The sequence below is a fragment of the Burkholderia sp. Bp8992 genome, from assembly GCF_003853705.1.
Taxonomy (GTDB): domain Bacteria; phylum Pseudomonadota; class Gammaproteobacteria; order Burkholderiales; family Burkholderiaceae; genus Burkholderia.
Map to the genome: position 1 here is coordinate 113632 of NZ_QTQI01000016.1, position 57671 is coordinate 171302.

The following is a 57671-nucleotide window of genomic DNA, read 5'->3' on the forward strand; positions in this document are numbered from 1 at the left end:
AATCGTATCCGACTGGACGGGCATCCCAGCAGGTCGCATGGTCACGGACGAAGTCGAGGCGGTGCGTCGATTGTCTGAAACGCTGGAGGCACGCGTGGTCGGCCAGACGGACGCGCTGCGCCTGATCGGCGAACGCGTGCAGACCGCACGGGCCGGCCTGGCCGATCCGAAAAAGCCGCTCGGCGTGTTCCTGCTCGCCGGCCCGTCGGGCGTCGGCAAGACCGAAACCGCGCTGGCGCTGGCCGAGGCGCTGTACGGTGGGGAACAAAACCTGATCACGATCAACATGAGCGAATATCAGGAAGCGCACACCGTTTCGGGGCTGAAAGGGGCGCCGCCCGGCTACGTCGGATACGGCGAGGGCGGTGTGCTGACCGAAGCGGTGCGTCGTCGCCCGTATTCGGTTGTCCTGCTCGACGAAGTCGAAAAGGCCCACGGCGACGTACACGAAATGTTCTTCCAGGTATTCGACAAGGGCTACATGGAAGACGGCGATGGCCGCCATATCGATTTCCGCAATACGACGATCCTGCTGACGAGCAATGTCGGCGCCGATCTGAGCGCGAGCCTGTGTGCCGATCCTGCGCTCGCACCGGACCTCGACGGCTTGCGGCAGGCGCTCGTTCCGGAGCTGCTGAAAACTTTCCCGGCGGCCTTCGTCGGTCGCGTGACGGTGGTGCCTTACCGGCCGCTGGCGGATGACGCGCTTGCGCGCATCGTTCGCTTACACCTCGGTCGAGTTGTGAAACGCATGGCCGATACGCACGATATCGCACTCACGTTCGACGATGCGGTGGTCGGCTACATCGTCGGTCGCTGTCTCGTTCAGGAAACCGGTGCGCGCGTCCTGATCAGTTTCATCGAACAACACATCCTGCCGCGCCTGTCGGCGCTCTGGCTCGATACCTTCGCGTCGAAAGGTGCTCTCGCTCGCATCGCTATCGGTATTGCCGAATCGGCCGCCGACCCCGCGCGGGCACTGACCTTCGATGCGACGCCATCTCGCCTGGACGAATCGCTTGGCTAAGCACCGTCCACTTCCCACTGTTCAGGAGAACCTGTCCATGTCCGCTTCCAGCAGTTCGCAGAAATTCATTGCGCGCAATCGTGCGCCGCGCGTGCAGATCGAGTACGACGTCGAGGTTTACGGCTCGGAGAAGAAAGTCGAGCTGCCTTTCGTCATGGGCGTGCTGGCCGACTTGTCGGGCAAACATCCGGTCGAGCCGCTTCCGGCAGTGTCCGATCGGCGCTTCCTCGAAATCGATATAGACAATTTCGACGAGCGGATGAAGGCCATCCGACCGCGCGTCGCGTTTGCCGTGCCGAATACGCTGACGGGTGACGGCCAGATGATGGTCGACATGACTTTCGAGAGCATGGAGGACTTTTCCCCGGCTGCCATCGCGCGCAAGGTCGACCCGCTCCGCCAGTTGCTGGAGGCTCGCACACAGCTGGCGAACCTGCAGACCTACATGGACGGCAAGTCGGGCGCCGAAGCGCTCGTTACGCAGCTGCTGCAGGACCCGGCGCTCCTGAATTCGCTGGCCGCTGCGCCGAAGCCCGTGCATCACGAATCGGGCGACCTCGACCAGAACGAAGCCAACTGACCGACGAACCGATCGAGGATGACCACCATGGCGAAGCAACACGCACAGGCCGCGCAAGCACAGACGGCCACTCAATCCGACTTCACGCAACTGCTGGAAAAGGAGTTTCGTCCGAAGACCGACCAAGCGCGCGAAGCGGTCGAATCCGCGGTCCAGACGCTCGCCGAGCAGGCGCTTGCGCAAACTGCGACCATCAGCGACGACGCGTACAAGAGCATCGCGGCGATCATTGCGCAGATCGACCACAAGTTGTCCGAGCAGATCAACCTGATCCTGCACCACGACGACTACCAGGCACTGGAATCGGCATGGCGCGGCTTGAATCATCTCGTTTCGAATACGGAAACCGATGAACATCTCAAGATCCGTGTCCTGGACGTGTCGAAGATCGAGCTGCACCGCACGATGCGCCGCTACAAGGGGCTGGCATGGGATCAAAGTCCGCTCTTCAAGCAGATCTATGAGCAGGAGTACGGCCAGCTCGGCGGCGAGCCGTACGGCTGCATGGTGGCCGACTACTATTTCGACCATACGCCGCCTGACGTCGATCTGCTGGGTTCGATTGCAAAGGTCGCCGCGGCATCTCACACGCCGTTCATCACGGGGGCTGGTCCGTCGGTGCTTCAGATGGAGTCGTGGCAAGAGCTTGCGAACCCGCGCGATCTGACGAAGATCTTCACGCAGAACCTCGAATATGCGGCGTGGAATTCGCTGCGCAATACCGAAGATGCCCGTTATGTCGGGCTGACGATGCCGCGCTTCCTCGCACGGCTGCCGTATGGCGCGAAGACCAATCCGGTCGATGAATTCGATTTCGAAGAGGACACCAACGGCTCGGATCACAGCCGCTACGGCTGGGCGAACGCGGCATATGCGATGGGCGTCAACATCAACCGCTCGTTCAAGCAGTATGGCTGGTGCTCGCTGATCCGCGGCGTCGAGTCGGGCGGCACGGTCGAGAGCCTGCCCTGCCATACGTTCCCGACCGACGACGGCGGCGTCGACATGAAATGCCCGACCGAGATCGCGATCTCGGATCGCCGCGAGGCCGAATTGTCGAAGAACGGCTTCATTCCGCTCGTGCATCGCAAGAACACCGATCACGCGACTTTCATCGGCGCGCAATCGTTGCAGAAGCCGGCCGAGTACCACGACCCGGACGCGACCGCCAACGCGAACCTGTCGGCTCGCCTGCCGTACCTGTTTGCCTGCTCGCGTTTCGCGCATTACCTGAAGTGCATCGTGCGCGACAAGATCGGCGCGTTCAAGGAGCGCGAGGACATGCAGCGCTGGCTGAACGAGTGGGTCATGCACTACGTCGATGCAGATCCTGCCAACTCGTCGCAGGACACCAAGGCGCGTCGGCCGCTCGCTGCGGCTGAAGTGCTCGTCGAAGACGTCGAGGGCAACCCTGGCTATTACCAGGCGAAGTTCTTCCTGCGGCCGCATTTCCAGCTCGAAGGGCTGACAGTCTCGCTGCGGCTCGTGACGAAGCTTCCGTCGATCAAGGAAGCGGCGTAACCGGAAAGGTAATCGACCCCATCGGGCCGGACATTCAAGCGCTTCATATTGTGGTGAACGGCCTGTTTCTACTCATGTACGTCAAGGAGTACTACGCATGGCACAGGACATTTTTCTGAAGATCGACGGTATCAACGGCGAATCGCTCGATGACAAGCACAAGGACGAGATCGAAGTGTTGAGCTGGGACTGGGAAATCACCCAGGAATCGTCGATGCATGCCGGCAGCGGTGGCGGCGCGGGCAAGGCGACGGTCAAGGACCTGACGTTCGAACACAACATCGATCGCGCGAGCCCCAACCTGATGAAGTACGCGCTGACCGGCAAGCATATCGACCAGGCGACGCTCGTGATGCGCAAGGCCGGCGGCAACCCGCTCGAGTACCTGAAGGTCACGATGAGCGACGTGATCGTCACGCGCGTGAAGCCGTCCGGCAGCAAGAGCGACGCCGAGAAAAGCCGCGAGACGGTGGCGTTGTCGTTCGCGAAGGTGAAGCAGGAGTACGTCGTACAGAACGCGCAAGGCGGTAGCGGTGGTGCGGTGACGGCCGGCTTCGACATCAAGGGCAACAAGGAAGCGTAAGCCGGTTGGGCGTTGCGCGTGCGCACGGGTGTCTCGGTGCACGCGCAACGTCCTTCTGTTGCATTCCAAGGCGAGATTTGCATGCGTTCGATTCTGATTGCCACCACGCTTGCGAGCGTCGCGATGCTTGCGGCTTGTGCGAGCGGCGAACCGAAGCCCAAGGAGCCGATTCGGCTTGACCTGACGGTCACCGCGCGACCGGACGTCAATCCGGACGACCGCGGCCGGGCCGCACCGATCGTCGTTCGCATCTATGAGTTGAAGAATGACAACGCCTTCAACGCGGCCGACTTTTTCACGCTGCAGACCCGGGAAAAGACGCTATTGGGCGATGACGTCGTGAAGCGTGACGAACTGCAGCTGCGTCCCGGCGATCGCAAGACCCTCGTTCGGCGACCAGACCCTGCGACGGTCGCCATCGGCGTGATTGCGGCCTATCGCGATTTGCCGAATGCGGTGTGGCGCACGGCTTACACGATGCCGACCGCACCCGACAAGGCGTGGTACCGCTTGTTCACGCCGAAGCTGAAATTGACTGTCGATCTTGAGGCGAAGGCCGTCAAGGTCGAGGAAGCGAAGAAATGAAACACGTCGCGCAACAAACCGGACGGTATGTATGAGTTGGTATGCAAAGGTCGCCTGGCAGGAAGGGTTGTTTTTCCGTCCGCAACTGTTCCAGCAGCAGGATCGCTACTTCGAGAAGTACGCGCATATGCGTGCGGCCCCGCTGTCGCCGTTCTTTTTCGGCTTCGCGAGCTATGCGCTCGACCGGGAGTCGCTGGCGCTCGGGAAGGTGATCGTCAAATCGGCCGCCGGCGTGTTCGCCGACGGCACGCCGTTCGATGCGCCGGGCAATACACCTCTGCCGCCACCGCTGACGATCCGGCCCGAGCACCTCGATCAGGTGATCTATCTCGCGGTGCCGGTCCGGTTACCGAACTGCGAAGAAACGACGTTCCAGAACAGCACGGATTCGCTGGCGCGCTATTTGGTGTTCGATACGGAGCTACGCGATACGAATTCGATCGGCCTTGCCCCGGAGTCCGTGCAACTGTCGAATCTGCGCTTGCGCCTGATGCCGGAAAAGGAGTTGGGCGATGCGTGGATCGGTCTCGCACTCACGCGTGTCAAGACGATCCGTGCGGACGGCAGCATCGAGCTCGACGATACGCTGGTGCCACCTGTATCGGGTTACGGTGCGAGCGACCTGCTCGCAAGCTGGGTGACGAAGATCCACGATCTCGCGCACCTGCGTGCGAATGCGCTCGCAGCACGGCTCGCCGGCACCGACGAGACGACGGCGAGTGCGGCGACGGTTACGGACTATCTGCTGTTGCAGATTTTGAATCGCTATGAACCGTTGCTGCAGCACATGTTGCGGGTGCCGGCTGTGTCGCCGGCCGACGTGTATGCATTGCTGATCAGCATGGCGGGCGAACTGTCGACGCATCTGCGCACGGATACCCGTCGGCCGCTCGACACGCATCCGCCGTATCAGCACACGACGCCGCATCTGTGTCTGAAGCCGGTTGTCGACGATACGCATCGGTTGCTGAATGCCGTGCTGGTGCGTAGCGCGCAGAGTATCGCATTCGAAGACCGTGGGCACGGGATGCGCAACGCGGTGGTCGATCCGGTCGATATGCAGGGCTTTACCGCGCTGGTGCTGGCCGTTCATGCGGCGATGCCGCCTGATCTGCTGAAGCAGCAGTTTCTGGCGCAAGCGAAGGTGGGGCCGTCGGACAAGCTGCCGAGCCTTGTGCGCAGTCACTTGCCGGGCATCGGTTTGGAGGCGCTGCCGGTGCCGCCGCGGCAGATTCCATTCAATGCGGGCTACATCTATTACGAGCTGACGCAAGGCGGGCCGCTTTGGGAGGAAGTCGTGCGGCATGGGGGCATCGCGCTGCATGTGGCGGGTGAGTTCCCGTCGTTGAGGTTGGAGCTGTGGGGCGTGCGCGCGTAAGCGCGACTGAGTTAAGCGAGGATATATGTTCAAGAAGGCTGTGGTGGCGATCACGCATCTAATTTTTCTGATGATGTTGTCGGGTTGTTTTCACGTTAATGGTTGGAAATAAGGAATGCTATCCGTCATACGTCGAATAAATAACGGACGGATCAATGATCCGAGCGATTTAACGGAGATGTCGGAATGGCTTTGTTTGACGCATCACGGACACTGACGATTTCCGGCGCGGCCCTGCCGATGTACGGTGATCGTCCGATCCTCACGCCGGTGAAGCTTACGGGCGGCGAAACACTCGGCGAGTTGTTCGAGTACACGGTCGAGCTGAAAACGCCGGACGAACTCGGGTTCTCGCAGAGCATTGCCGCGAATATCGATCTCGACAAGCTGATCGGCACCGAGCTGACCGTCTCGATTCAGCTCGAAGGCGTGGGGCATTTCATTCGTGGCCTCGCCGGCAAGGCCGGAATGGCGAACATCGGCGCAGGCACGCGCGAGATCACCGGCATCGTCACCAACGCATCCATCCTGCGAGAAGATGGTCGATCGATCGTATACGCGGTCACGCTTCGACCGTGGTTCTGGCTGGCGACGAAGAACTGCGATTGCCGCATCTTCCAGGACATGTCGGTGATCGAGATCACGGATGCAGTGCTCGCGGCCTATCTGTTCCCTGTCGATAAGCGACTGACGCCGCCGCGTCCGAACAAGACCTGGCCCAAGCGGGACATCCAGCGCCAGCACTACGAAAGCGACTGGACGTTCCTGCAGCGGTTGTGGGAGGAGTGGGGCATCTTCTATTTCTTCGAGCATGACGAGGGGAAGCACCGTCTCGTGCTGTGCGATTCGATCGCTGCGCTCAAGCCGCATGGCAATGCCTATTCGACGATTCGCTACCAGGCTCCCAATAGCCGGCGTATTGACGAGGAGCATATTCACGCGCTGTCGGTCTCGAATGCGTTGACGGCCGGCGCGGTGACCAGTGTCGATTATGACTACAACCGGCCGCGCGCTGACCTGACGGTTGGACGAGAAGACCCGCGCAATACGGGGCTCGCCAATCAGGAACATTACGTGTGGGGCGATTATGCGCAGCCGCAGGCCGGCACGGGTGGTTTGTCAGGTGCACCGAGCGAACCGCGGACCGAGGCCGAATACCTGACACTCGTCCAGATGCAGGCGTATCGCTGTCAGGGGCTCAAGGCTTCCGGGCAGGGCAACCTGCGCGGGCTTGTTACTGGCCAGACCTTTGTGCTTTCGCACTATCCGCAGAGCGCTGCCAACTGCGAATACGCGGTTATCACCGCGAGGCTCACGATCGAGGAGGTCGGCGAGGCGTCGGGTTCCGGCCAGCGATACCACTGCGAAGCAGACTTTGTGTTGCAGCCGACCCATGAGCCGTTCCGGCTGCCGCGCTCGATCGCGAAGCCACGTATTACCGGAGTTGAATACGCGATTGTGACGTGTCCGGAGAGTCAGGAAATCTGGACTGACGCGTACGGTCGGGTGAAGGTGCAGTTTCTGTGGGATCGGCTCGGCGACAACGATGAACGTTCGAGTTGCTGGGTACGCGTCGCCGGGGCGTGGCGTGGCGATCAGTTCGGCGCAATCTTCCTGCCGCGCCGGGGCCATGAGGTCGAGGTTGCATTCGCGAATGGCGATCCGGATTTGCCGATCATCGTCGGCAGCGCGGTGAATGCGTTCAATATGCCGCCATTCGGCTTACCGGAGAACCAGGCGCTCGCCGGTTTTCGCAGCAAGGAGATCGGCGCTCGGCGGGCGAATACGCTGGCGTTCGATGATACGCACGGGAAGATTCAGGCACATCTCTCAAGCGATGAAGGCAGTTCTCAACTGAATCTGGGTTACATCACGCGTATCGCTGGAAATGCGGGGCGGCAAGAGGAACGCGGTCGTGGCTTCGAACTCGCGACCGGTTTGTGGGGGGTGGTCCGTTCGGCATTGGGAATGTTGGTTACCACCGAGGCACGGCCGGATGCGGAAGGGCACGTCAAAGGGATGGGTGAAACAGTTCGACGGCTGATGGAAGCACGTGACACGCACGAACGACTGGCCCAACTGGCTCAGCAGAACCATGTGCAGGAGGTAAATAGTGATCAGAGTGAGGTCACAACCGCGTTGAATGCACAGAATGATGCACTCCGGGGCGGAGCCGAATCTGGCGGTGACCCGTTTCCAGAGTTTGCCGAGCCGCATCTGACGCTTGCTAGTCCAGCTGGCATTCAAACCACAACACCGGGTAGCACGCATGTCGCGAGCGGCGAGCATCTTGCGCTGACGACGGGTGAGCATCTTGGCATTGCCACCGGACGCTCGCTGTTTGCAACCATCAAAGAAAAATTGCGGATTTTCGTCTACGACGCCGGAATCAAGCTGATTGCGGGGGCAGGTTCAATTGACATCGAATCGCTCAAGGACACCATCAACTTGATGGCAAAAATCCGGATCAGGCAGACCGCGACGAAGATCGAAATCTGGGCCGAAGAGGAATTATCGCTGCGTGGCGGGAAGAGTTTCATCACGCTCAATAACTCGGGCATTACCAACGGCACGCCCGGGCAGTGGCAATCCTACGCCGCAATTCACGAAATGCCCGGGCCTCGAAGTGCATCTGAGGCTGTACCGGCCGCCGAACTCAAGGTTTGCGAAATGAGCATGGTCAAGGCAGCAGTCCAGCATGCGGCGATTGTGCCGCTCTCCTGAGGGACACATGCAAAGTCGCACACTTGCCGATGCAATGTCCGCCAGTACACATCTGCTGGCCGATCGCCTCCTCATCCGGGACTGGAGGGATGATTTGCCTTGGCACGACATCGTGCCCGACTGGCTTGCAAATGAACGTCATTTGCTCCCGGTAGTACTTCACCTCGATCACCTTGACGATATCCAGCGTGAAGAGATTACGCAGTCTCTGGAGGTTGACTCCTCCGGAATTGCATCAGCGATGTTGATTTGCAGCGACTTGAGCGTCGAGGCGCAAGCTCGTCGGTTGGCGGCGCGGGTCGCCATCACGCTGGAGGATGATTCGCGCGTTCTGCTGCGCTTTGCAGACGCCGCCGTATTCATTCATCTGCTGTGGGTATTGCCGCTTCCGCACCTCGCTGCGCTCTGTGACGGTATAAGCCGCTGGTGGGTGTCTTTCCACGGCTTATGGCATGAACTCGAGTTCACTAGCCGGCCAGAGGTCGCATGGAGCAAGCTCGACGAGGCTCGGTCGATTGCTTTGACTAACGTCGGACTCGTCAACGGCACACTCGCGACCATGCCCGAGGCCACTGAGATGAAGCAAATGTGGCGCTTTAGTCAGGAGGTCAATCAATGGTTGTGTACCGCGCAGAGTGAGTTTGGCCTTACGGACGCGTCTGATTGCATGGCCTTTGCGCGACACGGCTGCCTCCTTGGTCGGAGTTTCACCAACCATCCGAAGTTGGTACCTCACCTTCGAGTTGCTGCCGCGACACCGGGGGCCTATGCCCAGGCGACTGAGTCGTTTCCTGAAAATGAGTGGAGCAACGTAATCGCGGACATTGAACGGATTGATCGAGAACGGGAGGTATCGTGACCAACGCAAACTCTTCTTTAACTGCACTGGCCAAGGCGAAGGCGACTGCGCTCGGCGATTGCGAGTTTTGTGAGAAAAAGGGGTTAGCGATCCTCCCGGTTCGGGCAGCAATCATGCACCCGGATTCAGGTGGGCCGACGCTGCCGGCCGACCTTCAGCCTGCTGACGGCGATGGGGGTAAGAAGATTCCCTTGAGAGGGGCCGCCGCCTATACAGGTCGGACATTGCGCAATGGCTTTCTGTACGTGTACGACGAACGAGGGATGTGGGAGAAGTACTGGATCACCCCACTCGGATATCTGATGAAGGTACCGGTTGGTGTGCCATTGAACGGTGCTTACGTGGAGGGCAGGGAGCCATGCAACAAAACGGGGCACCGGGAAATTGCGGCTTGCATTACCGTAAAAAAACCAAAGAGCGCAGGAAGGATATGGGTCGGCTATTCCGTCGCCGAATGGACGCCACGAGTGCTTCAACTCAATCAGGACGAGGCGTATCGAAGCCGCCATATGCGCGTATTCGATGTGAAGAAGTGGATGGAAAGTCGCAAGGCGCCTCACGCACGAGCGTTGGACAACGTAGCGTCGATCGTGGCGGAGTATTCGCCGAAGGTGAAGGTTGAAACGTTCGCATTCTCGCCCTATGGGTTCAATTCCTGGGCGTCGACTACCGACGGATTGTTACACGCCGCCGCGTCATTGGGACCGCAACCCGGGGCCATGCTGATTATTGACGACCCGGCTGGGATCGCCGCGGAAATCGGCGCCAGAACCGTCGAGCTTCACGAAGGATTCATGGCCGTTGCCGACCGCTCCCGAAAACTAAGCGTCTCTACCGCGATTCTGAGCCTGCAGGCTGCGGTCGCTGATCGTGCGGAGATGAATGAGATCGTCGCAGGCGACGAGCTGGAGCAAGACGGACATTACGTTCCCGATGGGCTCGGGCGGATGACCTACGTAGCTAATCCTCCGAAGCTTCCTGCGACCACCGCCGCGGACTTGGGTAATGCCTCGTCGAAATCCTGGACGAAATATGCACGGGACTACGACGAACCTGCGCGGGCGCAATGGCAAAACGAGTTCAATCAGGAATATGGTCGGTTCAGCGACCAGACATTGCATCCGTTGGCGGTGTCTCATGTCCAGTGGATGGCAAGCAACCAGATGCGGAACCATCTGGACTGCACGCACGATAGCGCCTCCGCGGAAGTCGGGCTTGTCTATGCTCGTGTTCTCACCGCATGTATCCAAGGCACGGAACAATTCAAGCCTTGCGCACGGTTATACGAACGCTGGTTGAGCGGCGTGATCTCCGATGACAAGAATCTTGTGCTTCGCGGCGTTGTCCTGAATCTCGAGAGCAACAAGAAGATATTTTCGGAAAGCCTCAAGCCGGATGTCACGTGGAAGACGGTCGGCTGGGACAGCCTGATGCTGGCGTTCAACAACTCCATTGACGGCGTGGCCAAGCAGGCTCCCGAAGTGATCGGGAAGTTACTGGCTTCGCTCGGCGGATCGATCACCCAAGCATTGCAAAGCTCAGTAGACGGGCCGGTCCGACATGCCCTCGTTGCGTGCGGCGTTGTCAGCGGCCGGCCGGTCGTGCGGGTCGAGTTGACCGGCCCGTATAAAGCATACCGGGCGTCGCTCATTCGCCAACTCCTGAAATCCTCCGGCATCAAGAAAGCGAGTGAAAACGCGATCCAGCGAGAGGTGTCGCTCGCGTTGCGCCGCCTTCAGATTCGAGGAGAGCCGATGAGCACGGTTGTCCAGTCGAAATTTCTTGTGATGATCGACGAAGAGACGATCAAAGGCATGCCGAAAGGGTTGAGCAAGAGTGAACAGGCCAAATGGCTTGCGAACTCGCTTCGTTCCGCAGAGGAGATCGAGCGGTTGAATCTATCGGCATGGCGGGAGCGGATCAATGTGTCGCAAAGGGTTGCAACGGCAGGCAAGGCAATACCGTTTCTCGGCAACGTGCTGGCGGGGCTGTTTCAGTGGGCTGCCTATCAAAAGGTATCGATGGATCTGGTGAACTCGATGAAGGGCGACAGGCTGGAGAGTCAGTTCAGGTTGGGAAGTGCAGTGATTGCGTTGGGTTCCACGGCGGCAGACACCATAGCCAGAGCTGCTGGCAATTTGGCCGAGACGACTTTGTTGAAGGGGCGGGCGGCGGCGTTGGGGGTGGTTGGGAAGATATTTGGATACTTATCAAAGTCACTTGGAATTTTTGCCGCTGGAATTAACGCATTTTGGGACGGGAAAAATGCCGTTGAGGCCATTCAACAAAGAAATTATCCGTTGGGTTTGGCGTTGAGCGTGTCCGCAGTCTCTGGTCTTATTGTGGCATTCATGTTAGCCGCTGAATCTGTAATTGGAGTGATTGTCGCAACTTTGTTTTTCATTGGTGCCGGCGTGAGCACTACATTTCTGCAGGATGACAAGATGGAAAAGTGGTTGAAGCGTTGCTACTGGGGCACACTGGATGCGAAGGATCGCTATAAGAATTCTGAAGAGGAATTGGGCGAACTAACGACGGTAGCCGGGGCTTGATATGGACTACACAGGACTCTATGCAAAAAAATACCGCACAAGTCGAAAGTTGACCGGTGAGGAGATATCGAATCAATTTCATCAGAAGGTGCGGCTCGATATTTCACCGTTTTATAACATATCAGTTGTCGAAATGAACTCGACGTATCTGGAGTGCGTTGATCGCTGGTTTATATATCGAGGAACGATGGCGGCGTTTTGCTTGATTGGCGTGGCAATCCCGGTTTTTGCTTTTTTTGTTCCGCTTTTCGCTGCAATTGGCCTGGAATTTATTTCTCTTTCTATCTTTCTTGCGGTGTGGATTCCGTACTGGATGTTTATGGCGTGGATGTTGTCAAAGGAGATGTTCTCTTGGACGTATTTTCCGATTAGGTTTAACTATAAAAATAAACTGATTTATGTATTTCGGAGAAATGGGACGGTTTTGATTACCAAATGGGACGATATATTCTTCACCCTCGGGCGTTGCGGGCATATGGTGGGTCGGCAAAACTGGGATATCCGTGGTCATGTGCTCGATAAGGACGGAGAAACTGTCTTGGAGACATTTGCTTTACCTGGCGACACGGCGCTCGTGGAGCAGTTGGAGCATTGTTGGGAGTTCATTCGACGATATATGGAAGAGGGGCCAGCGTCCGTCTACCGCGACGTCTACTGGTGCCACGATATCGCCGAACGGCGCGAGAAATACACGGTTGGCCTCAGATACATGTTCTTTGCGCTGAATGGTCAACCTATCGGGCAAATATTGCTTTCCCCTGTCTTCTTCCTGGCATCGCTTGGCCGATGGTTTGCCATGCACACGAGCAAGATCCCAGTGTGGCCGGCGGAAATCGAGGCTGCATGCGCCGTAGATGAATTCGATCCGTACCTGCGCGATGCATCGCGTAACCCCGAGAAAATTCCGATGGAGCCGATGTGACAGTTCAAGTTGTCCTCGAAACCCAACTTTGCGCTTCGATATACGGTTCCTTAAGGATCATTTAATGTCTCTTCCAATCGCAGTACTAGGCGACCGCACCGACCACGGCGGCCGGATCATTACCGGCTCCGCGACTCACAGTATCGGCGGCAAGCCGGTCGCACGGCTTCACGATCTGGTTGATTGCCCTCAACGCTATCCGGATGGTCGTCAACATGGCGTGAACCGAATTACTCAAGCCCATCCGACACTGACGATCGGCGGAAGGCGTGTGGCCTTGCACGGACACCGCACGGAGTGCGGGTGCGCTCTCGTCAGCAGTGCGGTTGCGAGGGTTGGATGATGGATCGTGCGAAATACCTGAGTGGCCAAAGGCTTGATGCACAGGCCGCCGTCGATACGCCGACGTTCGCGGATACCGTCGATCCAGATCGGAACCGGAAGACCTATGTCATTCCGCCGGGCGAAGCGGAGATGCAGCGGCTGAATGCAGTCAAAGGTGCGAAAAATCCGCTGCTTGAAGCAGCGCGTCCGTTGTTGAGGGCGCAAGCAGATATGCCGGACGCACTGGAAGACTCTGCGGGTGAATTGTTGCGACAGATGCTCGAGCAGGAGATGCGCACCTTTCAAAAACTGTGTGAGCAGGCCAATATTCGCCGCGACCATATGATCGGCGCGCGATACTGTCTGTGCACGGCGCTAGACGAAGCGGCGATGCGAACTGAATGGGGCCGTGACGGCGCGTCGGGAAGTGAGTGGAAGAGCCACAGTCTTGCGACCACTTTCCACGAAGACCGAGACGGCGGCGACAAGGTATATCTCCTGATCGCCCGTCTGCTCGAGGATCCTCATGAGCACCGAGATCTGCTCCAGGTAATCTACCGCATCCTCAGTCTCGGCTTCGAGGGCCGTTATCGGGACGGCGCTGATAGCAAGCGCAAGCACGACGCGATCCGCCAGCGAATCTATAACGTCATCACCTCGCAACGCGAACCCGTTCCGATGGCCTTGTCGCCCAACTGGCAATCGACAGCGAAAGGCAAGCGGCTGTCGCTCTACGATTTCCCGGTGTGGATCACCGTTGTCGTTCTGTCGGTAGTCCTTCTCGGCCTGTTCGGCTGGTTCAAATATGAACTGATGACCCGTGCTGCCGAAGTTCAGAAGCAGATTGCCGCGATCGGCGCGATGACACCACCCCCAGCGCCTCCCCAATTGCACCTCAAACAGTTGCTCAAGGACGAAATCGCCGCCGGCACCGTCAGCGTCGACGAAGATGCCCGCCGCAGCGCTGTGACGTTCCGCGGCGATGCGATGTTCAAGCCCGGCGGGGCGTCGGTCCAACCGTCGATGAACCCGCTGATTTCAAAAATCGCCGCCGAAATTTCCAAGGTTCCCGGCAAGGTAGCCGTTCTTGGGTACACGGACAGCGTGCCGATTCGCAGCCGTCATTTCGCGTCGAATCAGATGCTGTCGGAAGAGCGGGCCATTCAGGTCATGCAGATGCTGCAAGCCGCGGGCGTGCCGGCCAATCGTCTTGAGGCCGCCGGCAATGGCGAGGCCGATCCCGTCGGCGACAACCGCACCGTGCAGGGGCGCGCGCAGAACCGGCGTGTCGAGATCGTCGTCGCGCGATAAGCCAGATCCGTTTCCGGAATTACACATGAAGAAGTTCCAGTTCCTGTCGTTTCTGGCCTCGCGCCAGTTCCTCACGTTCCTCGCACTGATTGTCGTCGCATTGGTGATCTGGTTCGTCGGGCCGTTTTTCGCGTTCGGCGGACTGAAGCCGCTCGCCGGGGCCGGCATGCGCGTGTTGTTGATCGCATTGCTGCTCGCAGGGGTACTGCTCTGGCTCATGGGCCAGCCGACGATCATCGTATTCGTCGCCCTGCTTTGCTTGTTGATCTGGTACGCGGGCCCGCTGCTTTCGTTTGGTCATATGGCTCTGTTCGAGCCAGCGTCGACCCGACTCACGGCAATCGCGGTGATTGTGGCCGTGCTCGTCATCTTCGGGATGTACCGCGTCTGGCAGAAGATGCGCGCAGACGATGCGTTCCTGAAGAAAATGCTGCGCGTCGGCGACAAGAAGGACGAGTCACCTGCCGCTGAACGTCTGCGAAAAATCGAACCAATCGTGACCAGCGCACTCGCGCGCTTGAAATCGATGCGGACAGGCGCGCGCGGATTGAGTCGGCTGTTCCAGGGCAAGCGCTATTTGTACGAGTTGCCCTGGTACATCACGCTCGGCTCGCGAGGGTCAGGCAAGACCAGCGTGCTGTTGAACGGCGGACTGGCATTTCCCGTCGCCGAGCAGATGCAGCGTGCTGCGGGGACGCCTGTCGCCGACTCCGCCTCGGTGGATTGGTGGTTGACCAATGATGCGGTGCTCATTGACACGACGGGCTACTACACGCGTCATGGCACCTCGCCAACCGCGGACGTCGATGAACCGAAACCGGCAGTCGACACCGTCAGCGCGGATGCGAGCGACTCGGAGCCGGACGAGAAAAGTGCCGAACGCGAGGCAAAACAGGATACTTCGACGCAATCGAAGGCGGCCACGGCATCGAAATCGAGTGCCGATTCCGCTCCGAGTCGTTCGGCCCAGCGCAATAGTCGTCAGGATATCGACCGCGCGGAATGGCTCGGATTTCTCGGCATGCTGCGCCGGAACCGGCCGCGCGCGCCGATCAACGGCGCGTTGCTGACGATCGATCTTGCGACGCTGGCCGGCGCCGATGAGCAAGCGCGTCTCACGGAGGCTGCTGCATTGCGTGCGCGCCTGGCCGAACTGAGGCAGGAACTGGGCATTCGCTTCCCCGCTTACGTGATGGTGACGAAGATGGACGGCCTGACGGGCTTCTCGGAGTATTTCGGCACGCTCACGTCGGAGAGGCGGGCACAGGCATGGGGCTTCACGCTTCCGTATGGCAAGGAAGTGGTTGCGAAGGAGGGTATGCGCGCGCGTTGCCAGGACGAGCTCACGCAACTCTCCGAACGTTTGAGCAATTCGATCGATACACATCTGCAGGATGAGTACGATTTGCCGAAGCGGCGAAAGCTTGCCGCGCTCCCGGAGGAGTTTTCTGCACTGCTCGGCCCGCTGACGGACTTGATCGACCGGGTCTTTCTCGATTCGCGCTACGACGATACTCAACTCCATGCGACGTTGCGTGGTGTGTATTTCACAAGCGCGCGGCAACGGGGCGGCGACGTCGTTGCAGAGCACCATACGCTCGTTCAACGCCTGCTGTCGGTTCAAGACCACGCCGTCGTTTCACCGCAACATGCCGAAGGCAACCAGAGCTTTTTTCTGCACGATCTCCTGACGCGTATCGTGTTCTCGGAAGCGCATCTCGTCAGCCCCAACCTGCGCTGGGAATTCCGCTACCGGCTGTTGCGTCTGATCGGCCACACCTTGACCCTGCTGTTGTTCGTATGGCTGGCGATCGGCTTGCGCGTGAGCTTCGGCCACAACAGCGACTACCTCGACGCGATGGGACGCAAGGTGCAGGCGTTGACCGCTCGCGTGACGCAACTGTACAAGACGCCGAAACCGGAAGCCGTGCCCGACACGCTGACCGAAGCGCGTTATCTGCCGACTTTTCCGAATCTGGACCTGTCGAATCCCGGCAGCGCGTGGCGCTATGGGTTGTACGTGCCGTCGAGCATCGCGACGGAGAGCGGTCGCACATACGATGCGCTCGAGGACAATCTGTTGTTGCCGCAAATCGTGCGCCGGATGGAGGATGTGATGTCCGGCGCGATTACCGGTAGCGATTCGAAGGCCGCCTACGATGCGCTGCGCGTCTATCTGATGCTCTACGACGCCGCCAAGTTCAATGCCGGCGACGTCAAGACGTGGGTGCTCGACGACTGGGCGAAAAACGACAGTGCGGCGATCTTCGGTGGCCGCGCATCGATGGTCGACCATGTCCAGCAGCTCTTGTCCGGCGATCGCGTGGTGAAGTCTCCGCTCATTCGCAATGACGCGTTGATCCAGCGAGCCCGGGCGTTTCTCGATGGCAGCAATGCGACGGGGCGCTTGTACGAGCGTGCAAAGGCAGCGATGCAGAAGGAGGCGCCGGACGAGTTCACGCTGTTGCGCGCGGTGGGCCCGCAGGCCGGCACGGTGTTCACGCGGGCAAGCGACGCGCCGTTGTCGCGCGGCGTATCGGGACTCTTCACGTTCGACGGTTACCGCAATCTGTTCGACAAGCGGCTGCCTGAATTCGTACAGATTGCTCGCGATGACGATGCATGGGTGATGGGGCGCTCATATCTGGTTAGGGCGTCGGACTCGGCTCAAAAAAAAACGGCTGAAATCGTGAGCAATGCGACGGGGATGGACGATGCACTGACGGATGCGGTCCGTCGCGAATATCTGACGGAGTACGCGCAGCAATGGGATGCATTTCTCAACGACATCCGGACGGTGAGCGGCACGAGTCTCGCGTTCAATCTTCAGGTGCTCCGCCGCTTCGCCGCGCCCGACTCGCCGCTCGTGCGGCTGGCTCGTGCGGCGGTGCATGAAACGACGCTGACGGCGCCAGTGAGCGGGTCGGGCGGCACGTTTCTCCAGAAGGCAGCCGACCAGATCAACCAGAAAGCCGACAAGGCGCTTGGCATTCGCGCGTCGGAGCGCGTCGAACGCGACCTCGTCGACGCCCATTTCGCCGCGCTGCGCGAAGTCGTGACCGGCAACACCGATTCGGAGGGCGCTTCCCAGGCGGTAGCCCAGGCCGGTGCGACGGGTCTCGACGGTGTGACCAACCTGTTGAACGACTACTACACGGCGCTCACGGTCTCCGATAACGCGTTGTCGAACAACAGCATGCCGCCGGCCAGCGACGCGGCGGCGAAACTGAAGATGGCGGCCAACACGATGCCCGCGCCTTTCCGTGCCGTGCTGCTGCAGCTTGCCGCGGACGGCTCGCGCGAAGTCAACCAGGGGATCGGGCAATTGTTGTCCCGCCAGATGCAGGCGACCGTCGGTGACACGTGCCGGCTGACCATCGAGGGCAACTATCCGTTTTCGCCCGACAGCAGGCGCGATGTCGGCATCGACGATTTCACCCGTGTGTTCGCGCAAGGCGGCGTGATCGACGATTTCTTCACGAAGACGCTGGCGCCTTTCGTCGACACGTCCGCGAAGCCGTGGCGGTACCGCACGCTGCCCGGCGCGACGGAGCCCGTGCATGGGCCGGATCTCGAACCGTTCGAGCATGCGAAGGCGATTCGCGAAGTCTTCTTCAACGATCCCGGTCACAAGCAGCTCACATGGAAGGCCGATATCCGCATTCCCGAACTGGATCCCTCGATCATGGGCCTTGCGCTTGACGTCGACGGCCAGACTTCGCTCTATCAGCACGGACCCGTGGCGCCGTTCACGGTGTCGTGGCCGGGGCCGCGCGGCGGCGTCCATGCAGAGATCACCGCCAATCCGCGCATTCGTCCCGAGACGTCGACGATTGCTGCAGACGGGCCCTGGGCGCTGATGCGGCTGCTTCAGCGGGGACGGGTCGTCGAAACAGCAATGCCCGGCCGCACCCGTGTCGCGTTCGATTTCGACGGTCGCAAGGCGGCGCTCGACATCGCGAGCACCGGGAGTGTTCCGAATCCGCTGACGAGCGATGTGCTGAGGACATTCCGCTGTCCGAGCTCGATGCCGCTGTTCAATCTGTCGGACAGCGGCCCGCCGCCAGGATTGCCGCGCGGCATGGTGCCCGCAGGTCCGATCAATACCGCCCAATGAACTGCGAGGAACGCGCACGGTGACAAGTTCGACTATGGCCGATCCGAGCAGTCCTGCACGGGTGCCGGCATCTCCGCCGCTCGCTGTGCGTCTCAGGGGCGCGGAGCAAGCGGTCAACCCGTTGCTCGAATCGGCGCGCATCTTGTTGCTTGCGCTGGCGGATACGCCCGCCGGGCTGGAACCTGACGCCGTCGCGCAGCGACGCTGGTGGCTGGAACAGGAGCTCAGGATGTTCGCGCGTGTCTGCAACGAGCTGAAGTTGCACTCCGACCACGTGGTTCGCGCGAGCTATTGCCTGTGCGCCGCGCTCGACGAAGCGGCGATGCAGATGCAGTGGGGCAAGGGCGGTGCGACGGGGATCGACTGGCAGTCAAACAGCCTGGCAGTGGCGCTGGGTCACGACCGGCAGGGAAGTGATCGCGTGTTTCAGCTGATCGACGAAGCGCTGGGCCGTCCTCGAGAGCATCTCGATCTGATCGAGTTGTACCAGAACGTCCTCGATCTGGGATTCAAGGGGCGATATCGATTTGCAAACGATGGGTCGGTCCGTCTTCAGACTGTTCGCGAAGCCGTGCACCAGGTTGTCATGACCGGTGGATTCGGAAGCGTGCGCGACGGCGCGCCGATCCGGCTGCCACGGCAATCGATTGTCGACCCGTGGGTGCGTCCTGCACCGGTGCGTCGAACCCGTTGGTGGATCGGCGCGAGTCTCGCCGTTGCGTTGCTGTTCGGGGCAGGGGGTTATGCAGCAGTGGGACATTGGATGCATGGCAAGCCGGCTACGATGACGTCCTCGCTTGAGGCCTTGTCGGAACAGCTCGGCTTGAGCCTGCGTGACGAGATGGCGGCAGGCAATATCGAGTTGCGCAGGGATACGGCGACGAACGCATTGATCCTCCGGTTCAACGGCATGTATGCGTCGGGTGACGCGACGGTCGCGCCGTGGTGGGCCTCCATGATGGCTACGGTTGGTCGGACCATTGCTGCATCGGTACCCGCTGCGCACGTGCAGGTCGTTGGTTACACCGACAACGTACCGGCTGGAGCGACATCGCGGGACAACAATCAGGCGCTTTCCGAAGCCCGCGCCCGACAAGTCGCGCGGATTCTCGCAGCGGCGGGGGTGCCGATGCACAACATCTCCGCAACCGGACAAAGCGATGCCTATCCGCTCGCCGACAACGGCACGGCACCGGGCAGGTCAAGGAATCGCCGCGTCGAAGTGACCGTATCGAACTGAACGGGGGGCCCAGACGCCTTGCGATTTGCCGATACAACGGACGTGCATTTTGCGGGAGGTATTGTGAGTCGGCTCAAACGCCCTGGTGACGTCGCACCCTGTTCAACACCCCATACGCCACCGACCCGATCACGATCCCCCAGAACGCCGACCCGAGCCCGAGCCACGTCATTCCCGACGCGGTCGCAAGAAACGTGATCACCGACGCTTCGCGGTGGTTCTCGTCCTCGAAGATCCCGTGCACGTTCGCGCTGATCGCACCGATCAGCGCGAGCCCTGCGAGGATCGCGACGAATGCCTTCGGCAGCGCGAAGAACACCGTGACGATCGTGCCCGCGAACAGCCCGCCGATCAGGTAGAACGTGCCGTTCGCAAGCCCGGCGATGTAGCGCCGGTCCGGATCCTCGTGCGCGTCCTTGCCGGTGCACAGCGCCGCGGTGATCGCGGCAACGACGATCGTGATTCCGCCGAAGCACGCGACGACGAGCGACATCACGCTGGTCGCGGTGATGATCGGCCGCGCCGGGGTGTGATAGCCGGACACGCGCAGGATCGTCATCCCTGGCAGGAACTGGCCGGTGAGGCTGACGACGACGAGCGGCAGCGCGAGGCTGAGCGTCGTGCCGAGCGTCCATTCGGGCGCGATGAAGATCGGCCGCGCGATGCTCGGCGACACGTTGCCGAGATGCGTCATCCCGAGCAGCGTCGCGAGCGCGGCGCCCGTCAGCAGCACGAGCACGATGCTGTAGCGTGGCAGCAGGCGCCTGAAGATCACGTAGGCTGCGATCATCCCGAACGCGAGCACGGGCTGATCCGACGCGGCGGAGAACGCGTGCATGCCGAACGGCAGCAGGATGCCGGCCATCATCCCGCACGCGATGCCGCGCGGAATGTGGCGCACGAGCCGGTCGAAATAGCCGGTCACGCCGATCAGCAGGATGATGAGCGCAGCCGTGATGTACGCGCCGACGGCCTGGTTGAGCGTCAGTTGCGGAAACAGGCCGACGAGCAGCGCGGTGCCGGGCGCCGACCACGCGGTGATGACCGGCACCTTCATCTTCCAGCTCGCGAACAGGCCCGAGACGCCCGCGCCGATCGAGATCGCCCACACCCACGACGACACCATTTCGTTGGACGCATGCGCGGCCTGCGACGCCTGGAAGAAGATCGCGAGCGGGCCCGCGTAGGAAATCAGGACCGCGAGGAAGCCCGCGGTGATCGCGGAAACGGACCAGTCGTTGCCGATCGTGCGGATCGCGCCGGGCGGGGAGTTCGGTTGCATCGTCGTCGGGGCGTGCGGCGCGCGGCCGCGAGGCAGAGCCGGGGCGGATGATTGTTGGAAGCCCCGGATGAGCCGTCATTCTGCGCATGGCCGGCGCAATTGGCAATTCGCGGGCGTTGTCGGCTTTTCGTAAGAATTGGTGCGGAAGCGGTCGAATCGGTGGCCTTGCCGCCGGTCAGGTACTGATCTGCAGCACCTTGTCGACCACGGCCACCTTCACGCCGCTTCCGGTCGACAGCGATGCCGTGCCTTCGTCGAACGGGTGCACGGGCGTATCGGTCGGCGTCCACGCATGGCGCGCGAGCAGCTCGCGATACCCGCCGCGAATCACGAAGCCGCCGCATTTGCGCGCATACGCGTCGCGTCGCATCCGGTACGCGCGCGGCAGGTCGTACCACGGCAGCTTCGGCAGGTCGTGATGGACGAGGTGGTAGTTGTTGTTCAGGTACAGCAACCGCATCGCGAAGCCGGCTTCGTTGATCGTGATGCGCGCCTTCGGATGCGGCGCGGCGCGGTGCTCGTATAGCGAGCGGATCATTGCGAGCGACAGCGCGGGCCACGTGACGGCCAGCAGGTAATACCACCACGGCACGCCAATCGCCCATTGCAGCCACGCGAGCAGCGCAACCACGCAGGCAACGTGCATCGCCCACATCGGCAGATAGCGGAAGTCGCCGCGCCGAAACGCGCCGAACGCGTCGGCGACCGTCGAAGCGACGGAGAGCGGCGGCCCGACGACGATTCGTCCGACGAAAGTCTTGCGCGCGACCGTCAGCGCCCGGCGCCAGCGCGGCAGCCGCGCCCAGCGTTCGCGCGTCACGTAGTTCGTTTCCGGATCGACGCCCGGCACGGTCAGGTCCTCGTCGCGATGATGGTCGAGGTGCGTATCGCGATACAGCGTGTACGGATACCAGACCGTCAGCGGCGGATAGCCGAGCAGCTTGTTCACGAACGCGGAACGCGTCGGATGGCCGTGCAGCAATTCGTGCTGCAGCGACAGATGCCATGCGCCGAGCAGGATCAGCGGCGGCGTCGCGGCCGCGAGCGACAGGTGCCCGTCGCGCACGAGCAGCAGCACGGCGAGCCAGCCGCCGTAGATGACGGCGACCAGCAGCCAGGTCGGCCACTCGGTGCGGGCAGTGAAGCGGGCGTCGAGCGCGGCAATCGCGCGCGCATGATCGACGTCGAAGTATTCGGCCATGGCGTTGAGGCGGATGGATCGGGCAATGCGGGGAACGAGCGATGGAACCGGTGCGCTCGGCCCGGGTGCGCAGGTGTCTCGCGGATCACGGTCGGCCTGCCCGGCATCGCGCACGTGGCGGTGCCGGCAGGCCTTCGAACGGTACCGGGACGGGGCGGCGACGCCAACCAATCGATTCGCATTTGCTTATCGCGACGAAGCCGATATGCATCGGGGGCCGGCGCAGATGCGTAGAATGCCCGCATGAACCCATGGATCGCAGTACTGCCGATGTACAACGTGACGCCGCGCCACGCCGCACTGTGGCGCGCGCTGCTGCGCGACGCGCTCGATGCGTTCGCGAACGCGGGCGGCCCTGTCGACGTCGCACGGCCCGACGCGCCGTTCGACGACCTGCACGCGCTGTGGCGGCGCGACGATCTGCTGCTGTCGCAGACCTGCGGCTACCCGTACCGGATGCTCGGCTTGCGCGACGTCGTGCGTTTGATCGCGACCCCGGTTTTCGACGCGGACGGCTGCAACGGGGCGCACTACAGCAGCGTGCTGGTCGTGTCGGCACGTGTGCATGCGGGCGGCGCGACGACGCTCGCCGCATGTCGCGGGCTGCGCGCCGCATACAACGGCGCGGATTCACACAGCGGGATGAATGCGTTCCGGCATGCGGTCGCGCCGCATGCGCATGACGGACGGTTTTTCGGATCGGTCACGCCGTTCGGCTCGCACCTGAACGTGCTGCGTGCGCTGGCGTCGGGCCAAGCCGATTGCGCGGCGATCGACTGCGTGACGTTTGCCTATGTGCGCGACGCGTTGCCCGAGCTGCTGAAGGACATCCGGACCATCGGCACGACGGCTTCCGCGCCGGGATTGCCGTTCATCGCATCGCGCGCGCTGCCGGAAACACAGGTCGGCGCGTTGCAGGACGCGCTCGATCGCGCGGTCGCCGCCGATCCGGAACGCGCGCGCGTGCTGAGGCTGAAGGGGTTCGAACGGCTGTCGCCGGCCGACTACGACGCGATTGCGCGGTTCGAGCGGGGAGCCGTCTCGCACGGCTATCCCGAACTCGGGTGACACACGGGGCGGCGCGCGGCGGTGCTGCGACCGCCCGCGCCGCGACCCGCTTACTCCTCGTCCATCAATCGGACCTTGACGCGCTTGCCCTTGATCTTCCCGGCGTTGAGCTTGCGCAGCGCGTCGTGGGCGACGCCGCGCTCGATCGCGACATAGGTCGAGAACTCGGTCACGTTGATCTTGCCGATCTGCTTGCCGTCGAACCCGGCGTCGCCGGTCAGCGCGCCGAGCACGTCGCCCGGGCGGATCTTGTCCTTGCGCCCGCCGAGGATCTGCAGCGTTTCCATCGGCGGCAGCAGCACGCTGTCGTCCGCCGGCTTCAGTTCAGCGAGCGGATGCCATTCGACTTCGCGCTTCTGCGCCTGTTCGATGGCGCCTACGCGGCCCATCTCGTCCATGCTCGCGAGGCTCAGCGCCCAGCCGTCCTGGTCCGCGCGGCCCGTACGGCCGATGCGGTGCACGTGCACTTCGGGGTCGGGCGTCACGTCGACGTTGATCACCGCTTCGAGCTGCGCGATGTCGAGCCCGCGCGCGGCGACGTCGGTCGCCACCAGCACCGAGCAGCTGCGGTTCGCAAACTGGATCAGCACCTGGTCGCGCTCGCGCTGGTCGAGCTCGCCGTGGAGCGCGAGCGCGTGGAAGCCCTGCGCATGCAGCACGTCGAGCAGGTCGCGGCACTGCTGCTTCGTGTTGCAGAACGCAATCGTGCTCACCGGCCGGTAGTGGTTCAGCAACTGGCCGACTGCGTGCAGCCGCTCGTTCTCGGTCACTTCATAGAAGCGCTGGCGGATCTTGCTGTCGTCGTGGCGCTCCACGAGCTTGATTTCCTTCGGATTGCGCAGGAACTGCTGGCTCAGCTTCGCGATGCCGTCCGGATAGGTCGCGGAGAACAGCAGCGTCTGGCGCGTCGTCGGGCACATCCGCGCGACCTTTGCGATGTCGTCGAAGAAGCCCATGTCGAGCATCCGGTCGGCTTCGTCGAGCACCAGCGTGCTCAGCGCATCGAGCTTCAGGTTGCCGCGGTCAAGGTGATCCATGATGCGGCCCGGCGTGCCGACGACGATGTGCGCGCCGTGCTCGAGGCTCTGCGCCTGCGGGCGCATCGGCGTGCCGCCGCACAGCGTCAGCACCTTCACGTTCTCTTCGGCGCGCGCGAGGCGGCGCACTTCCTGCGCGACCTGGTCGGCGAGCTCGCGCGTCGGGCACAGGATCATCGCCTGCACGTCGAAGCGGCGCGTGTCGAGGCGCGAGAGCAGCGCGAGCGAGAACGCGGCGGTCTTGCCGCTGCCCGTCTTCGCCTGCGCGATCAGGTCCTGGCCGGCCAGCGCGACCGGCAGGCTCGCGGCCTGGATCGGCGTCATGTCGACATAGCCGAGCTGCGCGAGGTTCGCGAGCGTGGCGGGCGTCAGCGGCAGCGCGCTGAACGGCGTGGCGGTCGGTTGCGTCAAGACAGGTCTCCGAGGTAGGGGCGGCCTTCCATCTGCTCGTAGACGACCGTGCCTTCGTCGTCTTCGAAGCGTTCGAGGTAGTTGCGCGCGCCGCACAGCGGGCAGCGGAACAGCAGCCCCTGGCCTTCGTCCTTGATGACGACGTCGGACTGCTCCCACTGCGTGCCGCAGCTCTGGTTTCGGCAGGTAAACACGGTCTTTCTCCAGCTGAATTCGGTTGATGGCGCGCCCGGGCGGGCGCGGCAACGGCGGGCGGCGCTCGCGCGGCTCGGGCGCGGGCCGCACCGGCGTCGCCTGGGTTGCGTCGATGCGGATGATGGATCGGGCGGCGACAGGGTCGCGCGTGCCGCAATTCTAGCGGAAGCGGGCGCCCGGCACGGGATATCCGCCCGTGCCCGCCAAGAAAAACGGCCGCCCCGGAGGGCGGCCGTATGGTGCGGCAAAACGGGGCCGGACGCGTTACAGCGCTATGTCGGCCGACGCCTTCGCCGGGCGGGCCGGCGCGTTGCCGGCCGGCTGCGACGGCATGCCGAGGTCGATCTTCGGCGGCGGCGACAGTTGCAGCACGTCGCTCGTGTAGGTCCATTCCTCGACGACCTTTGCCGGGCTGTCGTTCAGCTTCGTGCCGTAGCTCGGCACGATCTGGCGGAGCTTCTGCTGCCACTCGGGCGTCGCGACCTTGTCCTTGAACACCTTCTTCATCAGGTTCAGCATGATCGGCGCGGCCGTCGATGCGCCCGGCGACGCGCCGAGCAGGCCCGCGATGCTGCCGTCCTGCGACGCGACGATCTCGGTGCCGAGCTTCAGCACGCCGCCCTTGACCGGGTCGCGCTTGATGATCTGCACGCGCTGGCCGGCTTGCCACAGGCGCCAGTCTTCCTTCTTCGCGTTCGGGAAGTATTCCTTCAGCGCGTTGAAGCGGTCGTCGTCGGACAACATCAGCTGGCCGGCGAGGTACTGGACCAACGGGAATTCGTCGACGCCCACGCGCATCATCGGCGCGACGTTGTGCAGGTTGGTGCTCTTCGCGAGGTCGAAGTACGAACCGTTCTTCAGGAACTTGGTCGAGAACGTCGCGAACGGCCCGAACAGGATGATCTTCTTGCCGTCGATGATCCGCGTGTCGAGGTGCGGCACCGACATCGGCGGCGAGCCGACCGACGCCTTGCCGTAGGCCTTCGCGAGATGCTGCTTCACGACCTCGGGGTTGTCGGTCACGAGGAACGAGCCGCCGACCGGGAATGCGCCGTAGTCCTTCGCTTCGGGGATGCCCGACGCCTGCAGCAGGTGCAGCGCACCGCCGCCCGCGCCGATGAACACGAACTTCGCGTCGACCGATTGCGGCGGTTCGTCCGAGTGCAGCTTGACCCACGACACGTGCCACGTGCCGTCGGCGTTGCGCGTGATCTCGCGCACTTCGCTCGACAGCGACAGCGTGAAGTTCGGCTGCGTCTTCAGGTAGCCGACGAACTGGCGCGTGATCTCGCCGAAGTTCACGTCGGTGCCGATCGGCGTCCACGTCGCCGCGACCTTCTGGTTGCGGTCGCGGCCTTCCATCATCAGCGGCACCCACTGCTTGATCTGGTCGTAGTCTTCCGAATACTGCATCCCGCGGAACAGCGGGCTCGCCTGCAGCGCTTCGTAGCGCTTCTTCAGGAAGCGGACGTTGTCGTCGCCCCATACGAAGCTCATGTGCGGCGTCGAGTTGATGAACGAGTGCGGGTTCTTCAGCACGCCCTGCCTGACCTGCCACGCCCAGAATTGGCGCGAGATCTGGAACGACTCGTTGATCTCGATCGCTTTCGAGATGTCGACCTTGCCGTCGGCCTTCTCCGGCGTGTAGTTCAGTTCGGCGAGCGCCGAGTGGCCGGTGCCGGCGTTGTTCCAGCCGTTCGAGCTTTCCAGCGCGACGCCGTCGAGGCGCTCGACCATCGTCATCGACCAGTCAGGTTGAAGCTCGTGCAGCCAGACGCCGAGCGTCGAGCTCATGATGCCGCCGCCCACCAGCAGGACGTCGACCTTCTTCGTATCGGCGGCGTGCGCGGACGATGTCGCGACGCACAGTGCGAGCGCCGACAGTATTACCCGTAACGTTTTGATCACAGCAGATCCCATTTTCAACTTGAATGCATCGGTTTGCCATGCCGCCCGGCGTGCGGTTCCGTTGCGCCGGCATAGGGGTCCGGAGATCCGGACCGCGAATCCGGAATTCCGGATCGGCGCTGCGCGCCGTTGCATTTGCGCACGCGAAGCCGTTCGGAAGGACACCTTCGGATCGGCTTCCGCGGGCAGGCAAGCGCCTGCGTCGCGAGGGTGCGCAACGCGCCCGGGCCCTTGTGGCAAGCCTCGGCGGAAAGCGCTTCGGGCTGCATGGAAAGGGGCCGCGCGCGACGCGTTTGTGCGGGGGCGGGGTGGCAAGGGGCGCGTAATATAACCGAACTCGGACAACGTGTCGCAGACGACGAATATCCCTGTTTTTGTGGGGTTTTTCGTGTGTCCGGGTTTCCGGAATGACGGTGTGCGACGCCGAAAAATCGGCGGGGTCGGAGTGGCGAAATGCGGGTGTCGGGCACGCCGCGCGCCACACCGGTACTGCATCGAATCGCGGCGTTGCACCGCGACCCGTGCACATCAAATCAGGTCACATCACTTCATTTCGCTGCGCCGTTCCGGCAGAACTGCTCGTAGCCCTGCGCCGAATTCGCGAAGCCGCGCGCCTTCGCGAGTTCCCACGGACGCTCGCATTGCTGCGTGCGCTCGCACCACGCGTAACCGGCCGAGCCGATGCAGCCGTGTGCGTCGCGATCGCCGCCGACCATCGGCGGGGCTGCTTGCGCGGACGTATCGGCCGGTGCCGACGCATTGGCCGGCGCGGAGGATTGCGCCGCACACGCGCTCAATGCGAATGCGCAGGCGATCGCGGCGGCCAGCGACGCGGAGGGGACGTAACGTTTCATCGGGTAGCGCTCCATGGGATGACGATCGACGGCGGATGCCCGCATGCGGGCGCCTGAACATTCACGCGTCCGGCACCGGCACGCGCGACGAGAACTTCACCTCGCGCAACGCGAGGCTCGACTGGATCGACGACACGCCGGCCTGCTTTCGGAGCACGCGCTCGACGAATTCCGCATACGCGTCGAGATCGGCTGCGACGACCTGCAGGATGTAGTCGGCCGCACCGGTGATCTTGTGGCACGACGTGACTTCGTCGTGACGCCGCATCACGTCCTCGAAGTGATCCGAATCCTGATCCGAGTGCATGTTGAACGTCACCTGCACGAACGCGAACACGTTCATGCCGAGCGAGCGGCGGTCGAGGTTAGCCTGGTAGCCGGTGATCACGTGCTCGTCCTCGAGCCGCTTGCGGCGGCGCCAGCACGGCGTGACGCTCAGCGACAGCTTCTCGCCGAGCGTCGCGTTCGACAGCGCGCCGTCTTCCTGCAGCAGGCGGAGCATCGCGCGGTCGACGCCGTCGAGTTCAACTGAAGCGCGATTTTTGCTCATATCCGGCGTCCCGTAGACAGATTTCTCAAAATTGTACGAAACGAAGAAGCGAAAAGCAAAGCTAATGCCGGCCGGCGTCAATAGACTGTTGCCACCCCTTTCCTCTCGTCATCACGGCAACGGTCAACCATGCTCACGGTCTACAGCAGCGATCACCACCTGCATCGCGGCGTCGAACTGAAGGACGGCGCGATCACCGAGTCGTTCGAAAACCCCCTTCGCGCCGAAACGGTGCTCGCGCAAGTCCGCGCGGCCGGCCTCGGCGACGTGATCGCGCCGCGTGCGTTCGACCGCGCGAGTTATGCGGGCGCGCACAGCGCGCGCTACGTCGATTTCCTCGCGGGCGCGTGGGACGAATGGACGGCGAGCGGCCGCACCTGCCAGGCGCTGCCGCTCGTGTGGCCGGTGCGCGCGATGCCGGCCTCGGCGACGCTGCCCGACTTCATCGACGGCAAGCTCGGCTTCTTCGCGATGGACGCCGGCGCGCCGATCAACGCGGGCACGTGGGATGCGGTGAGCGCGAGCGCGAACTCGGCGCTCACCGGCGCCGACTTGCTGTCGGGCGGCGGCGCGCGCGCGGCGTTCGCGCTGTGCCGCCCGCCCGGCCATCACGCAGGCCGTGAGTACATGGGCGGCTACTGCTACCTGAACAACGCGGCGATCGCGGCGCAGCACGGCATTGCCGGCGGTGCAGAACGCGTCGCGGTGCTCGACGTCGATTTCCATCACGGCAACGGCACGCAGGACATCTTCTACGCGCGTTCCGACGTGCTGTTCGCGTCGCTGCACGGCGAGCCGGCAGTGTCGTATCCGTACTTCTCCGGCTACGCGGGCGAACGCGGCGCGGGTGCTGGCGAAGGCTTCAACCTGAACCTGCCGCTGCCGAAGGGCACGCAGTGGGACACGTATTCGGGCGCGCTCGGCCAGGCCACGGCCGCGATCGCGAAGCACGCGCCCGACCTGCTCGTCGTGTCGCTCGGGGTCGACACGTTCGAGCACGACCCGATCAGCCATTTCAAGTTGCGCTCGCCCGACTACCTGCGGATCGGCGAGGCGCTGGCGCGTCTGAACCTGCCGACGCTGTTCGTGATGGAAGGCGGCTACATGGTCGACGAGATCGGCATCAATGCGGTGAACGTATTGCTGGGATTCGAAGGGCGTGCGTGAGCGCGCGGCATGAGTTTCGACGAACGACGGATCTGAACACGAACGAAGCGCGACAAGGATGGAGACAACCATGAATCGACATCACAAGACAGCACTCGCCGCCGCGGCCGCACTGACGTGCGCGCTGTCCGCAGGGCCCGCACACGCGGACGACATCGTGCGCATCGGGCACGTCGCGCCGCTGACCGGCGCGATCGCGCACCTCGGCAAGGACAGCGAGAACGGCGCGCGGCTCGCGGTCGAGGAGATCAACGCGAAGGGGCTGACGATCGGCGGCAAGAAGGTCACGCTGCAGCTCGACGCGCAGGACGACGCGGGCGATCCGCGCACCGCGACCCAGGTCGCGCAGCGGCTCGTCGACGACAAGGTCGTCGGCGTCGTCGGCCATCACAACTCGGGTACGTCGATTCCGGCGTCGCGTGTGTATCGCGACGGCGGCGTCGTGCAGATCTCGCAGGCCGCGACCAACCCGACGTACACGCAGCAGGGCTTCAGGACGACGTATCGCGTCGTCGCGACCGATGCGCAGCAGGGGCCGGCGCTCGCGATGTATGCGGCGAAGAACATGGGCATCAAGACGGTCGCCGTGGTCGACGATTCGACCGCATACGGGCAAGGCCTCGCGACCGAGTTCGAGAAAGCCGCGAAATCGGCCGGGATGAAGGTCGTGTCGCGCGACGCGACCAACGACAAGGCGATCGACTTCCGCGCGATCCTCACGAAGATCAAGGGCGAGAACCCGGACGCGATCATGTACGGCGGCATGGACGCAACGGGCGGCCCGCTCGCGAAGCAGGCGCGCCAGCTCGGCATGCGCGCGAAGGTCCTCGCCGGCGACGGCGTGTGCTCGACCGACCTGCCGAAGCTCGCGGGGCCGGCGTCGGACAACGTCGTGTGCTCAGAGGCCGGCATCGCGCTCGAGAAGATGCCGGGCGGCGCGGCGTTCGTGAAGCGCTACGAAGCGCGCTATCACCAGCCGATGCAGGTGTATGCGCCGTTCTCGTACGACGCGGTGTACATCATCGTCGATGCGATGAAGCGCGCGAATTCGACCGACCCGGCGAAGGTGCTGGCCGCGATACCGGCCACCGACTATCGCGGCGTGATCGGCGAAACGAGCTTCACGCCGCACGGCGACCTGAAGCACGGCGCGATCTCGGTGTTCACGTACAGGAGCGGCAAGAAGGCGCTGCTCGATATCGTCAGGATGTAACGTCGCGGCCAGGCCGTGCTGCCTTACGAAATCCGCATGCGCGCATCGTTCGCGCGGCGCTCCGCGTCGTGCACGATATGCAGCTCGCGCGTGCGGATCGGCAGCGCGCAATTCGCGTCGGCAAGCGTCTTGCGTACCTGGCGCGCTAGGCGCCAGCGCATCGCCCAGAACTTGTCGGTATGCGTCCACACGCGCATGTTCGCGACGGCCGTGCTGTCGTCGAAGCGCATCACCATCACGTCCGGCGCGGGATCCTGCAATACGTCGGGATCGGCCACGGCCAGCGCCCGCAGCGCGTCGAGCGCGCGATCGATGTCGTCATGCACCGACACGTCCACTTCGAGATCGAGGCGGCGCGTCGGGTTGCGCGTGTAGTTGCGGAGCGAGCTGCCCCACAGCGCGCTGTTCGGCACGTATTCGCAGATGCCGTCCGGCTTCGTGAGCCGCGTCATGAAGAGCCCGACCTCGTCGACGGTGCCTGCGACGCCCGAGCCGCCGTCGATGTAATCGCCGACCTTGAACGGCCGCAGCAGCAGAAGCATGATGCCGGCCGCGATGTTCTGCATCGTGCCCTGCAGCGCGAGCCCGATCGCGAGGCCGGCCGCGCCGAGCACCGCGATGAGGCTCGCGGTTTCGATACCGAGCTGCGACAGCGCGCCGACGATCGCGACGATGCGGATGCCCCACACGGCGACGTCGCAGAGGATGGGCCGCAGCGTGTCGTCGACGCGCTCCTTGTTCGCAAGCAGCCGGTTCAACCAGTTGCCGATGCGCTTCGACAGCCACCAGCCGGCGACGAGCAGCGCCAGGGCGGCGCACAGCCTGAGGGAAAGGGTGGACAGCGCGTTCCACAGGAACGTCCAGCGTTCCGGGTGCAGTTGATCGAGAAACATGACGGGATTCCGGGTTGAAAGATGATGCAGCGTCGCGCTGCCGGCAGCGTTCGACTGTACACGCGGCGCGGTGGTTCACGCGAATGCTGCGTTGATTTAGTACTGGTACTAAGTGCTAATTCGAGAAAATAGGATTGGTCCTATTCAGCCATTTTGAGCGTGCCGATACACTCGCCTTCATGTTGCCGGATCGCGATGCAGGCTCCTCCGCGATGCCGGCCCTTTCCCGGTTTTTTCATTGATAGATAGCGAGTGACGACGTCATGCGGTTAGACCTGCGTTTCCGTCTCGCACGCGAACAAGGTCAACCCGTTCGGCGCGGCGTTCGCTGTTTTCCGTTTCGCCGCGCGTTGCTGCTCGGTGCCATCGCGGCGGCCTGTACGGCCGGCGCGCAGGGTGCGATCGCGCAGGCGTCTCACGATGCCGCGCCGTTCGCGCCCGTGGCGGCGGAAACGGCAGACCTTGTCGACGTGCCTTTTTTCAGTTCCGCGCGGACGACGTGGGGTGGCTTGCGCGCGTCGACGGCAGCGCCGCTCGATGTCGCGTATGCATCACATGGTGCGAGCATGTCGACGGATGGTGGTCGCGATGATCCGGTCGCCCGCTTCGGCGCATGCGTTGCATATCGCGTGCTGTGCGATGCGGCGCGCAGTGCGGTCGAACGCGGCTATGCATCGCGGTTCGATTACGGGCTGGCGTCGGCGTTGCCCGCGATGGGCACGCAACCGGCGTTCGAGCGCGGCGCCGTCGATCTGGCATCGGCCGACCCGTTCACGCTGGCCGAGCCGGATCGCGGCACGCGCGCCGGCCCGATCGCCGGCAGCCTGCATACGTCGCTGGTGCGCGCCGAACTGCCGGCCGGTGTTGCCGCGCAGATCGTCCGCATGCTGGCCGGGCGCATCGATCCGAAGCAGCGCGGTGTGGTCGGCGATACCTTCCGCGTCGCATTCGAGCCGGATTACGGCGCGATGCGGCCGGGCCGCGTGCGCGTGACGGCGCTCGACATCCGTTTTCGCGGGCAGCATGTGACGGCCGTGTGGTTTGCGCCGCAAGCGGGCGCGCCGGGCGCCTACTACGACCTCGACGGCATGCCGCTCGCCGGCACCCGGTTTGCGATGCCGGTCGCCGCGACGCGGATCAGCTCGCCGTTCGGCACGCGCGTGCATCCGGTGAGCGGCGCGCGCCACGTGCATTCGGGCGTCGATCTCGCGGCGCCGGCTGGCCGTGCGGTGCATGCGTCGGAGCGCGGCGTCGTGACGTTCATCGGCACCGAGCTGAACGGCTACGGCAAGTACGTGGTGATTCGCCACGACGGCGGCTATGCGTCGTACTACGCGCATTTGTCGGCGTTCGAGCCGACGTTGCGGACCGGCGCGCGCGTCACGCGCGGTCAACGAGTCGGGGCGGTCGGCAGTACGGGGACGGCCACCGGCCTGCATCTGCACTTCGAGGTGCGCCGGCATGCGCGCCTTGTCGATCCGATCGCACTGGTGCACGCAGCCGGAGCGGCGAAGCTGAAGGGCGCGCAGCGTGTGGCGTTCAATCGCATGGCGCGGGACGCGCGCACGCAGCTCGCGTCGGCGACGTGGAAGCAGCCGGTTGCGATGTCGGAGGTTGTCGCATCGCATGCAGGCTGATCGTCGGCCGGGTGCCCGCGTTCACGGGGGCGGTCGAGGCCGGACTGCCGATGAACCTCGGTGGCGGACACCAGCGAGCGATCACCGGCAATGCGGGCGTGTGGTGGGCGTGGTGAGTCAAAGGGTAACGGCGCGTCGATCGATCGGCCGCGGCGCGAGTTATCGCGGCCGATCCGCACACGTCGTTCACGCAGCCTGCTCGACCGGCAACCAGATCTCCAGCACGCCGGCGCCCGTCACCGGATCATAGTCGCCGCTGTAGCGCTCGAACTCGGGCGCGTCCACCGCCTTGAATCCCGACGTCGGCAGCCAGCCGTTCCAGATGCTGTAGAAGGTCTGGTGCAGCGTGGAGATATGCCCGACATGTTCGAATACCGCGTATCGCTGCGGCGTCAGCTCGACCCAGCGAAACGGCGCGGGCAGCCGGTCGCGGCTCGTGACTTCCACGCCCGCGATGTATTCGAAGCTGCCGTCCGCGTCGGGGTTGCAGCACACGCCGTACGTCACGTCGCCGACCTGGCCGGGAAGGGTACCGAGGTATGGGATGAACGCTTGCCACAGCGCCGGGATCCCTTCGTTGGTTTCGAACGTATAGCGGTCGCTCATGCCCGCGATCAGCCGCGTTCCGGCGGTTTCGAAACGTGACGGCGTCACGTCGACGATCTTCAACTCTTTCATGCGAAGCGGCTCCACAAGGGACAACCCGTCGAGAGTGCGCCGAGCCCGCACGTCCTCGGGCGTCATGCCGAAGAGATCGCGGAAGGCGCGCGTAAACGCCTCATGGGAGCCATAGCCGGCATCGAGCGCCACGTGCAGGATGTCCGGCGCGCCTTGCGCCAGCGCATGCGCCGCACGCGTGAGCCGCCGCGACCGGACGTAGCGCATCACCGGCCAGCCGGTATTCATCGAGAACAGGCGCGAGAAGCCGAAGCGCGACATGTCGCAGTTCGCGGCAATCGTGTCGAGCGTCAGGTCTTTGTCCAGTTTGGTTTCGATAAACCAGAGTGCTTGTCCAACCGGGTTCATGGCGTGCCAATGAGTGTGTCGGGTGGACTATATGGTATCGGCGGACGGAGCATTTGATCGTTCTTGCGCGGCAGCCATGATCTGGCGGCTGCACAAAAGCACATCGCCACGCCGGTCGGCGTGGCGATGATCGACAGGTTGCTGCGGTTTAACCCAGCGGCCAGTTCAAGATCGCGATGCCGTCGTTGTAATCGCCGTCGCCGCCATCTTCCGACCCGACGAGCCCGAAGTAGGTCTTCTTGAAGATGTCGACCTGACGCGAGCCGATCTTCGACGGCTTGCCGTTCGCCGTCACGACCACGCGCACCTTCCCCTTGCCCGAGTTCACGATCTGCGTGTTCAGGTTCGCGTCCTGCGTGCCGGCGCCCTGGAACGTCGCGGCCGGCTTCGCGTTGTCGTCGACGAACACCTCGATCGTCTGCTGCGCCGACGAGTTGACCAGCGCGGTCACGCCGAACGCGATGTTCGGCGGCAGGTTGAAGATGCCGTCGCGTTCGCCGCCGCCGGTCGTCGTGGGGTCCGGCTGCGCGGGCGGCAGCGGGGCTTTCGAGAAGTAATTGACCACCGCGCCGACGCCGAACTTCGCCGCGGCACCGGGCAATACGCCCGGCGCGCCGGCCCACGTCACCGTGCAGGCGACGACTTGTCCGGCCGCATCGGCTTTCACCTTGTTCTGCCAGGTGCCGACGTCGAAGCTGTACGGGATCGTCGCGATATCGACGAACACGTCGTACTGCGGCAGTTTCTCGACCAGCTGCGCGGTCATGAACTGGCGCATGCGGTCGAGCACGGCCTGGTCGCCGTTGGCTTGTACGGCGGTGGCGTCGTTGCCTGCGAGTTGCAGCAACGCATACAGATCGTCATGGGTAAACGGTTGTGACATGTCGTCCTCGTCTGGATGGAAGGTCTCGCGTGCGCGGCCTGTGAACGGGCGTCACCGTGCCGCGCGCGGAGCAAAGCGTGGGACTTCTCGAACGATTCGCAATGTGTGGTTGGCCCCGTCGCCATTGCGATGCTGCGTGACTGGCCGCCGCTTAATCGAGCGGCCAGTTCAGGAACACGATGCCGTCGTTGTAGTCGTCATCGGCGCCGTCTTCCGACCCGACGATCCCGAAGTACGACTTCTTGAAGATGTCGACCTGCCGCGAGCCGAGCCGCGACGGCTTGCCGTTCGCCGTCACGATCACGCGCACGCGGCTCGTTTCGGGTTGTCGTCGATATAGATGTCGCGCGTCAGGTCAGCCGATCGGCCACTGGAGCACGACGATGCCGTCGTTGTAGTCGCTGTCGTGGCCGTCTTCCGACACGACGATCCCGAAGTTGACCGTGTACGGCGAGCCGTCCGACTTCTTGCCGTTGATCGGCGCGAGGCGCGCGTCGGTGGCCGACGGCTTGCCGTTGACCGACACTTCGAAGCGGAGCTTGCCGTTGCCGGAATTGAGCGTGGCTTCACGCGTGCCGTCGCGCGTCGTCAGCTTGTGATACGCGGCCGGTTCGGCGCTGTCGCCGATAAACAGCTTGATGTGCTGCTGCTCGGCGGCATTCGCGAAGAAAATCGCGCGGAAATTGGTATTCGGCGGAATCGAAAACTCGCCGGCACGGTTGGAAGACGTTTGAGAATCGGCCATGCTTGCCTCCTGAGGTATGTTGGATAAGGCGTGAGCCTTGTCGCGCAAACGTTTGCTGTTTGAAACACGACATACAAAGCATGGCGAAAAATAAATAAAAAAATATTCGAGCGGGAATGGTTATTGTTCAGTAAATCGAAAATCAAGATTAATCGATTTAGTGAAATGAAGTTAATGAACCAAGTTTCGACGTATTTGGGAAATTATATCGATGCACGTATCGCTTTCTTGAACGATGCGTGACCGTACCGGAAAGGAGAGAGGCGGGGAGGCAATCGGACTTCGGAGCAGACGCTCGGCGTTCGCATATGGCAGCGTTGTCGTTTCAACATCAGCATCTCGGTCGTGGCCGCGCCCACTGGCCACCGTCGAACGCCCACACCGAAGCCCGATTACAGGAGGAGGGGGTGCGGCGACCGATGAAGTGGATGGACCGACTCACTCCGAACATGAATAGGACCGCACCGGCGCCGCACCTGAGAAGCATATCGACGGGGCAGGCCGCCGCCTATCGGACAGGACTGATTCTGCGCACAAAAAGCCGCGCGATATCCGTGCGCCAGGTTGACAGCCCCGGCCACCCTGTGATTTGATTCCGCCCATGCAAGCCGCCCAGCCCCTCTTCTCGCTACGACTACTAGCCCGTTTCTCCGGGCTGGGTCTGCGGCTGCGCGCTTTCCATCTGCTTCTTTCCTGAAGCGCCAGATTTCCCCCGTATCACCGACCTGGCCCCGGTTATCGACCGGCGCCTGAGTTCGTCTTTTTTCCGTATCGCTCCGCTCCGTCCCGGTCGCCCAACCGCCAAGGCTGTCGTTCGCCGTACCGCTTTGCCGTTGTGCCGTTTCATCGCTGTCACCGCTGCGCGCGCAGCCGGCCTCTCCCGCTGAAGGCCGCCGCGACGCGGTTTCCCGACCAACCGACCGAGGACCGAACACCATGATGCTGAAGAACCCCGCGACGAAGTACCGACCGTTTACGCCCGTCAACCTGCCGAACCGCACGTGGCCGTCGCGCACGATCACGCAGGCGCCGATCTGGATGAGCACCGACCTGCGCGACGGCAACCAGGCGCTGTTCGAGCCGATGGACGCCGCGCGCAAGATGCGGATGTTCAAGACGCTGGTCGCGATCGGCTTCAAGGAGATCGAGGTCGCGTTTCCGTCGGCGTCCGAGACCGATTTCAACTTCGTGCGCGAGCTGATCGAAGGTGGCCACATTCCCGACGACGTGACGATCGAGGTGCTCACGCAGGCGCGCGACGACCTGATCGAGCGCACGTTCGAGTCGCTGCGCGGCGCGAAGCGCGCGATCGTGCACCTGTACAACGCAACGGCGCCGGAATTCCGCAAGATCGTGTTCGGCCTCGAGCGCGACGGCGTGAAGCAGCTCGCGGTGAACGCGGCGCGCACGATCAAGCGCTTCGCCGACGCGGCGACCGACACGCACTTCACGCTGCAATACAGCCCCGAAACCTTCACGGCGACCGAGCTCGACTTCGCGAAGGAAGTCTGCGACGCCGTGTTCGACGTGTGGCAGCCGACGCCCGCGCACAAGGCGATCGTGAACCTGCCGGCGACCGTCGAAGTCGGCACGCCGAACTTCTACGCGGACCAGATCGAGTGGATGCACCGCAACCTCGCGCGCCGTGACGCGCTGATCCTGTCCGTGCATCCGCACAACGACCGCGGCACCGCGGTCGCGGCGGCCGAGCTCGCGGTGATGGCCGGCGCCGATCGCATCGAAGGCTGCCTGTTCGGCAACGGCGAACGCACCGGCAACGTCGATCTCGTCACGCTCGCGCTGAACCTGTACACGCAGGGCGTCGATCCGGGCCTCGATTTCTCGCAGATCAACGAAGTTGCGCGCACGTCCGAGGAATGCACGCAGTTGCCGATCCACCCGCGCCATCCGTATGTCGGCGACCTCGTGTTCACCGCGTTCTCCGGCTCGCACCAGGACGCAATCAAGAAGGGCTTCGCGGTGCAGCGTCCCGACGCCGTGTGGGAAATGCCGTATCTGCCGATCGATCCGAGCGATCTCGGTCGCACGTACGATTCGATCATTCGCGTGAACAGCCAGTCGGGCAAGGGCGGTATCGCGTACCTGCTCGAACAGGGCTATGGCGTCGCGTTGCCGCGCCGTTTGCAGGTCGATTTCAGCGCGGCCGTGCAGCGCCTGACCGACGACAGCGGCCACGAGGTGACGAGCGCGCAGATCTGGACGCTGTTCCAGCAGGAATACGTCGAAGGCGATGCGCCGCTGCGTTACGTCGGCCATGAGTTGACCGAGCGCGACGGCCGCGAGTCGATCGTGCTGACCGCCGACGTACACGGCGAGCGCCGCGTGCTGCGCGGCGAAGGCAACGGCCCGCTCGATGCGTTGATGCATGCGCTGCGCACGCCGCTGCGGATCCAGCACTACGAGGAACGTGCGTTGTCGCAGGGCGCCGATGCGAAGGCGATCGCAATTGCCGAGCTGGCCGGTTCCGGCGTGCGCGGCAGCGCGTTCGGCGTCGGCATCGATGCGAACCTGACGACCGCGTCGATCCGCGCGGTGATCGGCGGTGTCAATCGCGCGTATGCGCGCGCCGACGAAGCGGCGCAGGCGACGTTCTTTGACGTCGAGCGTGCGGTGAAGGCTGTCGCATAAGGGGCGCGGTGATGGCCGCGCCGGGGGGCTCCGGTGCGGCTGCTTCGCTGGCAGTTTCGTTGCTGCTGCACGACCCGGCAAGTGCGTCGTGCAGCGCTTTCTTCATGAAGTCTACCCACGCGCGCGTTTTCGCATCGACGAGCTGGCGCGACGGATACACCAGAAACACTCTCACGTCGTCTGCGCGATAGTCGGGCAGCACGCGCAGAAGCGCACCCGAACGCAGCGCGTCGTCCACCACGAAATCCGGCAGCAGGCCGATACCTGCCCCTTCCGCTACCGCGATCGCCAGCGATGCCGCGATGTCGGCCGTCATGGCCGGTTCGAACGCGATCGTTTCCGAAGCCGAGCCGTTCGTCAGCGTCCATTCACGCGCCGGGTAGGCGGGCGCGACCAGTTGCACGCAGCGATGCCGTGCGAGGGCGCGCGGCGAGTCCGGCGTTCCGTGGCGTGCGACATACGCGGGCGATGCGCACAGCACGCTGCGGATCCTGCCGACGTCGATCGCGACCTGATCGGAACTCGGCAGGCTCGGCATCGCGATCACCGCGACGTCGTAACTGCCGCGGATCAGGTCCGGCACTTGCGGTGCGAGCGTCAGGTCGACGCAGACGTCCGGATAGCACGCCTGAAAGCGCGCGATGAGCGGCATCACGAAGCGGTTCGCGATACTCGCGCTGCAGTGCGCGCGCAGCCGGCCGTGCGGATGCCGTTGCGCGCCGCGGGCCTCACGTTCGCTCGCGGCGACGGCGAGCATGATGTCGCGTGCCCGTGCGAGGTAGCGTTCGCCGGCCTCGGTCAGGCACATCGAGCGCGTCGTGCGGTTCAGCAGCCGGATGCCGAGGTGCGTCTCGAGCGACGCGATCGTGCGGCTCACGTACGCGGTCGTGAGGTGGAGCCGCTTGCCGGTCTCGGTGAAGGTCCCCGCGTCGGCGAGCGTGACGAATACCTGCATGCTTTGAATCAGATCCATCGGCGTGGCGCGCGTGTCGGGCGATGCCGCGACTGTAGCGAATGACCCGGCGTGCCGCGCGCGTCCGCCAGCAATCGATCGTCGCAAAACGGACAGTGCGGCTCAGCGCCGCCTGAAGTATTCGCTCGGCGGGACGCCGAGTGCCTTGCGGAACATCGCCGCGAATGCGCTCGGGCTGTCGTAGCCGTGTTCGAGCGCGAGTTCGAGGATCGGCGTGCCGGCCGCGAGGCGCGGCAGGCTCAGCAGCAGCCGGGCATGGCGGCACCACGCGCCGTGCGTCATCCCCGTTTCCCGTTTGAAGGTGCGCGCGAGCGTGCGCTCGTTCATGTGCGCGCTCCGCGCCCACGACTGCAGCGTGACGGCCGTCGATGGTGCGCTGATCAGTTGCGTACACAGCGCGGCGAGCGCCGGATGGCGAGGCATCGGCACATGCAGCGACAGCAGCGGCGCGATTTCGATTTCATCGAGGATCAGTGCGAGCACGCGGCCCGCGCGGTGCGCGAGGTCATAGTCGGCCGGTAGGTCGCAGGCGGTCACGATCAGTTCGCGCAGCAGCGTGCCGACTCCAATCACGCGGCATTCACGCGGCAGGCTCGGCCGCACTTCCTGCGCAACGAACACCGTGCGCATCTGTACGTCACCGGCCATGCGAATCTCGTGCTGCGTGCCACCCGGCACCCAGACCGCTCGGCCCGTCGGCACGACCCAGCTGCCGGCGTCCGCATGCACGAGCATCACGCCGGAAATCGCGTGAATCAGCTGGCCGTGCCGATGCGAATGCGGCGGATAGGCGATGCCGGCCGCCGCGTCCGACGCGACGGCGGCGATCTGCTTGTGCTTGTCCTTGCGCTCGAGCGCGCTGAAGAATTGATTCACGTGTCCTTTTCTCGACGACGAATGCGCTTTGCGCGCGAGATCGACCGACCGGGTCGAAATTACCATAGCCCCATCGTTTTTGTTCGATTGCCATTGCACGATGCGCGCCTCGTTATTGCCTCCGGCTTCCCTTCGTTCATCCGTCGTCGTCGCGCTGCTGAGCGCGGCGATGCTGGCCGCGTGTTCGGTCGGCGAGCCGTACCGTCCACCCGCACCTGACGCGGTGCGCACCGGGCCGTTCGACGCGGTGGCCGACGTGCCGGTCACGGCGGCCGGTGAACCGCCGGCGCGCTGGTGGCGGCTCTACGACGATCTCGTGCTCGATGGCCTCGTGCGCGATGCGCTCGCCCGGAACCGCGATCTCGCGGCAGCCGTCGCTCGGGTCGAGCGTGCGCGTGCGGTGTTCGACGAGGCCGGCGCGGCACGGCTGCCTGACACGACGGCCGGGTTCGGCGTTGACTACGGCAAACACGCGCCCGATCAGATCGTCGCGGCGGCCAAGGGCACCGACGCGCGTACGCGCTGGGGCTTCGCGCCGTCGTTCTCGCTGTCGTGGGAGGTCGATCTGTGGGGTCGCGTGCGCAGCCTGGTCGACGCCGCGCGCGCGGACGCCGACGCGGTGCAGGCCGCGTCCGACGCGATGCGCGTCGTGGTGGCCGCCGAGACGACGGCCGCGTATGCGCAGGTCTGTGCGTATGGCGAGCGGATCGACGTGGCCGAGCAGTCGGTCGGGATCGCGGACCGGCTGGCCGCGCTGACGGCGAAGCAGCGCGCGCACGGGCTCGTGTCCGATCTCGAAGTGGTGCGTTCGCGCGCATTCGCGGACGACACGCGCGCCGACCTGCCCGCGCTCGTCGGCTCGCGTCGCGCGGCGCTGTACGAACTTGCGGTGCTGACCGGTCGTGCGCCCGGCGCGCTGCCCGACGCAGCCGCTCATTGCCGCACCGCACCGGTGCTCGCACGGCCGTTCCCGGTCGGCGACGGCGCGTCGCTGCTGCGCCGCCGCCCCGACCTGCGCGAGAGCGAACGCCAGCTGGCCGCCGCGAATGCGCGGATCGGCGTGGCGACGGCCGAGTTGTATCCGTCGATTTCGCTCGGCGGCTCGGTGAACTGGCTGTCGACCGGCGGCGATCCGTCGACGCTCGGCGACAAGTACGCGATCGCATGGGGCGTCGGGCCGCTGATTACGTGGCGGTTTCCGAACCTGGCGGCGAGCCGCGCACGGCTCGCGCAGGCGCGCGCCGACGACACACTCGCCCGCGTGCAATTCGATGCACAGGTGTTGCGCGCGCTGAAGGAAACCGAACAGGCGCTCGCGCAGTACGGCGCCGCATGGCGCCGCCGCGCCGCGCTCGAAACCGCACGTGGCGAGCATGCGCGCGCCTATCGCCTCGCCGAGCTGAACTACGAGGCCGGCGCACTCGATTTCCTCAGCGTGCTCGACGCGCAGCGCAGCCTCGTCGCGGTCGATGCGGCGCTGGCCGAATCGACACAGCAGGTCGCGCTCGACCAGGTCGCCGTATTCAAGGCGCTCGGAGGTGGCTGGCAACCGTAGCCGGCTGCGCTCGCTGCGCCCCTGTCCGTTCTCTTGCAAGCCCACTCTTCATTCCGATCATGAGCACGACTGCCGTACCCGAAAAAGCCAAAACCTCCCGGTTCTCCCGGCGCCAACTGATTGCCGCGGGCGTCGTGCTCGCCGTCATCGCGTTTGCCGCGTTCGGCTCGCACTGGTGGACCGTCGGCCGTTTCATCGAGGGCACCGACGACGCGTATGTCCGCGCCGACGTCGTGACCGTCAGTTCGCGCGTATCGGGATACGTCGCGCAGGTCACCGTCGACGACAACCAGCCGGTGAAGCGCGGCGACGTGCTCGTACGGCTCGACGATCGCGACTATCGCGCGAAAGTCGACGAGGCGCAGGCTGCCGTCGCGGCGGCCGATGCGACGCTGCAGGCCGAGCAGGCAGCGGCCGCGACGCTCGACGCTCAGGTCGGCCAGCAGCGCAGCCAGATCGCGCAGGCCGACGCCGACGCGGCCGCCGCACGTGCCGAGGCCGCGCGGCGCGACGCCGATGCGACGCGCTACCGGCAACTGCTCGCCGAATCGGCTGCGAGCGGACAGCGCTGGGAGCAGGCCCACGCGGACGCGCTGAAGGCGCGCGCCGAGCTGGCCCGCGCCGGCGCGGCCGTGCGGGTGCAGACCGACCAGCAGACCGTGCTGCAGCGCCGCCGCAAACAGAGCACGGCCGCGATCGCGCAGGCACGTGCGCGGCTCGCGGCCGTCCAGGCGAAGCTTGCGCTCGCGCAGCTCGATCTCGACCACACGGTGATCAGTGCGACGCGCGACGGCAATGTCGGCCAGCGCGCGGTGCGCGCGGGCCAGTACGTCGAAGTCGGGATGCCGCTGCTCGCGGTGGTGCCGCTGAGCGACGTGTACGTCGTCGCGAACTTCAAGGAAACGCAGCTCGGCGCGATGCACGACGGCCAGCCCGTCGAGATCGACGTCGACACCTATTCGGGCCGCACGCTGCATGGCCGCGTGATCGGCCTGGCACCAGGCTCCGGCGCGCAGTTCGCGCTGCTGCCGCCAGACAACGCGACCGGCAACTTCACGAAGATCGTACAGCGCATCCCGGTGAAGATCCGCGTCGATGCGCCGCCGGCCGGCGTCGTGCTGCGGCCCGGCATGTCGGTGATCGCGCGCGTCGACACGCGCGGCACGCAGGGGGCCGGCTCGTGACCGCGGCGACCGCACAGGCTGCGCACGAAGACGCCGTTTCGCTGCGCGCGTGGGTCGCCGTGCTCGGCGGCGTGTTCGGCTGCTTCATGGCCGGGATGAACGTGCACGTGACCAACGCATCGCTGCCCGACATCCGCGGCTCGCTCGGCGCGAGCTTCGAGGAAGGCTCGTGGATCACCACCGCATACCTGGTCGCCGAGATCGTCGTGATTCCGCTCACCGGCTGGCTCGTGCAGGTGTTTTCTGCGCGGCGCGTACTGCTGGTCGGCGCGACCGGCTTCCTCGCATTTTCGCTCGCGTGCTCGGTCGCGCCGAGCATCTCGACGATGATCGTCGCGCGTGCGCTGCAGGGCGCGTTCGGCGGCGTGCTGATTCCGCTGTCGTTCCAGCTGATCGTCACTGAATTGCCGTCGTCGAAGCACCCGCTCGGGATGGCGCTGTTCGCGATTGCGAACAACGTTGCGCAGGCGGCCGGGCCGTCGATCGGCGGTTGGCTGACCGACATGTATTCGTGGCGCTGGATCTTCTACCTGCAGATTCCGCCGGCGATCGCGCTGGTCGCGGCGATCGGCTGGGCGATCCGGCCCGTGCCCGTTCAGCTCGGGATGCTCAGGCGGGCCGACTGGTTCGGCATCGCGACGATGGCGGTGGGTTTGAGCGCGCTGCAGATCGTGCTGGAGGAGGGCGGGCGCAAGGACTGGTTCGCATCGGACCTGATCGTCGAGCTGTCGATCGTCGCGGCGGCGGGGCTGGCCGCGTTCGTCGCGATCGAGCTGCGGCGCAAGGAGCCGTTCATCAACCTGCGCCTGCTCGGCCAGTACAACTTCGGGATCGCGAGCCTGATGCAGTTCCTGTTCGGCGCGGTGGTGTTCGGCGTGGTGTTCCTCGTGCCGAACTACTTTGCCGAGCTGCATGGCTACAGCGCGCGCGACATCGGCCTCGCGATGATTCCGTACGGGCTCGTGCAGTTCGCGATGTCGTTCCTGACGCCGCCGCTGATGCGCCGCACCAGCCCGCGCACGACAATCGTGCTCGGCTTCGTGCTGGTCGCGGCCGGCTGCCTGATGAACATCCACCTCGACGCCGATGCGGCATCGAACGTGATCGTCCCGTCGCTGATCGTGCGCGGAATCGGGCAGTCGTTCGTCGTGATCGCGCTGGCCGTGATGGCCGTCGACGGGATCGAGAAGGCACAGCTCGGCTCCGCGTCGGGCGTGTTCAACATGGTCCGCAACGTCGGCGGCGCGATCGGCATCGCGGTGATGAGCCAGATCGTCGTCGAGCGGCAGAAGCTGCACGCGATGCGCATCGGCGAGGCCGTCACGCCGTTTTCCGAAGCGTTCCAGGAACGCATGGCAATGCTCGCGCGGCTGCTCGCACGCGTGCATGCGCCGCGCGCGGACGTGCTGCCCGGCGGGTCGATCTCCGGCGTGCACGAGCTGGCGCTCGGGCTCGTGAACCAGCGCGTGATGCGCGAGGCGCTGTTGATGGCATACAGCGATACATTCCTGATCGCCGGAATCGCAATGATTGGGTGTACGGCGGCGGCGTTCGTGTTGAAAGGGAGGAAGCAGGCGTGACGGCGTGAGGGCTTGCCACCGCGCTGTTAAACCGCCACTGGCTCCCACGACAGCAGCGGCGCGAGCGTCTTCGCCTGCGGTAGCCGCATGATCGTGTCCAGCGCGGTGGCCTCGAGGCGGCGGCGCTGCGCAATATCGTGCACCAGCTCGACGCACGTATCGACCAGCGCGTCATAGGGCGCCGCGCGGAGTCCGGTTACATAGTCGGGATCGATATCCTGCTCGACGTCGCTCGGAATGCGGCGCAGCTTCGGATGAAAACCGAGCGTCAGATAGCGCGCATGGTCGATGCCGAGCGTCTTCAGCTTCGCGATGTTGCGCGCGCTGTAGTCCCAGGTTTCGTATTTCGACGTCCAGCGATAGATGTTCGTGTGCCACGGCTGTTCGTCGACGTGAATCTGCTCGGTGTTGACGACGATCGTGTCGTCCGGCACGTACTCGGTCGCGGCCGGATCGGCGAGATGGCAGCCGATCAGGAGGTTCCGCGCGTCGGACCTCATGTCGTTCTTGCTGAAATGCACGACGTGACCGAGATCTTCGAGCCCGTAGGCGATCACTTCGGCGAGTTCGGTGAATGCGCCCGAGTGCACGTAGCCGGGCGGCCGGACGATGCAGATGTTGTAGTCCACGACGGGCGCCTCCTTCCGGTCAGCCGACGAGATCGCGAAGATCGGCGGCGGCTTCGTCCAGCACCGGGTTCCAGTCGGCGAACGTCTTTTGACGGTACAGCGACGCGCTCGGATAGAACGGGCTGTCGCGCCGGTCGTGCTGCCATACCCAATGCGGATTCGTATCGAGCAGCACCCATGTGAACTGGCCGAGTGCGCCGCTCAGGTGCGACATCGACGTGCAGACGGTAATCACGAGATCGAGCGCGCCGACGAATGCGGCGGTGTCGTCGAGCGTCCGCCATTCGCGCGTGAAATCGTTCACGACGAAGCCGTCCGACCGCGCGGCTTCTATGTCGTGCTGTGCGCCGGGCTGCAGCGAGTAGAACGCGACATCCTGCTGCAAGCGGCCGAAGGCATCCGAGAATCGTTCGAGGCCGATACGGCGGAAGCGGTTGCGCTGGTGCGTGAGGCTGCCCGTCCATGCGAGGCCGACTTTCAGCCGCTTCTCGCCGGCGAGCGCCGTGCGCCATGCGTCGATCGCGCCGGCATCGGCGTGCAGGTAAGGCGTCGTCGTGGCGATCGCGTCACCGTCGAGGCCGAGCATGCGGGGAATGCTCATCAGAGGCAGCTCGAAATCGAACGCGGGAAGATCCCCGATTTGCGTGCTGGTGTCGAACACGTCGACATGTTGCGCGAGACTGCGCTCGAACAGCGCACCCAGAATCGGGAAGGCATTCCACACGATCCGCCCGCCTTCTCGGCGCACGCGCTCCGCGAGCAGCGGTACATAGCGGCAGAACTGCAGCGCGTCGCCGAGGCCCTGTTCGCCCCACACGAGCAGCGTCTTGCCTTTCAGCGATTCACCGCGCCAGCGCGGGGCGGGAAAAACCGGCAAGTTGCCGCGCAGCTCACCCGAACCCTCCCAGCGCGATTCGTAATTCCGCCACCCCGAGGCGAAGTCACCACGCGCAAGCTGGAGCAGCGACAGGTTGTGACGATACGCCGCGTTATGCGGAGCACGGTCGACAGCACGTGCCGCGTATTGCTCGGCTTCGTCCCAGCGTTGCGCTTCTTTCAGCGCGATGGCCGTGTTGTTCAGCGCCAGCGCATTGTCCGGCGCGAGCGCAACCGCCCGCATGGCCGCACGCAATGCACCATCGAGATCGAAGCGGTCAATGCGCGTGACGATCGCGTTGGTCCATGCACGCTCGTCATTGGGGTTGTCGTCGAGCGCGCCGTCGATGAGCGCGAATTCCACGTCAGGGTCGCCGCCCGTCAGTCGGATCGCCAGCGCGAGGTTGTTTTTGAGCGACGGCCACGACGGCGCGAGTTGGAGCGTGCGGCGATACGGCGCGATCGCATCCGCGTGGCGCCCTGCCATTTGCATTGCGTAGCCGCAGTTGAATGCAGCCGCCGGCGAGTCGGGCCGCAGTTCCCAATGTGCGGCGGCGAGCTGGGCGGCGCGATCGGTTTCGCCGCGATCGATGAGCGTTTGCGTCGCGGTGGCGACTGCGTCGTCGTCCACATCGAGCGACGACGCATCGACCAGCGTGGCCAGCATCGTGTTGTCGATGCCGTGTACCTGCGCGGCGATGTTGTCGAACGAGGGCGTGTCGTGGGTCGTCGTGATCTGCATGTCGGGTCGTTCCGGAAGTCAGCCCGCGTATCGCGGCGGCGGTCTGTTATGGGTCGGTTCTGACGCGCATGGTGGCTTGTGCTCGGGGGGGCAAATCGGTATGGCGTCGTCTTGACCTCAACTTTATGCAGCCGTGACCGATTGCTAAATAGGACGAGTCCGAATTGCTGATGCTGTACGAAAGCGAATGGATCGTTGGCGTCGCGACTCGCTCCGCTTGTAGTCCCAGTCCTATTTTTACGTTTGCGGATCGCCAATAAGACCTGTCCGATAGTGATCGCGTCAGACGATCTTTTTAATACGCAGTATTCCGGCCGACATCGTTCGGCAACTATCAGACAGGGAGTACTGACGATGAGCGCAGCAGATTTTCTGGTGAAAGGCACCGTGATCGGGATGGTCGCGAGTGCGGCAACCGTCGGGTTGATTCACGTGGTGGTCGAGTTCGACACGTGCTGCGTCAGCAGCTCGAAGCGCAGGCGCAACAACATGCGCTGGCAGCGGTGGTCGACAAGCTGGCACAGCAGGCGACGATTCAACAGTAAGCGGGTGTATCAGGAAGATGGCGGGTCGGGTGAATCGCCGAGTAAGCCGCTGTCGTTGCTTACGACAGCGGCTTTTTTCTTTTGTGTCGAGCATGTGCTGCAGTCATCGTTCTAGTTTCACTCACACGGCCCGCCCGGACGGTATCGCCATCGGGCAATCGAAGGAGGAGTCAACGATGACTAGAGCACGCATCGCAAGGACATACGCGGACTGCTACGTACCGGTGAAGTACACCGCCGCCGACACTGCGCATCTGCTTGCGGATCCGACCATCAAGGCTGCATATGATGAGTTGGAGGCGAAATTCGCCGCCCTCCGTGCACAGCTCGCGGAGAATCAGCCTGGTCTGATTAGCTGTGACAATCAGCCACGTTAAATTGATCAGGTGTGGCGCCGGAGCCGCTTCGGCTGCGGCCGCCGGGTCCGGCCGCAGTCATGCTATGCAACTTGGAGCACCTACTCCTAACGCGACCACATGCGAGCGCTGATGCGTTTCCCGCTGCCACATACTTCCTTCTTCCGGCTACGACCGCCGTCAGACCGTAGCGGTGATCCCCGCCGGCCCCGCTTCCCCCGCCGGCCGCACCACGATTTCCACATGCTGCCCGAACGATGCCAGCGTCAGCATCAGTTGATCCAGCGTCACGTTCCGGAGCCGCTCGCGCTGCTCGGGCGTGACCACAGGCCGTGCCATTTCGGTGAGCGCCGCAGCCTCTTCCTCGGTCAGGCCACGTGACGCCATCAATGCGTTGAGCTTCAGTACAAGCACGGACTTCGCCGTTAGTTCACCGACATCGTAGTAGTCGAAATCGTCCGGCACGTTGTCGGTATGTTCGTTAGACGCGTCGTGGTTCATTACGCTTCCTCCGTCATCACCGAAAGTTGCCGCTGCTGCCCTGTTCCGCAATCGATATCCGGGATTCGCACGTTCTCGACCGCCGCGCAGGCGGCGTCATCGATCGGCGTAATCACCAGCCGCTTGTGCGACACGTCGATCCGCAGGCGCTGCTCGGGATCGAAGCCCGCGGCCTCGATCCACCGGCCGGACAGCTTCATCCACAGATACATGACGGGTGGCGCCATGTCGGTCAGCCTGATATGCGGCATGGTGCGGCCAGATTGAAGAGACGATTGCGGGGAGACAAAACAATCGCGGAAATACGTCGGTGCGTTATGATTCGCGCCAGCCATGGTCAACTCCTTGGTTGAGTTGGTTGTGGTCAGCGGCTCGTTGGTGCTGTTATCACCAGCGGGCCGCGCTCGTTTACGCAGCGGATTTCCATCATCACTCCGTCTCATGCTTTGCATGCCGAAATAACGTGCTATTCGTTGCGAGAACGTGTGGCCACTCTAGCGGAGATCGATCGGTGTCAGGGCACGGTCATGTACGAATTCATCGCGATTGGCCATCAGGCCAGAGCGTCGGATGCTTGCCACATAACGAATCCGGGGAAGTCGCATAGGCTGGTAGCTTCATCGCTCGATAACCGATGTGTTAGAGAACGTGTCAACCGATTGCTTCGACTCGCTCGCCGCACGTCGTTCAAGGATCTCATTCGCAACTGCCGATAGCGTTCGAACGTCCGCGCTCGCGCAGCACCCGCGCAAACGCGCAGCCGTCGAGGCCCGGCATGTTCAGGTCGGCATCGGCCGCTTCCCGTCCCCCGACACGCGTTACTGCCCGAAGCGTTGCGCGACGGCGTCCTTCAGCCGCGCGGCGGTCAGCTCGCCCATGTGCGATTCGACGAGTTCGCCCTTTGCGTTGAAGAACAGCGTGGTCGGCAGTCCGCGCGATCCATAGGCATGCATCGCGTGCAGCGACGGATCGAGCAGCACGTGATCGAAGCGCAGGCTCTTTTGTTCGAGGAACGCACGCACGACCTGCGCATTTTCGCCCTGATTGATCATCAGCACCGTGATGCCAGGATGGTCACGCTGCGCCTGTTCGAGAATCGGCATCTCGCGCTGGCACGGCGGGCACCATGTCGCCCACAGGTTCACGACGACTGGCTTGCCGACGAAGCTCGCCGGCAGCACGGGCGCTGCGTCGAGTGTTTGAAGCTGCATCGCGGCCAGCGGCGGTGCGCTCTGCTGCAACGTCGCCAGCGTGCCTTGCGCGATGCCCCACGCGCCGAGGCCCGCGACGATGCCGGCCAGCACCGGCCGCCGCAGCGCGGGCAAGCGGCGCAAGCGCCAGCCCGCGAACATCAGGGCGGCTACCAGGCCGATGCGCCAGTCGAAGCCGCCGTCGCCGAGCGCGACGATCGAGCGCGGCGATGCCGCATAGTCGCTCCACCACTGCGCGATATAGCCGACGCGCGCGGCGATCAGCCCGAGCAGCAGCACGTCGAGGATCAGGCTCGATGCCGTCTTGTGATGCCCGTCAGGCGGGCGGCGCTGGATGAAACGCGCGACGAGCCATGCCACCAGCGCGGCGGCGGCTACCGCGACGATGCGGATCGAGAAGGGACCGATGCTCAGCATGTAAAGGAACGGTTGGACGTGGACGAGCGGGGGAGGAGAAGTGATTGTCCGCCGCGGCGATGAAACCGTCGACGGCGATGTCGGCGTTTCGACCGGTTGCCACGTATGGGGGTTCCCTTCGAGAACGTAACGGCGTATTGCGGATTCGACGCATGCGCATGGATCAGGACTGCGTGATTTTCATGCGGAAGGGCAGCGAATCAGACCAGTCTGATGGTCAGCGGAATTCCGCTCATCAACAATACGCGTACCGGTGAGATGTGGTGTCCCCCGACATCCCGAACAGGGATATCTCCTTGACGGCCGCTCCTCCCGCGAGTGGCCGCTTTTTCGTCGTCGTGCGGGCGGGCGTGAGTGTCTTGTGGCGGTCGGTGGGCGCGGCCGCATCCGATGCATATCGGCTGGTTCAACGGAATAGGAACGCTGCCAGATGCGAGCACAGGGCATTCACTCGCGCATTGCCTGACGCCCGGTTCGGCGACCGGCGAGGTTGTCCGTTGGCGGCGGCACAGGGGCTGCCGCCATGGCCCGACGGGCCGCGCATCCGCGATCCGTCGGGCGTCGGGTCTTACAGCTTCTTCGACGCTGCCGCTGCCGCGTCGGTCTGCGTTCCCGCGGTCGCCGGATCGAGCGTCGCGAGCGTCTTCTCGGTGAATTTCTCGTACAGCCAGTCCATGCGCATGCTGTCGATGCCGGCGATACCGCCGAGCGCATACGACGCCGACACCTTGAAGTGGTCGACCGGATGATTGTCGGCATCGGTGAGCGTGACGGTGCCGTCGACGTAATCGCTGCCGGCCATGAAGCCGAACATGACGGCCGAGAAACTCGAGCGCACGCGAATACCGGTGACTTCGACATTCAGGTGCATCGCATCGGTCGTATCCGCTTTGGCCAGCAGCTTGCGTGCGTCCAGTGCGGTTTCGATTTTCTCCTGCAGTTTCTTCGCGTCGAACTTCAGGTTGTCTTTCAACGCTTCCTGCGCGGCATTGTCGAGCGTGACCTTTACGATCACGGGTTTCTTGCCGAATTGGGTCGTCGATGCGGTCACGGCGGCCCCTGCCGGACCGCTGGCGTCGCGCGTCACGCTGCTGGCGCAGCCCGACAGGAAGCCGATCGTCACGAATGCCAGCGCGGCATGACGGATAAGAGATTTCATGATTTGGTCTTTTGATTGAGGTTATTTGAATGGGCGCTATGGCCGAGCGGGAATCTAGCACGGCGCGATCCGATTCAATTCGTCGAATAGATCGAGAATCGATTCGGCGTTCGGTCGACGCGGCGTATTTGCACCGGAGAATGGTCGAGACAATGTGCGGCGAGCGATTACCGGCCGTTGCCCGGCACCGCTTCACCCAACCGATACGCCGTAAAGAACTCATACCACGGCGTCCCTTCCCCGACGGGCACGCCGAGCGCCGCCGTCCGCCGTTTCAGCACGCCGAACACGTCGTCGATGAGCGCCCTCAGCGTACTGTCGCGGAACGGAACCGGTTGCGTCCGCCCCGCGGCGACCGCGCCGTATGCGATGGCCAGCAGGCGTGCGCGGTCGTCGGTGTCCGCGATGGCCTGGTTGATCGTTTCGACGAAGCGTGGCCGGTCTTCCGCGTGCGGCGTGGACAGGCACAGGTACACGAGCGCCGACAGTTCGTGCCGATCCTTCACCCGCAGCAACGCAGGCAGTTGCGCGACGATCCGTTCCGCCGGTTCTTCCTGCAGCGCAGCGCCGAAGTCGAGCACGGCGGCCATCGGGTTGCCGTCTGTTTTCAGGCGTTCGAGCGCAGGCGGCGTGCTTGACGCGCCGTTCTGCACGGACCGCAGCGCATCGGCCACCTGCTGCGTCCATTCCGGAAAGATCATCCGCACGTTGCCGAACTGCTCGCCGCCTTCGGCCGCCGGATTCCACCGATAGACGATCGTGCCGCCGCGAATGAACGGCGAATACAGATGCTCGGGCGTTTGCGGCAGCGGCCGCCGGTTGATCGGCAGCCATGCGAGCGTCAGCCAGTCGTAGCGGCCCGTCGCGGGCACCGACGGGCTCGAACTCGCGATGACCTGCCACGTGCCGCGATTCGCGTAGCGGCGGCGCGCGTCGGGCACGGGGACGGTCCGGCCTTTCGCGGTGTCGAAGTACGTCGTGCCGGTGACGTTCTCGCCGCTGTCCCTGGCCGGTGTAATGGTTGAAATGACCCACGATGCACCATCCGCCGAACGGTAGTCGGCCGGCTGCAGCGTCGCCACATCGTGCACCATGCGTGTTTCCGCCGCGACGGGGCTCGGGGGGAGATTGGCGGGAGCGGCCAGGATGCTCGGCATGGACTTTCCTCGGAATCGGGTGCGCATCGTCGAGCGGGGCGAGGCGCGGCGGTGCGGGTTGTTTCTCGTAACTGTAGGACGTTGCTACAGGTATCGCGAGGAACCCGCCGGGCAGGGAGAGGAATGACATGGATCCACGCAGTGTAGTAACGTACCTACATATGTGGATTCCAGGAGTTCATCGTGACCATCACCACGCTCTCGAGTCGTGAACTCAACCAGGACGTGACCAAGGCAAAGAAGGCGACAAAGAACGGCCCCGTGTTCATCACCGACCGCGGCAAGCCTGCCCATGTGCTGCTGAGTTTCGCGGAATACCAGCGTCTCACTCGGCAGCGGCGCAACATTGCCGACTCGCTCGCCATGCCAGGTGTCGAGGACATCGAATTCGATCCGCCGCGCGCAAGCGTCAAGACCAAGGAGATCGATTTCTGATGATGTTCGTTCTCGATACCCATGTGGTTTCGGAACTCCGGAAAGTGCGGGCGGGCAAGGCGGACAGGAACGTGGCGGCCTGGTGTTCGACCGTCGATGCGTCGGTGCTGTTTGTCTCGGCCATCACGATCATGGAGCTGGAGACAGGTGTCTTGCAGATCGAGCGCAGAGACGCAGAACAGGGCGCGCTACTCAGGGCATGGCTTGACGGGCACGTCCTGCCCGAGTTCGCGGGTCGCGTGTTACCGGTCGATACTGTTGTCGCCCAACGAGGCGCACGGCTCCATGTGCCGGACCGGCGATCCGAGCGGGATGCGCTCATTGCTGCGACGGCGATCGTGCATGGCATGACGGTCGTGACGCGCAACGTTGCCGATTTTGTTGAAACCGGTGTCGCCATCCTGAATCCGTGGGATTGAGCGAATCAATCAACTGGCTCACGAGGGAAATCGGATTCCGCGCATCACTACCAATGGGCCGACGCGGCGGCGCTACCGTTCGATGCGGCCAGCTTCGATCTCGTGATCGCGTACAACGTGCTGATGGACCTCGACGACATGCAGCGCGCATTGGCCACGCATCTCTCATCGTGCGCTGTTCGGCCAGCTCTTTCTGAGAAAGCCCCGCTGCATGACGCAGCATCTCTGCTACATCTGCCAATGTCGTCATTTGTAGCCCAAGAGATGCAAAATCGGACGTGAATAGAGATCCTGTGTCCTGGGGGCTACCAACCAGGCTGTCGAAGCGACCACGACTGCGATCGCAGCATCGCGCTCGAGCGTGCGGATTGATCCAAGGGGGCCGGCGCTTGCTCGCGTTCCGGTACTCAGTGCGTTGAAACAGTGGGCGCGCGTGCCGCTGTTTCTGTGGATCAAGGCACGGCCGTTGGAGTGAGTGCCCGCCCCGGCGTACTCAACGCGGCAGCGTCTTCCGGTAAACAATCCCGCCCGTTTTCTCCGCGACGGTGTCGTAGAGCCGCTGTGCCGTGTGATTCTTCTCGTGCGTCTGCCAGTACACGCGTTCGGCGCGATGCCGGCGCGCGGCGTCATACACGGCTTCGATCAGCGCGCGGCCGACGCCTTTGCCGCGTTCGCTGTCCAGCGTGAACAGATCCTGCAGATAGCAGGACGGCCCGGCGTGGGTCGTACTGCGGTGGTAAAGGAAATGCACGAGTCCGACGAGCCTGTCGTCACGCTCGGCAACGAGCGCGTGCACGGGTTCGTACCCGTCGAAGAAGCGCGACCACGTGAGCTGCGTGACGTGCAGCGGCAGCGCGGTGTCGTCGAAGCGGCCGTAGAAGCGGTTGTAGCCGTCCCACAGCGGCAGCCATTGGTCGTAGTCGTCTTCCCGGACTGCGCGTACGGTCAGGCCGGTGTCGGTGGCGCTCATGTTTGCGAACCTTTCGAGGAGTGGGTGCGTTGCCCGTCCGGCGGGCACGTCGCAGGCCTCAACGATAGGAAGTTCTCGACTCGACGGGTAGGCCCATGACGCCCTCGCTTTCTGGTGCCACGGCCACGCATCGAGCATCGGCGCGACCGACAAGGTCGCACCGCCGCGTCACCGCCGCCCCTTACCCGCGCATCGGCGGATTCAACCGCGCGAACGCCTCTTGCCGGCGATACGGGAAGTGCGGATAAGGCGCTTCCACTGCACTCGCCGCATCGAGCTTCGCGACCTGCGCATCGGTCAGCGCCCAGCCGACCGCGCCGAGGTTCTGCCGCAACTGTTCCTCGTTGCGCGCGCCGATGATCACCGACGACACGGTCGGCCGCTGCAGCAGCCAGTTCAGCGCGATCTGCGGCACGGTCTTGCCGGTTTCTTCCGCGATCGCGTCGAGTACATCGACCACGTCGTACAGGCGTTCGTCATCGACCGGCGGCCCGTAGCTGGCCGTTTCATGCAGGCGGCTGCCTTCGGGCAGCGGCGCATTGCGGCGGATCTTGCCGGTGAGCCGGCCCCAGCCGAGCGGGCTCCACACAAGCGCCCCGAGGCCCTGGTCGGCGCCGAGCGGCATCAGGTCCCATTCGTAGTCGCGGCCGACGAGCGAGTAGTAGACCTGGTTGGCGACATAACGCGACCAGCCGTGCCGGTCGGCCGCCGCGAGCGACTTCATGATCTGCCAGCCGGCGAAGTTCGACACGCCGAGATAGCGCAGCTTGCCCGCGCGCACGAGATCGTCGAGCGTCGACATCACCTCCTCGACCGGCGTGCCCGCATCGAACGCGTGCAACTGCAGCAGGTCGATGTAGTCGGTGTCGAGGCGACGCAGCGCGTCGTCGACGGCGCGTACCAGTCGCGCGCGCGACGTGCCCGCGTCGTTCGGGCCGCTGCCGGTCGGCAGGCCCGTCTTCGTCGAGATCAGCACCTGGTCGCGGCGCCCCTTGATCGCGGCGCCGAGCACACGCTCGGATTCGCCGTCCGAATACACGTCGGCCGTGTCGAACAGGTTGACGCCGGCTTCGAGGCAGATGTCGACGAGGCGCCGCGCTTCGTCCGCGCCCGTGTTGCCCCATGCGCTGAACAGCGGGCCACTGCCGCCGAAGGTGCCTGCGCCGAAGCTCAGGACAGGAACCTTGAGGCCGGAACGGCCGAGCGTACGGTATTCCATCTGCGTTTCCTTGTGTCGTGTGAGCGGGGCGAGGCCGCATGTCGAACGTCAGGCGACCACTGTACCGTTTGCGACTTTTCCCGATAATCCTGAAGATAGCGAAAATATCCTTCGGAAGAGGCGAACAATGCTGCTCGACAACCTCGCGCTGTTCCTGCGCATCGTGGAGAAGGGCGGGCTCGCCGCGGCGGGACGCGAGGTCGGGCTGTCGCCGGCCACGGTGTCCGAGCGGCTGACGGCGCTCGAGCGCCACTACGGCGCGGCGCTGCTCACGCGCACGACGCGTGCGATCAGCCTGACCGACGAGGGCCGCACGCTCGTCGACGGCGCGCGGCGCCTGCTGGCCGAGGCCGACGAACTCGAAAGCCGTGTGCGGCTGGGCGTGCAGACGCTGTCGGGGCCCGTGCGGTTGAGCGCGCCGGCCGATCTCGGGCGCGAGCGCGTGGTGCCCGTCGTCGATGCGTTCCTCGCCGAGCATCCGGGCGTCACGGTCGATCTGCATCTTGGCGACGGCTACGTCGATCTCGTCGGGCAGGGCCTCGATTTCGCGATCCGTCGCGGCACGCTCGCGGACAGTTCGCTGCGCAGCCGTTCGCTCGGCCGCGCGCGGCGCGTGGTGTGTGCGTCTCCCGCGTATCTGGCCGCGCACGGCACGCCCACGCATCCGGACGATCTTGCTGCTCACGACTGCATCGTGATGCGCTTCGGGCCGGACCTCTATGCCGAATGGCCGTTCAGCATCGAAGGGGAAACGAAGCGCGTGATGGTGCGCGGCCGGCGCGTCGCCAACGACGGCGCGCTCGTGCGTGCGTGGTGCGTCGCGGGGCATGGCATTGCGCTGAAGTCGCTGGTCGATGTCGAGCAGGATCTGGCGTCTGGCGCGCTCGTCGAAGTGCTTCGCGACTTCTCGCCGGGCGAAGTCGACTTGCGGATCGTCTATCCGGGCAGCACCGCGCAGCCCAGGCGCGTGCGCGCGTTGATCGACAGGCTGGCGCAGGCGCTGACGGCGGCGTAACACGTCGCCACACGTTCCCGCGTCGATCTCGCTGCGATCGCATCGCCGGCTGAAATCCCTCGCCAAACCATTTGCCCACATTTCGTCATTTAGCTAATATTCAAAACGTCAAACGAAACCGCACCTCATGGACGACGTTACCCGGATCAGCGCCTTGGCCAACGAAAGCCGTCTGGCCGTGCTGCGCTGGCTCAAGCAGCCGCGCGAGCATTTCCCGCCGCAGCCGCACGGCGACTTCGACGAGCTCGGCGTGTGCTGCACGTATATCACCGAGAAGCTCGGCATCGCGCCGGCCACGACCACGCGCCACATGCGCATCCTCGCGGACGCCGGGCTCGTGCGGGCGACCCGCGTCGGCAAGTTCACGTACTACAAGCGGATCGACGGCGCGCTGCAGCAGCTCGGCCGCGATCTCTCGCAACTCTGACGCTCACCGAGGCAATCGACATGGACGAACTTGCACTGCTGGCCGACGCCGACCGGCGCGCGCACGCGTATCTGGCTGCAACCGCCGACCGGCGCGCGTTTCCCGACGCAGCCGCGCTGGCCGGCCTCGCCGCGTTCGACGAACCGTTGCCCGATGTGGGCCGCCCGGCCGACGACGTGCTGCGCCTGCTCGACGAGCACGGCACGCCCGCGACGGTCGCATCGAACGGCCCGAACTACTTCGGCTTCGTGATCGGCGCGGCGCTGCCGGCCGCGGCGGCGGCCGAGCGGCTGATGCTCGCGTGGGACCAGTGCGCGTCGTCGTATGCGAATTCGCCGGTGGCTGCGACGCTCGAGCGCCAGGCCGCGCGCTGGGTCGTCGATGCGCTCGGGTTGCCGGAAGGCAGCGCGGTCGGCTTCGGCACGAGCGCGACGGCCTGCACGCTCGTCGCGCTGGTGGCCGCACGGCGCGCGCTGCTCGCGCGCAAGGGATGGGATATCGACGAGGACGGCCTGATCGGCGCGCCCGAAGTGAAGGTCGTGATCTCCGCGCTCGCGCACATCACGGTGAAGAAGGCGCTGCGCGTGCTCGGCTTCGGGATGAAGCGCATCGTCGTGGCGCCGGTCGATACGCACGGCCGCATCGACCCCGCGCAGTTGCCGCCGCTCGACGACATGACGATCCTCTGCGTGCAGGCCGGCGAAGTGAACACCGGCGAATTCGATCCGTTCGCGGCATTGATTCCGCCCGCGAAGGCGGCCGGAGCGTGGGTGCACGTGGACGGCGCGTTCGGCCTATGGGCGCGCGCGTCGTCGAAGCGGGCGCTGACGGACGGCATCGACGGCGCGGACAGCTGGACGACCGACGGCCACAAGTGGCTCAACACGCCGTACGACGGCGCGATGGTGATCTGCCGCGACGCGGCCGCGCTTGCCACCGCGATGAACAGCGACGCCGTGTACCTGAGCGGCGCGCAGGATGCG

50 protein-coding genes and 2 pseudogenes (2 of these 52 only partly in view) are annotated in these 57671 nt (G+C 64.1%); 29 read left to right on the top strand and 23 right to left on the bottom strand.

What is annotated here, in order from left to right; translation table 11 throughout:
- From tssH to icmH, 14 genes are all read left to right on the top strand, one after another.
- A protein-coding gene (gene tssH, locus DIE03_RS22985) for a type VI secretion system ATPase TssH (protein WP_124454336.1) crosses the window boundary here: on the top strand, positions 1-1027 show its end. It extends 1655 nt beyond the left edge of the window; only the last 1027 of its 2682 coding nucleotides appear in the window; its start codon lies beyond the left edge, outside the window; its stop codon occupies positions 1025-1027.
- A gap of 37 nt (positions 1028-1064) precedes the next feature.
- A complete protein-coding gene (gene tssB, locus DIE03_RS22990; protein ID WP_124454484.1) occupies positions 1065-1607 on the top strand; it encodes a type VI secretion system contractile sheath small subunit in 543 nt (180 codons plus the stop codon).
- 27 nt (positions 1608-1634) lie between these two features.
- The gene (tssC, locus tag DIE03_RS22995) at positions 1635-3128 is read left to right on the top strand and encodes a type VI secretion system contractile sheath large subunit (RefSeq protein WP_124454338.1); all 1494 of its coding nucleotides are present in this window, start codon (positions 1635-1637) and stop codon (positions 3126-3128) included.
- A gap of 97 nt (positions 3129-3225) precedes the next feature.
- The gene (locus tag DIE03_RS23000) at positions 3226-3711 is read left to right on the top strand and encodes an Hcp family type VI secretion system effector (RefSeq protein WP_124454340.1); all 486 of its coding nucleotides are present in this window, start codon (positions 3226-3228) and stop codon (positions 3709-3711) included.
- A gap of 81 nt (positions 3712-3792) precedes the next feature.
- Complete coding sequence (tssJ, locus tag DIE03_RS23005) at positions 3793-4296, top strand: type VI secretion system lipoprotein TssJ (protein WP_124454342.1); 504 nt, start codon at positions 3793-3795, stop codon at positions 4294-4296.
- 31 nt (positions 4297-4327) lie between these two features.
- Positions 4328-5674: a type VI secretion system baseplate subunit TssK gene (tssK, locus tag DIE03_RS23010; protein WP_124454344.1), complete on the top strand. Its 1347-nt coding sequence runs from the start codon at positions 4328-4330 to the stop codon at positions 5672-5674.
- A 186-nt stretch (positions 5675-5860) separates the two neighbouring features.
- Positions 5861-8398, top strand: coding sequence for a type VI secretion system Vgr family protein (locus DIE03_RS23015; RefSeq protein ID WP_124454346.1), 2538 nt, complete (start codon positions 5861-5863; stop codon positions 8396-8398).
- A gap of 7 nt (positions 8399-8405) precedes the next feature.
- Positions 8406-9257 (top strand): DUF4123 domain-containing protein, encoded by an 852-nt coding sequence (locus tag DIE03_RS23020; RefSeq protein ID WP_124454348.1) that lies wholly within the window; start codon positions 8406-8408, stop codon positions 9255-9257.
- The gene (locus DIE03_RS23025; protein WP_124454350.1) at positions 9254-11809 is read left to right on the top strand and encodes a T6SS effector BTH_I2691 family protein; all 2556 of its coding nucleotides are present in this window, start codon (positions 9254-9256) and stop codon (positions 11807-11809) included. The genes DIE03_RS23020 and DIE03_RS23025 overlap by 4 nt, the downstream gene beginning before the upstream one ends.
- A gap of 1 nt (position 11810) precedes the next feature.
- The gene (locus DIE03_RS23030; protein ID WP_124454352.1) at positions 11811-12731 is read left to right on the top strand and encodes a DUF6708 domain-containing protein; all 921 of its coding nucleotides are present in this window, start codon (positions 11811-11813) and stop codon (positions 12729-12731) included.
- Between the two features lie 64 nt (positions 12732-12795).
- Positions 12796-13074 (top strand): PAAR domain-containing protein, encoded by a 279-nt coding sequence (locus DIE03_RS23035; RefSeq protein WP_124454354.1) that lies wholly within the window; start codon positions 12796-12798, stop codon positions 13072-13074.
- Positions 13071-14366, top strand: a complete 1296-nt coding sequence (gene tssL, locus DIE03_RS23040) for a type VI secretion system protein TssL, long form (protein WP_124454355.1) — start codon at positions 13071-13073, stop codon at positions 14364-14366. The genes DIE03_RS23035 and tssL overlap by 4 nt, the downstream gene beginning before the upstream one ends.
- A 25-nt stretch (positions 14367-14391) precedes the next feature.
- A complete protein-coding gene (gene tssM / locus DIE03_RS23045) occupies positions 14392-18483 on the top strand; it encodes a type VI secretion system membrane subunit TssM (RefSeq protein WP_124454357.1) in 4092 nt (1363 codons plus the stop codon).
- A 34-nt stretch (positions 18484-18517) separates the two neighbouring features.
- Complete coding sequence (gene icmH / locus DIE03_RS23050; RefSeq protein WP_124454360.1) at positions 18518-19723, top strand: type IVB secretion system protein IcmH/DotU; 1206 nt, start codon at positions 18518-18520, stop codon at positions 19721-19723.
- A gap of 73 nt (positions 19724-19796) precedes the next feature.
- On the opposite strand, the gene DIE03_RS23055 is transcribed toward icmH, so the two are convergent.
- Together DIE03_RS23055 and DIE03_RS23060 are read right to left on the bottom strand one after the other, a co-directional pair.
- The gene (locus tag DIE03_RS23055; protein ID WP_124454362.1) at positions 19797-21005 is read right to left on the bottom strand and encodes a benzoate/H(+) symporter BenE family transporter; all 1209 of its coding nucleotides are present in this window, start codon (positions 21003-21005) and stop codon (positions 19797-19799) included.
- Positions 21006-21180: 175 nt separating this feature from the next.
- Positions 21181-22206 carry a fatty acid desaturase gene (locus tag DIE03_RS23060; RefSeq protein ID WP_124454364.1) on the bottom strand — a complete coding sequence of 342 codons (1026 nt, stop codon included), beginning with the start codon at positions 22204-22206 and terminating at the stop codon, positions 21181-21183.
- Between the two features lie 243 nt (positions 22207-22449).
- Here DIE03_RS23060 and DIE03_RS23070 point away from each other — a divergent pair, with 243 nt between their 5' ends.
- A complete protein-coding gene (locus DIE03_RS23070; protein ID WP_124454368.1) occupies positions 22450-23274 on the top strand; it encodes a phosphate/phosphite/phosphonate ABC transporter substrate-binding protein in 825 nt (274 codons plus the stop codon).
- Between the two features lie 50 nt (positions 23275-23324).
- Here DIE03_RS23070 and dbpA read toward each other — a convergent pair whose 3' ends face one another.
- From dbpA to DIE03_RS23095, 5 genes are all read right to left on the bottom strand, one after another.
- Entirely contained in the window at positions 23325-24722 is a 1398-nt protein-coding gene (gene dbpA, locus DIE03_RS23075) for an ATP-dependent RNA helicase DbpA (RefSeq protein ID WP_124454370.1), read from the bottom strand.
- Positions 24719-24916: a hypothetical protein gene (locus DIE03_RS23080; protein ID WP_124454371.1), complete on the bottom strand. Its 198-nt coding sequence runs from the start codon at positions 24914-24916 to the stop codon at positions 24719-24721. Before DIE03_RS23080 ends, dbpA begins: the two co-directional genes overlap by 4 nt.
- Before the next feature lie 265 nt (positions 24917-25181).
- Positions 25182-26837, bottom strand: a complete 1656-nt coding sequence (gene mqo / locus DIE03_RS23085) for a malate dehydrogenase (quinone) (protein ID WP_185658203.1) — start codon at positions 26835-26837, stop codon at positions 25182-25184.
- A gap of 536 nt (positions 26838-27373) precedes the next feature.
- Positions 27374-27679 (bottom strand): hypothetical protein, encoded by a 306-nt coding sequence (locus DIE03_RS23090; RefSeq protein WP_124454375.1) that lies wholly within the window; start codon positions 27677-27679, stop codon positions 27374-27376.
- 61 nt (positions 27680-27740) lie between these two features.
- Positions 27741-28229 (bottom strand): Lrp/AsnC family transcriptional regulator, encoded by a 489-nt coding sequence (locus DIE03_RS23095; RefSeq protein ID WP_124454377.1) that lies wholly within the window; start codon positions 28227-28229, stop codon positions 27741-27743.
- Between the two features lie 129 nt (positions 28230-28358).
- On the opposite strand from DIE03_RS23095, the gene DIE03_RS23100 reads away from it, so the two are divergent.
- Positions 28359-29396 (top strand): histone deacetylase family protein, encoded by a 1038-nt coding sequence (locus DIE03_RS23100; RefSeq protein WP_124454379.1) that lies wholly within the window; start codon positions 28359-28361, stop codon positions 29394-29396.
- 70 nt (positions 29397-29466) lie between these two features.
- Complete coding sequence (locus DIE03_RS23105) at positions 29467-30609, top strand: branched-chain amino acid ABC transporter substrate-binding protein (protein ID WP_124454381.1); 1143 nt, start codon at positions 29467-29469, stop codon at positions 30607-30609.
- A gap of 23 nt (positions 30610-30632) precedes the next feature.
- On the opposite strand, the gene DIE03_RS23110 is transcribed toward DIE03_RS23105, so the two are convergent.
- A complete protein-coding gene (locus tag DIE03_RS23110) occupies positions 30633-31502 on the bottom strand; it encodes a mechanosensitive ion channel family protein (protein ID WP_124454383.1) in 870 nt (289 codons plus the stop codon).
- A 263-nt stretch (positions 31503-31765) separates the two neighbouring features.
- On the opposite strand from DIE03_RS23110, the gene DIE03_RS23115 reads away from it, so the two are divergent.
- Positions 31766-33139: a M23 family metallopeptidase gene (locus DIE03_RS23115; protein ID WP_124454385.1), complete on the top strand. Its 1374-nt coding sequence runs from the start codon at positions 31766-31768 to the stop codon at positions 33137-33139.
- Positions 33140-33325: 186 nt separating this feature from the next.
- Here DIE03_RS23115 and DIE03_RS23120 read toward each other — a convergent pair whose 3' ends face one another.
- The 4 genes and pseudogenes from DIE03_RS23120 to DIE03_RS23135 all read right to left on the bottom strand — a co-directional run bounded on the left by DIE03_RS23120 (position 33326) and on the right by DIE03_RS23135 (position 35793).
- On the bottom strand, positions 33326-34165 hold the full coding sequence (locus DIE03_RS23120; protein WP_124454387.1) for an AraC family transcriptional regulator: 840 nt from the start codon (positions 34163-34165) through the stop codon (positions 33326-33328).
- A 148-nt stretch (positions 34166-34313) separates the two neighbouring features.
- Entirely contained in the window at positions 34314-35048 is a 735-nt protein-coding gene (locus tag DIE03_RS23125; protein ID WP_124454389.1) for a fucose-binding lectin II, read from the bottom strand.
- 151 nt (positions 35049-35199) lie between these two features.
- Positions 35200-35361 (bottom strand): annotated as a pseudogene (locus DIE03_RS23130) (fucose-binding lectin II); the annotation flags it as partial.
- A 42-nt stretch (positions 35362-35403) separates the two neighbouring features.
- Positions 35404-35793, bottom strand: coding sequence for a fucose-binding lectin II (locus tag DIE03_RS23135; RefSeq protein ID WP_124454391.1), 390 nt, complete (start codon positions 35791-35793; stop codon positions 35404-35406).
- A gap of 939 nt (positions 35794-36732) precedes the next feature.
- On the opposite strand from DIE03_RS23135, the gene leuA reads away from it, so the two are divergent.
- On the top strand, positions 36733-38442 hold the full coding sequence (gene leuA / locus DIE03_RS23140; RefSeq protein WP_185658206.1) for a 2-isopropylmalate synthase: 1710 nt from the start codon (positions 36733-36735) through the stop codon (positions 38440-38442).
- Here leuA and DIE03_RS23145 read toward each other — a convergent pair.
- Together DIE03_RS23145 and DIE03_RS23150 are read right to left on the bottom strand one after the other, a co-directional pair.
- Complete coding sequence (locus DIE03_RS23145) at positions 38360-39415, bottom strand: LysR family transcriptional regulator (RefSeq protein ID WP_124454395.1); 1056 nt, start codon at positions 39413-39415, stop codon at positions 38360-38362. The two genes, leuA and DIE03_RS23145, sit on opposite strands and share 83 nt — an antisense overlap.
- Positions 39416-39517: 102 nt before the next feature.
- Positions 39518-40291 (bottom strand): helix-turn-helix domain-containing protein, encoded by a 774-nt coding sequence (locus DIE03_RS23150; RefSeq protein WP_124454397.1) that lies wholly within the window; start codon positions 40289-40291, stop codon positions 39518-39520.
- Between the two features lie 100 nt (positions 40292-40391).
- Between DIE03_RS23150 and DIE03_RS23155 the strand changes: the two genes are divergently transcribed.
- Genes DIE03_RS23155 through DIE03_RS23165 form a run of 3 tightly spaced genes read left to right on the top strand, consistent with a single transcriptional unit; the run spans position 40392 to position 44610 of the window.
- Positions 40392-41846, top strand: a complete 1455-nt coding sequence (locus DIE03_RS23155; protein WP_124454399.1) for an efflux transporter outer membrane subunit — start codon at positions 40392-40394, stop codon at positions 41844-41846.
- Between the two features lie 59 nt (positions 41847-41905).
- Positions 41906-43030, top strand: a complete 1125-nt coding sequence (locus DIE03_RS23160; protein WP_124454401.1) for an HlyD family secretion protein — start codon at positions 41906-41908, stop codon at positions 43028-43030.
- Complete coding sequence (locus DIE03_RS23165) at positions 43027-44610, top strand: DHA2 family efflux MFS transporter permease subunit (RefSeq protein ID WP_124454403.1); 1584 nt, start codon at positions 43027-43029, stop codon at positions 44608-44610. Before DIE03_RS23160 ends, DIE03_RS23165 begins: the two co-directional genes overlap by 4 nt.
- Before the next feature lie 26 nt (positions 44611-44636).
- Here DIE03_RS23165 and DIE03_RS23170 read toward each other — a convergent pair whose 3' ends face one another.
- A complete protein-coding gene (locus tag DIE03_RS23170) occupies positions 44637-45239 on the bottom strand; it encodes a hypothetical protein (protein ID WP_124454405.1) in 603 nt (200 codons plus the stop codon).
- A gap of 19 nt (positions 45240-45258) precedes the next feature.
- On the bottom strand, positions 45259-46857 hold the full coding sequence (locus tag DIE03_RS23175) for a tetratricopeptide repeat protein (protein ID WP_124454407.1): 1599 nt from the start codon (positions 46855-46857) through the stop codon (positions 45259-45261).
- Between the two features lie 354 nt (positions 46858-47211).
- Here DIE03_RS23175 and DIE03_RS38385 point away from each other — a divergent pair, with 354 nt between their 5' ends.
- Entirely contained in the window at positions 47212-47517 is a 306-nt protein-coding gene (locus tag DIE03_RS38385) for a hypothetical protein (RefSeq protein ID WP_185658208.1), read from the top strand.
- A 421-nt stretch (positions 47518-47938) separates the two neighbouring features.
- Here the strand turns inward: DIE03_RS38385 and DIE03_RS23185 are convergent, their stop codons facing one another.
- The 5 genes from DIE03_RS23185 to DIE03_RS23205 form a co-directional block, all read right to left on the bottom strand.
- A complete protein-coding gene (locus tag DIE03_RS23185) occupies positions 47939-48259 on the bottom strand; it encodes a helix-turn-helix domain-containing protein (protein ID WP_124454409.1) in 321 nt (106 codons plus the stop codon).
- Positions 48259-48594, bottom strand: a complete 336-nt coding sequence (locus DIE03_RS23190) for a SymE family type I addiction module toxin (protein ID WP_124454411.1) — start codon at positions 48592-48594, stop codon at positions 48259-48261. Before DIE03_RS23190 ends, DIE03_RS23185 begins: the two co-directional genes overlap by 1 nt.
- Before the next feature lie 483 nt (positions 48595-49077).
- A complete protein-coding gene (locus DIE03_RS23195) occupies positions 49078-49887 on the bottom strand; it encodes a TlpA disulfide reductase family protein (protein WP_124454413.1) in 810 nt (269 codons plus the stop codon).
- A 568-nt stretch (positions 49888-50455) separates the two neighbouring features.
- Complete coding sequence (locus DIE03_RS23200; protein WP_124454415.1) at positions 50456-51046, bottom strand: DUF4410 domain-containing protein; 591 nt, start codon at positions 51044-51046, stop codon at positions 50456-50458.
- Positions 51047-51213: 167 nt separating this feature from the next.
- Positions 51214-52203 (bottom strand): hypothetical protein, encoded by a 990-nt coding sequence (locus DIE03_RS23205; protein WP_124454417.1) that lies wholly within the window; start codon positions 52201-52203, stop codon positions 51214-51216.
- Positions 52204-52386: 183 nt separating this feature from the next.
- On the opposite strand from DIE03_RS23205, the gene DIE03_RS23210 reads away from it, so the two are divergent.
- From DIE03_RS23210 to DIE03_RS23220, 3 genes and pseudogenes are all read left to right on the top strand, one after another.
- Positions 52387-52638, top strand: a complete 252-nt coding sequence (locus DIE03_RS23210; RefSeq protein ID WP_124454419.1) for a type II toxin-antitoxin system Phd/YefM family antitoxin — start codon at positions 52387-52389, stop codon at positions 52636-52638.
- A complete protein-coding gene (locus tag DIE03_RS23215; protein ID WP_185658204.1) occupies positions 52638-53057 on the top strand; it encodes a type II toxin-antitoxin system VapC family toxin in 420 nt (139 codons plus the stop codon). The genes DIE03_RS23210 and DIE03_RS23215 overlap by 1 nt, the downstream gene beginning before the upstream one ends.
- Positions 53058-53087: 30 nt before the next feature.
- Positions 53088-53210: pseudogene (locus tag DIE03_RS23220) on the top strand (methyltransferase domain-containing protein); the annotation flags it as partial.
- A 340-nt stretch (positions 53211-53550) separates the two neighbouring features.
- On the opposite strand, the gene DIE03_RS23225 reads toward DIE03_RS23220, so the two are convergent.
- On the bottom strand, positions 53551-54027 hold the full coding sequence (locus DIE03_RS23225) for a GNAT family N-acetyltransferase (protein ID WP_124454421.1): 477 nt from the start codon (positions 54025-54027) through the stop codon (positions 53551-53553).
- 181 nt (positions 54028-54208) lie between these two features.
- A complete protein-coding gene (locus DIE03_RS23230) occupies positions 54209-55246 on the bottom strand; it encodes an aldo/keto reductase (RefSeq protein WP_124454423.1) in 1038 nt (345 codons plus the stop codon).
- A 127-nt stretch (positions 55247-55373) separates the two neighbouring features.
- Between DIE03_RS23230 and DIE03_RS23235 the strand changes: the two genes are divergently transcribed.
- From DIE03_RS23235 to DIE03_RS23245, 3 genes are all read left to right on the top strand, one after another.
- A complete protein-coding gene (locus DIE03_RS23235; RefSeq protein ID WP_124454425.1) occupies positions 55374-56261 on the top strand; it encodes a LysR family transcriptional regulator in 888 nt (295 codons plus the stop codon).
- A gap of 127 nt (positions 56262-56388) precedes the next feature.
- Positions 56389-56688: a helix-turn-helix transcriptional regulator gene (locus DIE03_RS23240; RefSeq protein ID WP_124454427.1), complete on the top strand. Its 300-nt coding sequence runs from the start codon at positions 56389-56391 to the stop codon at positions 56686-56688.
- Between the two features lie 20 nt (positions 56689-56708).
- Positions 56709-57671, top strand: the 5' portion of a protein-coding gene (locus DIE03_RS23245) for an aminotransferase class V-fold PLP-dependent enzyme (RefSeq protein WP_124454429.1). 390 nt of this gene lie beyond the right edge of the window; 963 of the gene's 1353 nt are visible here — the first part of the coding sequence; its start codon is at positions 56709-56711; its stop codon lies off the right edge, out of view.

Bases quoted from the DNA above. Each gene is read 5' to 3' on its own strand.
- tssB (WP_124454484.1), top strand. From the start codon at position 1,065: ATGTCCGCTTCCAGCAGTTCGCAGAAATTCATTGCGCGCAATCGTGCG.
- tssC (WP_124454338.1), top strand. From the start codon at position 1,635: ATGGCGAAGCAACACGCACAGGCCGCGCAAGCACAGACGGCCACTCAA.
- DIE03_RS23000 (WP_124454340.1), top strand. From the start codon at position 3,226: ATGGCACAGGACATTTTTCTGAAGATCGACGGTATCAACGGCGAATCG.
- tssJ (WP_124454342.1), top strand. From the start codon at position 3,793: ATGCGTTCGATTCTGATTGCCACCACGCTTGCGAGCGTCGCGATGCTT.
- tssK (WP_124454344.1), top strand. From the start codon at position 4,328: ATGAGTTGGTATGCAAAGGTCGCCTGGCAGGAAGGGTTGTTTTTCCGT.
- DIE03_RS23015 (WP_124454346.1), top strand. From the start codon at position 5,861: ATGGCTTTGTTTGACGCATCACGGACACTGACGATTTCCGGCGCGGCC.
- DIE03_RS23020 (WP_124454348.1), top strand. From the start codon at position 8,406: ATGCAAAGTCGCACACTTGCCGATGCAATGTCCGCCAGTACACATCTG.
- DIE03_RS23030 (WP_124454352.1), top strand. From the start codon at position 11,811: ATGGACTACACAGGACTCTATGCAAAAAAATACCGCACAAGTCGAAAG.
- DIE03_RS23035 (WP_124454354.1), top strand. From the start codon at position 12,796: ATGTCTCTTCCAATCGCAGTACTAGGCGACCGCACCGACCACGGCGGC.
- tssL (WP_124454355.1), top strand. From the start codon at position 13,071: ATGATGGATCGTGCGAAATACCTGAGTGGCCAAAGGCTTGATGCACAG.
- tssM (WP_124454357.1), top strand. From the start codon at position 14,392: ATGAAGAAGTTCCAGTTCCTGTCGTTTCTGGCCTCGCGCCAGTTCCTC.
- icmH (WP_124454360.1), top strand. From the start codon at position 18,518: ATGGCCGATCCGAGCAGTCCTGCACGGGTGCCGGCATCTCCGCCGCTC.
- DIE03_RS23055 (WP_124454362.1), bottom strand. From the start codon at position 21,005: ATGCAACCGAACTCCCCGCCCGGCGCGATCCGCACGATCGGCAACGAC.
- DIE03_RS23060 (WP_124454364.1), bottom strand. From the start codon at position 22,206: ATGGCCGAATACTTCGACGTCGATCATGCGCGCGCGATTGCCGCGCTC.
- DIE03_RS23070 (WP_124454368.1), top strand. From the start codon at position 22,450: ATGAACCCATGGATCGCAGTACTGCCGATGTACAACGTGACGCCGCGC.
- mqo (WP_185658203.1), bottom strand. From the start codon at position 26,837: ATGGGATCTGCTGTGATCAAAACGTTACGGGTAATACTGTCGGCGCTC.
- DIE03_RS23090 (WP_124454375.1), bottom strand. From the start codon at position 27,679: ATGAAACGTTACGTCCCCTCCGCGTCGCTGGCCGCCGCGATCGCCTGC.
- DIE03_RS23095 (WP_124454377.1), bottom strand. From the start codon at position 28,229: ATGAGCAAAAATCGCGCTTCAGTTGAACTCGACGGCGTCGACCGCGCG.
- DIE03_RS23100 (WP_124454379.1), top strand. From the start codon at position 28,359: ATGCTCACGGTCTACAGCAGCGATCACCACCTGCATCGCGGCGTCGAA.
- DIE03_RS23105 (WP_124454381.1), top strand. From the start codon at position 29,467: ATGAATCGACATCACAAGACAGCACTCGCCGCCGCGGCCGCACTGACG.
- DIE03_RS23110 (WP_124454383.1), bottom strand. From the start codon at position 31,502: ATGTTTCTCGATCAACTGCACCCGGAACGCTGGACGTTCCTGTGGAAC.
- DIE03_RS23115 (WP_124454385.1), top strand. From the start codon at position 31,766: ATGCGGTTAGACCTGCGTTTCCGTCTCGCACGCGAACAAGGTCAACCC.
- DIE03_RS23120 (WP_124454387.1), bottom strand. From the start codon at position 34,165: ATGAACCCGGTTGGACAAGCACTCTGGTTTATCGAAACCAAACTGGAC.
- DIE03_RS23125 (WP_124454389.1), bottom strand. From the start codon at position 35,048: ATGTCACAACCGTTTACCCATGACGATCTGTATGCGTTGCTGCAACTC.
- DIE03_RS23135 (WP_124454391.1), bottom strand. From the start codon at position 35,793: ATGGCCGATTCTCAAACGTCTTCCAACCGTGCCGGCGAGTTTTCGATT.
- leuA (WP_185658206.1), top strand. From the start codon at position 36,733: ATGCTGAAGAACCCCGCGACGAAGTACCGACCGTTTACGCCCGTCAAC.
- DIE03_RS23145 (WP_124454395.1), bottom strand. From the start codon at position 39,415: ATGGATCTGATTCAAAGCATGCAGGTATTCGTCACGCTCGCCGACGCG.
- DIE03_RS23155 (WP_124454399.1), top strand. From the start codon at position 40,392: ATGCGCGCCTCGTTATTGCCTCCGGCTTCCCTTCGTTCATCCGTCGTC.
- DIE03_RS23160 (WP_124454401.1), top strand. From the start codon at position 41,906: ATGAGCACGACTGCCGTACCCGAAAAAGCCAAAACCTCCCGGTTCTCC.
- DIE03_RS23175 (WP_124454407.1), bottom strand. From the start codon at position 46,857: ATGCAGATCACGACGACCCACGACACGCCCTCGTTCGACAACATCGCC.
- DIE03_RS38385 (WP_185658208.1), top strand. From the start codon at position 47,212: ATGAGCGCAGCAGATTTTCTGGTGAAAGGCACCGTGATCGGGATGGTC.
- DIE03_RS23185 (WP_124454409.1), bottom strand. From the start codon at position 48,259: ATGAACCACGACGCGTCTAACGAACATACCGACAACGTGCCGGACGAT.
- DIE03_RS23190 (WP_124454411.1), bottom strand. From the start codon at position 48,594: ATGGCTGGCGCGAATCATAACGCACCGACGTATTTCCGCGATTGTTTT.
- DIE03_RS23195 (WP_124454413.1), bottom strand. From the start codon at position 49,887: ATGCTGAGCATCGGTCCCTTCTCGATCCGCATCGTCGCGGTAGCCGCC.
- DIE03_RS23200 (WP_124454415.1), bottom strand. From the start codon at position 51,046: ATGAAATCTCTTATCCGTCATGCCGCGCTGGCATTCGTGACGATCGGC.
- DIE03_RS23205 (WP_124454417.1), bottom strand. From the start codon at position 52,203: ATGCCGAGCATCCTGGCCGCTCCCGCCAATCTCCCCCCGAGCCCCGTC.
- DIE03_RS23215 (WP_185658204.1), top strand. From the start codon at position 52,638: ATGATGTTCGTTCTCGATACCCATGTGGTTTCGGAACTCCGGAAAGTG.
- DIE03_RS23225 (WP_124454421.1), bottom strand. From the start codon at position 54,027: ATGAGCGCCACCGACACCGGCCTGACCGTACGCGCAGTCCGGGAAGAC.
- DIE03_RS23230 (WP_124454423.1), bottom strand. From the start codon at position 55,246: ATGGAATACCGTACGCTCGGCCGTTCCGGCCTCAAGGTTCCTGTCCTG.
- DIE03_RS23235 (WP_124454425.1), top strand. From the start codon at position 55,374: ATGCTGCTCGACAACCTCGCGCTGTTCCTGCGCATCGTGGAGAAGGGC.
- DIE03_RS23240 (WP_124454427.1), top strand. From the start codon at position 56,389: ATGGACGACGTTACCCGGATCAGCGCCTTGGCCAACGAAAGCCGTCTG.